The sequence below is a fragment of the Allosalinactinospora lopnorensis genome, assembly GCF_000981225.1.
In the GTDB taxonomy this organism is placed as follows: Bacteria; Actinomycetota; Actinomycetes; order Streptosporangiales; family Streptosporangiaceae; genus Allosalinactinospora; species Allosalinactinospora lopnorensis.
This window is the reverse complement of record NZ_LAJC01000025.1, coordinates 1-56927: the sequence shown is the minus strand read 5'-3', so window position 1 is coordinate 56927 and position 56927 is coordinate 1. Positions and strand designations below refer to the sequence as shown.

Genomic DNA, 56927 nt, shown 5'->3' with positions numbered 1-56927 from the left:
CTCGTGCCTCTTGTCCACCCATTCCTGGAACATGTGCGCGGTGCGTGTCAGCGCGGGATCGCGCACCACGGCCGGATCGGTGAGCCTGGCCGTGTACAGGATGCGGATCTCGCCGGCCTCCGGGTGCCACACCCCGGACAGCGGCTTGTAGACGAACGGCCGTCCGAGATCGGACGCCCACGCGTAGGCGTACTCCGGGTCGTTGGTGATGACCGTTCGAGGGATACGCAGGCCGCACTGCCGCGCGGCGGCGAGCTGGCGCGGCTTGTACTCGGCCGCCGCCGTGGCGACGGCCGGATTCAGCCACAGGCAGTCCAAAGCCTGGAGGACGCCGCCGAAGCCGAAGCGCGCCTCGCCGTAGGCGAACCGCCGCTCCGGCCCCGACATGCCCTCCTCCAAGGCGAACTGGGTCGGCCGCCGGTAGTAGACGCTGCGCACGGCGCTGAGGTCCAGATCGACCTCCCGGCCGCCACCGGTCCGCCCCCGAGAGCACGCCGCGCCAGGTGTCGGGGCCGCACTCGGCGGAGAGCCGGAGGCGGACCGGGAAATCCCCGGCGTCGGCCCGCACCACGCCGACGCGCCGACTCTGCAGCTCCTCGGCCACCCGGGTGGCCGTGCGGTCCTCCTCGTGGGTCAGGATCAGCACCGACATGGCGCGCTCCGTCATAGCCGGGCTCTCCCTAGTCGCTGGCGCGTTCCTCACCGGGGCCGGAGCCGTCGGTGTGGCCGGTGGTCTCATTGGTCCCGCCCTCGTGCTTGCCGGCTCGGATCGGGGCGGGGCGGGAGAACCACATCCCCCAAGGGCGGACGCCGCTCGGCCGCTCGGAAGGCGGGACCACGAAGTTCCCGGGCGGGCTTAGGGGGAAGACGTCGCCCGCGCGGGCGATCACACCCCGGTGCCCGCCGTCCGGGGAAGTCGAGTACTCGTCGGTGGGCGCGTGCCTGGAGACCAACATCTGGGGGTTCATACTCCAGTTTCCTCCAAGGGGTTGGGGCTCGTCGAACTCCCAGCTTGTTCCCTGTTCCCGCCTCCCCGCGCACACCGACCGCATCCGGCATCGGTCGCGGAGGCGATCACGGGCACGGCGGCACGGGCCAAGGGGAGAAGGAGGGAGGCGCCCGCACCGCCGTGCCGGTCACTGTGTCGCGGTCTCTCCGCGATTAGGGGCGGTCCTTCTCGAACCACACGGAGGTTCCCCCGGTTGGTTCACGGAGCACACCCCAGCGGTCGGACTCGCGGTCGAGAAGGAACAGTCCGAACCCGTGCTCGCTGTAGACGTCGAGCGGTCGAAGCCGAGGAATCGTCGGACTGTCCGGACGCGGGCCGTCATCGGTGACCTTGACCCGCGTACAGGTCGGGAACCGGAACACCGACACCCGCACGGTGCCGGTCTCTCGCGAACGGGAGTGCACCCAGGCGTTGTTGAACAGCTCTGAGGCCAGCTGCTCAAGGACCTCGCTGGCCGACTTGGGCAGGTCCGCCACCAGGCGCACGTTCCGCCGTACCAGCACCGCGTGTTCGGGACAGCACCACAGCACCGTGGTGAAGCCGCGGTGGGGTTCTCCGGCGCGCCCGTTCGCCGGGGCCCGGTCGACGACGTCGATGCCGCGCCGAGGCAACGGCGCCGGGGGTTTGTGGTTGTTGCTCATGCCATCGTTCCCTCCATCCGGTGCGGCTGGCGGCCCCTGCCCTCGTTCCTGTTCGTCCTGGAGTAGAAGTCTCGTCGTCACCCGAACCACCATCTCGCTCACTCGGTGTGTACAGAGCCTCCAGGATGCCTTGCTATAACTAAATCTGCAATACTTCAGAAATAGATAATTCAGATCGCTACTGAACGAGATGCGTCCTTGTAAGGTGAGGGCTCCCGACGTATGGAGGAGGCTGACCGTGGCACCACGACCGAGCCCGACCGCGCGGCATCGCCGTCTCATGGCCGAATTGGCCCGGCTGCGTCAACAGAGCGGCCTGAACAGGGCACAGGTCGCCGACAAGATCGGCACCCGGGACACCACGGTGTGGCGCTACGAGAACGGGCTAACGCGGCCCAAGCCGGGTGATGTGGCCATCCTGCTCGACGTCTACGGCGTGCATGGAGCCGAACGCGACGAGCTGATCCAGCTGGCCAAGGACGCGCGCAAACGCGGCTGGTGGCACCGCTACCGCCAAACCCTCAAGCCCGGCTTCGACTCCTACATCGGCCTGGAGGCCGCCGCCTCGGTGCTGCGCACGTACCAGCCGATCGTCGTCCCGGGACTGATGCAGACCAAGGCCTACACACGCGCCGTCATCGAACAGACCGCGATCACCTCCGCGCCCGATGACGTGGATGAGAAAGTCACCGTGCGCATGTCGCGCCAGGAACTGCTCACCCGCGACGGCGACCCGATCCAGGTGGTCGCGGTGCTCTGCGAGGCGGTGCTCCGGCGCCAGGTCGGTGGCCCGGCGACGATGCGGGAGCAGATTCAGCGCCTGGTCGATCTGGCCGAGCGGCCCAATGTGACCATTCGTGTGCTGCCGTTCTCCCAGGGAGCCCACGCCGGGATGGACGGTCAGTTCAACCTCCTGGAGTTCCCCGAGCCCGGAGAGCCTGACCTGGTCTATCTGGAGCAGGCGAGCAGTGGCCTGATGCCCGAGGATCCCGAAGAGGTGCGCCGGTATACCCTGATGTTCGGGAATCTTCTCGCCAAAGCACTCAAACCGGATGAGTCGGTCGCCTTCCTGCGGGGGCTCATCCACAACGGACAATAAGGCCCCTTGTGGAGAGAGGAGGCGCGGGATGGCCGCGCTGCACGACCGCGCTCGCGCTCAGTGGCGCAAGAGCACCCACAGCACCAATGGGGGCGATTGCGTCGAAGCCTCGGCGGTGGACGGTACCGCGGTCGCCGCCGAGAACAAGACCACCGAAGAGGTCATGTTCGCCCTGCGTGACTCCAAGAACCCCGATCAGCCCGCCCTGGTCTTCACCAGGGCCGAGTGGGACGCCTTCGTGGCGGGCGTCAAGGACGGCGAGTTCGATGCCGAGACGCTGCTCGCCGCGATGAAGGGCAGGGTGCTCGTCGGCTAGCTGGCCGACGCGGCACAGCTGTAGCCGATTCCTCCGCAACCATCGCCGATATTGACGAAATCGGTCCTTCCCAACGCCGGGAAGGACCGATTTCGTCAATATCGGCGGAAAAGGGCGCCGCCGGGCTTACACCCGTTCGATGATGGTGACGTTGGCCTGGCCGCCGCCTTCGCACATGGTCTGCAGGCCGTAGCGGCCACCGGTGCGCTTCAGTTCGTGGACCAGCTTGGTCATCAGGACCGCGCCGGTGGCGCCCAGCGGGTGCCCGAGCGCGATCGCCCCGCCGTTGGGGTTGGTCTTGGCCGGGTCGGCGCCGATCTCCTCGATCCAGGCCAGCGGCACCGGCGCGAACGCCTCGTTGATCTCGGTGACGTCGATGTCGCCGATGCCCAGGCCGGCCTTCTTCAGCGCGATCCTGGTGGCCGGGATGGGGGCGGTGAGCATGTACACCGGGTCGTCGCCGACCAGGGAGAGCTGCACGATCCGGGCCAGCGGGGTGAGGCCGTGCTCCTTGACCGCCTGCTCCGAGGCGATCAGAACGGCGCTCGCGCCCACGGAGATCTGGCTGGCCACGGCCGCGGTGAGCTCCCATCCCTCGCGCAGCGGCGCGAGTCCGGCCATCTTCTCCGGCGTGGTGTCGGGGCGGACGCCCTCGTCTTGGGCCACGCCCGCCAGCGGCGCGAGTTCGGCGTCGAAGTGCCCGGCCTGCTGGGCGGCGGCGGCCCGCTGGTGGCTCTCCAGGGCGTACCGCTCCAGCTCGGCCCGCTTGTAGCCCCACTTCTCGCACATGAGCTGGGCGCCGCGGAACTGCGAGACCTCCTGGGTACCGTACCGGTCGGTCCAGCCCGCCCCGTAGAGCTCCAGTCCGTTGTCGATGGCGAACTGCACGTTGGACCCCATGGGCACCATGCCCATGTTCTCCACGCCCGAGGCGACGACGAGGTCCTGGGTGCCGGACATGACCCCCTGCGCGGCGAAGTGCACGGCCTGCTGGGAGGAGCCGCACTGGCGGTCGATGGTGACCCCGGCCGTGGTCTCGGGCAGCCCGGCCGACAGCCAGGCGGTGCGGGCGAGGTCCAGCGCCTGCGGCCCGACCTGGCTCACGCAGCCCATGACGACGTCCTCGACGGCCGCCGGGTCGACACCGGTACGCTCCACGACCTCCTTGAGGACGTGCGCTCCCAGGTCCGCCGGGTGCACGCCCGCGAGCGCGCCCTTCTTGGTTCCTACCGGGGTGCGGACAGCCCCGACGATGAATGCTTCAGCCACGGTGTCCTCCTGGAGAAGCCTTGTACCTACCTGTTGAACCGAACCATATTCGGTTTCATTCCGGCGGCACGACACCGGGGGTACCTTCCACCGCCTCCGCCGCGCTCATTTCAGACCGAACACTATTCGGTTAGGGTGGTTTCCACAGGTCCGCCCCGCTGTCCCTGGCGCGGAGCCGGCACGAGCAAAGGAGTCAGCCCATGCAGAGGGAACTCTTCGACACCGACCACGAGCTTTTCCGCGAATCGGTGGCCGAGTTCCTTAAACGCGAGGTCGTCCCGTTCCACGCCGAGTGGGAGAGGGAGGGGATCGTCCCGCGCTCGGTATGGGCGAAGGCCGGCGAGGTGGGGCTGCTGGGCCTGGGGGTGCCGGAGGAGTTCGGCGGTTCGGGCAGCGACGACTACCGCTTCAACGTGGTCGTCACCGAGGAGATCTGCCGTACCCACGCCAGCGGGCTCGGGTTCGGCCTGCAGAACGACATCGTCGCGCCCTACCTGGTGAACCTGACCACCGAGGAGCAGAAACGGCGCTGGCTGCCCGGTTTCTGCGGCGGCGAGCTGATAACCGCGATCGCGATGACTGAGCCGGGCGCGGGCAGCGACCTGCAGGGAGTGCAGACCACCGCGGTCCGTGACGGGGACGCGTTCGTCCTGAACGGGCAGAAGACCTTCATCACCAACGGCATCAACGCCGACCTTGTGATCGTGGTCGCCCGGACCGACCCCGACGCCGGCGCGCACGGCATCTCCCTCCTCGCCGTGGAGCGCGGCATGCCGGGCTTCGAGCGCGGCCGCAACCTGGAGAAGGCCGGGCTGAAGGCGCAGGACACCGCGGAGCTCTTCTTCAGCGACGTGCGGGTGCCCGCCGCCAACCTGATCGGGCGGCAGAACCAGGGGTTCGTCCACCTGATGGACAACCTGCCCCAGGAGCGGCTGTCGATCGCGGTCTCCGCGGTGGCCGCCGCGGAGACGATGCTCGCCGAGACGGTCGAGTACTGCAAGAGCCGCACCGCGTTCGGGCGCCCCATCGGCAAGTTCCAGAACACCAGGTTCGTCCTGGCGGAGCTGGCCACCGAGGTGGACATCGCCCGTACCTACGTCGACCGCGGGGTCACGCTGCTCAACCGCGGCGACCTGACGGTCGACGACGCCGCGAAGGCCAAGTGGTGGACCACGGAGCTCAGCAACAAGGTGATGGACCGTTGCCTACAGCTCCACGGCGGGTACGGGTACATGATGGAATACCCCGTGGCGAAAGCGTGGCAGGACGCCCGGATCCAGTCGATCTACGGTGGCACCACCGAGATCATGAAGGAGATCGTGGGACGTTCGCTGGGCTTGTGAGCCACCCCCGAAGGGTCACAGCGAAAGGGTCGAAACGCTCATGAGCGGCGCATGGGACGGCTTGATCGTCCTCGGTCTGTTGGTCCTGCTTCTGGTCATCGGTGTGCGCAAGCTCCGCCCGCGCGTACACATCCCCTGGAAGACCAGTGGCATCGTCGTCTTCTTCATCTTCCTCGTGCTGCTGCTGTGGGCGTGGTCCTGGCGGTAGGACGACCCCCTCCGCGGCAGAGGGGGTCGCCAGGAGCGCGGGCGCGCTAGTTCCGTTTCCCCAGCACGAACGCGAACCGGTCGGTGAACCGCAGCGTCTCCTCGGGGTGGTTGGCGCGCATCTCCGCGACACCGGCGTCCAGTTCCTCTTCGGTGAAGGTGGAGAGCACCGACATCCACTTGTTGTCCCGCACCAGCCGGACGTAGTGCTCGCGGTCGACCGTCACCTGGTAGTCGTGGTACTGGAGCGTCGTGTCGAGGTTCCCGGCCCGCATCGCATCGGCGATGGCGTCGGGCTCGGGGTGGTTCTCGGCGAACCGGTGGAGAGCGGCCTGGAACAGCGGGTAGTCCAGCTTCGGCGGCAGGCTGATGATCAGCAGCCGCCCGCCCGGCGCGAGCAGGTCCGCCAGGCTCCGGACCGTCCCCGCCACGTCCACGACGTGGTGCACCGTCTCCTTCACCAGGAGCGCGTCCAGCCGCTCGTAGGGCAGCCGGACCCGGCCGGTCGCGACGTCCTCGGCACCCGCCTGCACCGTACGGACCCGGGGATCCTCCGGCACCTGTTCGAGCATGTGGGGTGACGGGTCGACGCAGAGAAGCGGCGTGTCGGTGGAAACGGCCGGGAGCAGGCCGCGCTGGAAGATACCGGTACCGCCGCCGATGTCGGCGACCCGTTCCCCCGGACGGACATCAAGGGTGCCGGCGATCAGCCCGTTCATCCACATCACGTACTCGGCGCTGTGTTCCCAGTTGCCGTCGTAGTCGCGGGCCAGGTTCTCGTAGTGTTCCGCAATGGACTCGTGCACGGATCCTCCTCGGAAAATCGAGAGGGCAGCGGTCACGCGGAGGGCCCAGTAGCCGACGCAATGGCGCGGTGGCCCCAACCGACCCTAGTGTGTATAGGTGACGTGCTGCTGTGGTGTCAGTCACCCGGGGGCGTCTTTCCCACGACATCACCCCGTTTTTCCCCGAGCGTGCCCGTCGGACCCGACGACGGTGGAACGATGCTGAGACGAGGTCGGCAGCACGACCCGGAGTACGGTGGCCCGCAGGTGGGAATTCCGTCGCTCGTCGCGTTCTTCCTGGTCTTCGTCGGCGTCTGGGTCGGCCTCAACCTGGCGCTGGGCCAACTGATAAGTTTCCGCCCCTACAGCGAGGTCTTCAACGACCCGCGCTCGGCGCTGCTCCAGGGCATGGTGCCTATGGCGGTCGCCAGCGCCATCACGCTGGTGATCGCGGCGCGTTACGGGCTGTTCCGGGACATCTGGCGCGAGCCGCCCTCGGTCCCGGAGGCCCCTTGGTGGATGTGGTGGGCCGGTCTGCTCCCCGTCGCGGCGATCATCGCACTGGCCGTGTACGAGTCCACGGCCATCAGCCATATCCGCGTGTTCAGCCTGCCCCAGGTCGCCGCTCTCCTGGCGACGGTGGCCGTGACCGGATTCGCCCAGGAGGTCCACTTCCGCGGGCTGCTCCTGGTCGGGGCGCGGCGCCGGTTCCGCGCCGAATGGCAGGCGTTCACGCTGTCCACCGCGCTGTTCGGTGCCCTCCCCCTGTTCAACGTCCTGCTCGGCTCCTCCGTACCGGTGGTCCTGGGGCGGGCCGTCCTCGCCGTGGGCATCGGCGCCACGCTGTACTGCGTGCGCCGGACCGCGCGCTCCCTCGTCCCGGCGATCGCGCTGCACATAATGCTGAGCCTGGTACTGGGGCTGGGCTTCAGCTGACCCCGAAAAGGGCGGGGCTACTTCGTCCGCATGGGAATCTCGAACCAGACGGCCTTGCCCTCTGGTGTCGGGCGCGACCCCCACCTGCTGGCGAGCTGGTCGACCAGGTACAGCCCCCGGCCGCCCTCGTCGTCGGCCCCGGCACTGCGGATCCGCGGAAGCTCAGGTCGTGGTCGAACACCTCGACCCAGACCGACGACGCCCCGCGCCGCAACCGGAGCAGGAACTCCCGCCCGTTCTGCTCGTCGGTGTCCTCCTCCGCCGCCTCCGCCAGCAGATCCGACCAGTCCTCGTCGAAGTCCCCCGCCAGGCCTCCGATATCGAAAGGGGAATCGGTGTCGGTGACGCCCTCGGTGTGGAACTCCCGGCGGACGGGGTGCGGGGTCGCGTGGATGACGACGTTGGTGACGATCTCCGAGACCAGCAGGCAGGCCAGCTCGGCCTGGTCGCGGTCCATACCCCAGTTCTTGAACGTGGTCGCCGCCAGGTGGCGGGCCTCTCCGACCGTGGGCGGCTCCGCGGCGAACCAGCCCTCCTCCAGGGCCAGCTCCTCCGGGTGGGAGCGCACGACGAGCAGCGCGGTGTCGTCGTCGATCTCCCCCGGGACCGCGGTGACGGCGGCCTCCGCGATCTGCTCGACGTCCTTGTCCGCGACCTCGCGCACGCGCTCGTACAACTGCGCCAGGGACCGCTGGATGTCGACCGTCCCGCCCAGTGGCCGCCGGTCGACCAGGCCATCGGTGTACAGGACCAGCGTGGCCCCTGCTGGGAGGGTGGTGTCGGCCTGGTGGTAGATGGCGTCATCGTAGGGAACACCCTTGAGCTTCACGCCCAGTAGGGTGTCGGACACCTCCAGCGCGAGATCGTCGACCCCTCCACCACTGATGAGCAGCGGCGCCATGTGGCCGGCGTTGGCATAGGAGAGTTCGCGCGACCACGCGTCGTAGACCATGTACAGGCAGCTGACGCTGGGCACCCAGATCTCGCCGTCGCCGTCGGGCAGGCCGAGCTGGCGGACCCATTCGTCGAGCTCGCGGAGGATGTCGGCCGGTTCCCGGTCCGCCTGGGCGAACGCGCGCAACGCGGCACGCAGTTGGCCCATGACCGCGGCGGCGTGCGGTCCCCTGCCCTCGACATCACCGACGACGATCCCGACCCGCCCCGCCGATAGCGGGATCACGTCGTAGAAGTCGCCCCCGACCTGGGTCTGGATACCCCGTCCCTGCGATTCCAGTGGCTTGGCCGGAACGTACCGGTGCGCGATCGATAAACCGTCGCACTGCGGAAACGAACTCGGGAGCAGGCTGTTCTGGAACGCCAGCGCCGTACTGCGCTCCTCCTCGAACAGCCGGGCGTTGTCGATGGCCAGCGCGACACGCGAGGCGATCGCGCCGACCAGGTCGCGGTCGAAGCCGTCGTAGCTCCGCTTGTCCCGGTAGGTGAGATGGGAGAGGGCGAGCGTGATCACGCCCAGGAGTTCACCGCGGGCACGCAGCGGTGCCGCTATGGCCGATGTCACCCCCACCTGCTCAGCGACCTGGGCCGAGCGTTCGCTGGGGGCGTACATGGAGGGTTCCAGGTCGCTGATGACCATGGTCTCCATGCGCCGCACCGCGGTGGATATGAAGTGGCGGTCCGGATATAGGACCTCTTCACCGACGTCGAACCAGGTCCCGTTCGGCGGCGTCCAGCCCTGGGCGTGCACGGAGACCCGCCGCACCAGCCCGTCGTGTTCGAAGAGGTCGATGAAGCAGTGGTCGGCGAACTGCGGTACCAGGATCTCGGCGACCGACTTCATGGTGGAGTCGAACTCCAGCGAGCTCGCCAGCCGGCTCCCGACCCGTTCCAGGAGACCGTACTGCTCCTCCACCCGACCGTTGCGGAGGGCCTCGTGCGCGAAGAGCACGACGCCGTCGATCGTGTCGGCTTCCTGCCGCATCGGGACCGCCTGGGCGCGCACGTGGACCCAGGTGCCGTCACCGCGTACGACGGCGAACGTGCCCTCCCACGTCTCGCCCTTGAGCACCTTCCGGGCGAGCTGGGAGGCGCGTTCGTGGTCGGCCTCGTGGATGCCGATGTCGAGGAGCGACATCCCCCGGTAGTCACGGCCGCCGACGAAACCGAACAGCTCGCGGGCGAACGCGTTCCAGTAACGGAGGTGGCTGAAGCGATCGATCACGACAACGGCGACCTGGGCCTGCTCCATAACAGCAGACCCGGTGAGCGCATCATCGCCGGAGAAGGCATCCCCCCACAGCGTCATAAAGCCGCCACCTCGTCGTCACGGACTGTACTCATAGTGCTCCACGAGCCCCACGCCGGCCTTGTGCGCCGAGCCTGTGCCACACCACGCCCACCAGCTCCGCCATGGGCTGAGCGTAGCAACAGTCCGGACATATCCGCAGAGCAACGCGACATTTCAGCTCCCCCGGGGGGACTATGGAGGCCCCGGGGCGCGCCTAGGGCTTGGCCACGAAGATATGACCGGCGATCTGCCGTGACAGTTCGCTCGGGCCGTCATTCTCGCCGCTACCACCCATCACTCGCACACCGCCGTCGCTCGCGACGAGCGTCACTTCCTGCCCGGGGCGTACCCCGGCACGTTTGAGATCCAGCATTACATCCGTGTCACTCTGCAGTTGCTCGCTGATGCGGCGAACGGTGACCGTGCTCTGGGTGGCGTTGGCGACGTCGAGCATCGGAACGATCGAGTCGTCCGAGAACGGCTCGGGCTCGTAGTCGGCCAGACCCAGCTCATCGAGGCCGGGGATGGGGTTGCCGTGCGGGCAGACAGAGGGGCCGTTCAACAGGCGGACCAGTCGTTCCTCGACGGCCTCGGAGATCACGTGCTCCCAACGGCACGCCTCGACGTGCACGTCCTCCCAGGGCAGCCCGATCACGTCCACCAGCAGACGCTCAGCGAGCCGGTGCTTGCGCATGACCAGGGTGGCGAGCCTGCTTCCCTCACCGGTCATCACGAGGTGCCGGTCGTTCTCGACGCGGAGCAGACCGTCGCGCTCCATCCTGGCGACCGTCTGGCTGACCGTCGGACCGCTCTGCTGGAGGCGCTCGGCGATGCGCGCGCGCAGCGGAACGATGCCCTCCTCTTCGAGCTCGAAGATGGTGCGGAGGTACATCTCCGTAGTGTCGATGAGCCCGTGTGCGGTCAAGGCTCCCCCTCCCCTCGTGGGCCCGTTGAGAGTCAAGCAACGGCAGATCTCTCAACACAGGCCAGAGACAGCAGATTCCGAAGCGGCCCCGGCCCGATCTCTCGGATGTCCGGCGGCATTCCCCGGTACCGTTCGCCCCTGGCCGCGGGAGCGGCCACCGATGGCTTTAATCATAGCGTGGTGGCGCGAACCCCACCTCCCACCGGTGCGGGCGAATCCGCCCCCGGGGCCGCGGTTCACGGCGACAACCGCTCGATGTCCCACGTACTGTCGGCCCCTTCCCCGGTCCTGAGCAGGTAACGGAACCGGTCGTGCATCCGATCGGCCCGCCCCTGCCAGAACTCCACCTCGAACGGCTGATCCGGAAACCGCCCCAGTAGTCCGGGCGCGGGATCTCCTCGTCGGCCCCCCAGGCGTCGTCGAACCGCCGGTAGAGCCTCTCAAGCTCGGCCCGGTTCGGCACCCGCGACGACTGGCGCTCGCTCGCCCACGCGCTGACCTGCGATCCCCGCGGCCGCGTGCGGAAGTACGCGTCGTTCTCCTCGTCGCCGAGCCTTTCCGCCCGCCCCACGAGCGTGACCTGGCGTTGGACGGGATGCCATGGGAAAACGGCGCTCACGTAGGGGTTCTCCAGCAGCGCTTCCCCCTTGCGCGAGCGGTAGTTGGTAAAGAACCGCAGACCGGACCGGTTATATCCTTTGAGGAGAACCGTTCGCGTCCGGGGAATGCCTCGCGGCCCGACTGTCGCCAGTGCCATGGCGTTCGGTTCGGCCAGACCCGAAGTACGGGCCTGCGTGAACCAGATGTGGAACTGCTCCATGGGGTGGGCGGACAGGTCGTCCCGGCACAAAGGCGTACCGTCGTAGGGTTCCCGCAGATCAGCGAGGTCACGATGGTTCACAGTGGAGCATCCTCACACGATCTGTGGGGTACGCGCCACTTTGGGACGCGTTACCAACAGCGAGACCTCACGTGTTACCGAAACATCCGCAAAAGGTCCGAGGACCCACCCCGCGTCCATGGGCCGAGGAGACGGAGGAAGCCGGCATGTCGGACTTCAAACCCGGGCTTGAGGGAGTAGTGGCGTTCGAGACGGAGATCGCCGAACCGGACAAGGAGGGCGGCGCCCTCCGCTACCGCGGTGTCGACATCGAGAGCCTCGTCGGCCGTGTGAGCTTCGGACGCGTGTGGGGGCTGTTGGTCGACGACAGCTTCGACCCCGGACTTCCCTACGCCGAACCGATCACCCTGTCGGTGACCACGGGTGACGTCCGCGTCGACGTGCAGAGCACGCTGGCGACCCTGGCACCCCTCTGGGGCCTCAAACCGCTGCTCGACATCGACGAGGACGAGGCCCGGGACAACGTCGCCCACGCCACCTCCGCCGCTCTCTCGGTCATCGCCCAGTCCGCGCGCGGCGACCAGCCGCAGGTACCGCAAAGCCGGGTCAGCGAAGGCGCCTCCGTCGTCGAGCAGTTCATGATCCAGCTCCGCGGCGACCCCGATCCGCGGCACGTCAAGGCTGTGGACGCTACTGGACCTCCGCCGCCGAGCACGGCATGAACGCCTCCACGTTCACCGCGCGCGTCATCGCCTCCACCGGTGCCGACGTCGCCGCCGCGCTCTCAGGCGGCGTGGGCGCCATGTCCGGCCCGCTGCACGGCGGCGCCCCGGCCCGGGTGCTGCACATGCTCGACGAGACCGAGCGCATCGGCGACGCGCGCACCTACGTCAGCAGGGCCCTCGACCAGGGCGAGCGGCTCATGGGCTTCGGCCACCGTGTATACCGGGCCGAGGACCCCAGAGCCCGCGTGCTGCGCCGCACCGCCGAGGAGCTCGACGCCTCGCGGTACGAGGTCGCCATCGCGCTGGAGAACGCCGCGCTGGAGGAGCTGCACGCCCGCAAACCCGACCGTGTCATCGCCACCAACGTCGAGTACTGGGCCGCGGTGGTCCTGGACTTCGCGGAGATCCCGTCGTCGATGTTCACGTCGATGTTCACCTGCGCCCGCACCGCCGGGTGGTCGGCGCACATCCTGGAGGAGAAGCGCAGCGGCCGCCTGGTGCGTCCGAGCGCCCACTACATCGGCCCGGCCGAGCGCGACGTCAAGGAGGTCCCTGGCGCCGACGATGCCCTGGCCCGGGGGGTCTGAGTCCTCTCCCCGACCGGGTACACACCCCCGGCGCCGTGGCGGCCGCCTAGCGCGCCACCCGGAAGAACCCCTCGGCGATCAGGGAGCGCAGGACGTCTGGGACGCGTTCGCGCACACTCGCCGGGTCCTGTTCGGTGAGCTCGGCGATGGCGTCGAGCAGCGGCCCCACCGGCATCGTCCCGTCGCAGACGCTCGCCAGGCCCGCCTCGACCGTGCCCACCTGCGCCACCCGCTGCAGGCCGTTGCGCTGCCGGAGCAGGATGCGCTCGGGGTCGGGCGTCCCCGGAACGCCGATCCGCTCTTCGGTCACGCCCGGAGCCAGCGCCACGTGCGCCGAGAGCAGCGCCGCGTCGGTCAGGCGGTGCGAGGTCATGGCCCCGTCGACGACGTCGGGCAGGTAGCGGCCGACCGGCTGCTCGATCTCGTGGCGCAGTTCCTCCACACGCACGGTCGCGTCCTGGGCGACATCGTTGCGCAGGCAGATCCAGCCGAAGCCGATCCCCCTGACACCCTCGCGCTCGAAGTAGTCCAGCCAGGCGTCGTAACGACGGGTGTACTCGGGGGTCCCGTGCTCGCAGGAGTCGCGCAGCCAGAGCTCCACGTACTCCGCCGGGTCCTGGACGTCGCGCTGGACCACCCACCCGGAGCACCCCGTTCCGGCCGTCCAGTCGCCGACCCGGTCGCGCCAGTCCTCGCCGTCGACGTGCAGCCAGTTGGCCAGCATCTGGCACCAGCCGCCGTCGGTGAGGTAGCGGGGCGCCTGCCGGACCAGATCGGCGCACAGCCCGTCACCGGGGAGGTCGGACTCCCGGTAGGTGTAGCGCGCCGGCTCGGGCGTGATCACGAACGGGGGGTTGGACGTGATCAGGTCGAACCGCTCGCCTTGGACCGGGTCGAACAGCGAACCCGACCGCATGTGCACGTTGTGGACGCCCGAGAGCGCACAGCTGATCTCGGCCAGCCGCAACGCGCGCGGATTGACGTCGGTCGCGCACACCTCGGCTGCCCGCCCGGCCAGGTACAGCGCCTGCACGCCGCATCCCGTGCCGAGGTCCAGGGCGCGCTCAACGGGCCCCTCCACGATCAGTTTCGACAGGGTCGCCGAGGCGCCGCCGGCCCCCACGACATGGTCGGAGCGGGGCTGGCCGTCACCGGGGCGGACGATGGGATCGGAGACCACGTACCCCGGCCGTTCGTCCGCCAGCTCCCGGGGTTCCAGGTGCACCGCGGCCCGGACCTCGCCGCCGTCCGCCGTGAGCAGGCCGACGTCCGCGAGTTCCTGGAGCGGCAGAATGGCGCGCACCGACGCTTCTGGCACCGGGGCGTGCAACCACCACAGGCGCAGCAGCAGCCCCAGATGCTCCTCCCCGCCGGTGGCGCGCAGCGCCGGGATGAGCTGTTCTCGAGCGAGGGCCCGCGCCGCCATGTCGCCGAGCCGGTCACGTACACCGTGGACGGTGTAGTCCGCGTCGATCAGAACGTGCCGGAGTTGGTCGGCGAGCCGGGGCGGAATTGGGCGGAGCGAATCAGGCACGGGCCCATTATCGGACAGATGCGGCACTGATTTGGGCGCTCCTGCGGGAGAACGGCGTCAATCCCCGTCGCCCCGGAAGGACTGCCCGGCCTCTTCGCCCTGGCCGGGCCGTTCCGGCCCCGGCTCCGCCGCGCCGTTCCGCTCCCCCTGCATCTTGGCGAGGTGCTTGCGCTCGGCCTCGTCGTGCTTGCGGAGCAGCCGGGGGATGTAGAGGAACCCGAAGAGCCCCAGCGCTATCCCCATCAGGCAGACCCAGAGCCACCACCTGTCGGACTCGTCCAGGCGGTCGCCCATTGCGATGAACACGACCAGGGCCACGGTCCACGCCGCTGTACCGAGCGCCGTGGGAACGCGGTAATCGCTCTCCAGGACCTCAGGGTCGGGCTGGCGGGGTTTAGGCCGGGGTTTAGGCACAGTTTCAGGCTAGACGATCGGCCGGCCGCGCTCATCGAAGCGCGACCTCCGCATCCCGCCGGCCGGCGGGTGATGCGGCCCCGCCCGGAGGAGCAGGCCGGTGCCCCTGGTGACAGGGGAATTTGACACGCCCCTATATCGTTAGCAAGAGTAATGAGCCATGCTAACGAATCAGCCACGCCTTTCCCGCCGGACCCGGACCGACGCCGGTCTGGCGGCAGTGCTGCGCGTGGCGGTGGGCAGGTTGGCCCGGAGACTCCGCGCACAGCGTCCCGACGCCTCCCTCTCTCTGGGTCAGAGCGCCGTTCTGTACACACTCGCCCGGCACGGCCAGATGACGCCCGGCGCGCTCGCCGAACACGAGAAGGTGCAGCCGCCGTCGATGACACGCATCGTCACGGGACTACAAGAACGCGGGCTGATACGCAGGATCAAGCACCCGGAGGACCGCCGCCAGCAACTGGTGTCCCTGACGGACGAGGGGCGGGAGCTGGTGCGTGTGGACCAGCGCCGGCGCGAGGCATGGCTGGCCCAGCGGCTCCGGGAGCTGGCTCCGGAGGAGAAGGAGACGCTGCGCAGGGCGGCGGAGATCCTGGAGCGTCTGAGCCAGTCTTAGCCGGCACCGGGCCCGACCCGGAGCCCGGTCCGCAGGAGGATCCCGACCGCGCGCGGCCCCGGCCGCCGCGCGGGTCGGCCATGTTCCGCTCACTGGCCGTCCGCAACTACCGGCTGTTCGCGATGGGCCAGGTCGTCTCCAACACCGGAACCTGGATGCAGCGGATCGCCCAGGACTGGCTGGTGCTCCAGCTCAGCGGCGGGAGCGGGATGGCACTGGGCCTCACCACCGGCCTGCAGTTCCTGCCCATGCTGCTGTTCGGGCTGTGGGGCGGGGCGCTCGTCGACCGGATGAACAAGCGCCGGCTGCTCATCGTCACCCAGGCCGCCATGGGCGTGCTCGCGCTCGGCCTCGGCGTGCTCGCCACGACCGGCGCCGCCGAGGTATGGCACGTCTACGTCTTCGCCTTCGTCCTCGGCCTCGTCACCGTCGTGGACAACCCCGCGCGGCAGACCTTCGCCGTGGAGATGGTGGGACACCGCGACCTGCCCAACGCGATCGCGCTGAACAGCGCGAGCTTCCAGCTGGGCCGGGTGACCGGCCCAGCCGTCGCCGGACTGCTCATCGCCGCGATCGGCAGCGGCCCGGTCTTCCTGATCAACGCCCTCTCCTTCCTCGCGGTCCTCACCGGCCTCTGGCTGATGCGTCCGCGCGAGCTGCAGGTCACCGAGCCGGCTCCGCGCGGCAAGGGGCAGATCCGCGAGGGCGTGCGCTACGTCCTGGGCCGCACCGACCTGCTTCTCCTCCTGGGGCTGACCGCGTTTCTGCAGATGTTCGGCACCAGCGGGCAGACGCAGATCGCACTGATGACGAACAACGTCTTCCAGGCCGGCGCCGCCGCGTTCGGTGTCGCGGCGGCCTCGCTCGCCGTTGGCGCCCTGATCGGGGCGCTGCTGGCCGCCCGCAGGGAGCGGCCGCGGCTGCGCATGGTGCTGCTCGGGGCGCTCGGGTTCGCGGTGGCGCAGATCGCCGCGGGCCTGGCACCGGGGTACCTGCCCTTCATCGCGGTGCTGGTGCCCATGGGGATCGCCTTCATGACGTTCACGACCTCCCTGAACACGCACTTCCAACTCAGTGTCGATCCGCAGATGCGCGGCCGGGTGATGAGCATGTACATGCTGGTGCTCCTCGGGATGACCCCCATTGGGGCGCCCATTGTGGGGTTCCTTGCCGACACGTTCAGCCCCCGCGTCAGTCTCGCCACCGGCGGCAGCGTGACGGTCCTGGTGACACTCGCGGTGACCGTGCTGCTCTGCCGCGCGCTCGGGGTGCGGCTGCGGAAGGGTTCCCCTGGTATGGGGAGGACGTGAGGTTCTTCGTCGCCGTCGACCCGCCGGCGGGGGTGCTGGAGGAGATGGAGGAGGCGGTGGCCTTCCTCCGCCCCTGGGCGCCGGCGCTGCGGTGGACCGAGCGCGAGGACCGGCACCTGACACTGCTCTTCCTCGGTGAGGTGCCCGACGAGCGCCTATCCGAGATCAGGCGGCGTTTCGGGGCGGAGGTCGCGCTGCACCACCCGTTGTCGCTCGTCGTGCGCGGGACCGGAACATTCCCCGGTGACACAACGCGGGCCCGGGTGCTGTGGGCCGGGATCGACGGCGATGTCCGGGGGCTGAACCTGCTCTCCTACGGGCTGCGCAGGGCCGCCCGCAAAGCGGGGATCAACGTGCAGAAGCGGCCCTACGTCCCGCACCTCACCCTGGCGCGCAGCCGCGCCCCGGCCGACCTGAACGAGCTGCGCACGCGACTGGACCCGCTTGAGTCCACCCCTTTCACCGCCACCAATGTGCACCTCGTGCACAGCCGTCCCGGCTCGCGTCCCCGCTACCGCACCGTCTCTTCCTGGCCCTTATTCTGAAGGCGTGCCGCACAGTGCGGCACGCCTCGAAGAGCGGACGGCCCATGAGCATGCTCACCAACAACCGCAAGCAGCGGTGGCTGCTGCCCACGGTGCTGGCGGCCATCGTGCTCCTCGTCATCATCGGCGCGTTCCTCTAACCGCACCGGCCGAGGCTCGCCGGGCCGTTTCAGGCCGCCGCGGCGGCCCGTTCCACCGCCACGGCGACCAGCGCCGCGTTGTTCTCGGTCTCGTTGCCGTCCGGGCCGCGCAGCGTGTCCTCCAGGCCGATACGGATGTCACGGCCCGTGGCGATCGCGGCGTCGAGCAGCGGCCAAGTGGTGTCGTCGGTTCCGTGCAGCATGCGGGGGAGTTCGATGCCGGCGTTGTCGAGGACGGCTTCGATGGCCGACGCGTTCCTCAGCGCCTCGCTGACAGTGGCCTGGGTCGGCTCGACCAGGACCGTGAAGAAGTCGTCCGCGAGCCCTGTGGCGGCCAGGATGCGGGCCGATTCGGCCGTCCAGACACCGGCCTCCACCCTCACCCGCCGGTCGATCAGCAGCCGCGCGATCTCCACGGAGCCGGGTTCGTGCAGGTTCACCGTCGCCGAGTCGGGGAGCCCGCCCCAGCGCTGCACCAGGTCGTATCGGCGCCACGGATCGGGCTCCGCGGAGAGGGCGGTCGTCACACTGATCGGCACACCGGGGATTTCGGCCCGAAGCCTCTTCAGCAGGGGGGTGATGACCTGAGGCTCCAGCGCCTCGGCCCCCGTCGCATCGCGCGGATGGACGTGGATCTCGTCGGCTCCGGCGTCGACGACTGATCGGGCGTCTGCCGCCAACTGCTCTGCCGAGACCGGCAGGGCCGGGTGCGCCCCGGGACGGCGATCACCGTTGAGACAGGCGACGATCCTCATGGCCATCCTCTCGCCTTGAGCGCCACTGTTGAGCGGAGCATGCCCACAAGGTGCCGGTCGCAAGCAATGAGAAGTTTCCGGGGATGCGAAGATAACGTGCATGAGGAAACGCGCCGCGTTCGCGGTATCGATCGCGTCCGCGGTGAGCGCGACGCTCGGCGCCGCCCCCTCCCCGGAGGAGTCGCCCGAGAACGAGGTTCCCGAGGGTTCGGAGGTGGCGTTCCACCTGGAGGATCCGCGGATCACCGAATCCAGTGGAATGGCGGCCTCGGAGCTGCACGACGACGTCTACTGGACGCACAACGACAGCGGCGACTTCCTCCCGGAGATCTACGCGGTGAACGGCGACGGCGAGACGAAGGCGACGGTCTCCCTCTCCGGCCCGGGGATGGAGGCACGCGACTGGGAGGCCGTCTCGCCCGGCGTCGACGACAACGGCGACCCGGCCGTCTACGTCGGCGACATCGGCGACAACTTTCAGGGCGCCTGGCCGGACATCCGCGTGTACCGGCTGACCGAACCGGCGGAGCCGGTCGACCAGACCATCGAGGTGGAGACGTTCACGTTCCGCTACGAGGACGGCGGCCGCGACGCGGAAGGCATGATGATCGACCCGCGCGACCAGCGCCTCTACATCGTCAGCAAGGAAGTCGCCGGCGGTGTCTACGCGGCCCCGGAGACCCTGGACCCAAAGGGTCCCAACGAGCTCACCCGAATCGACTCGGCGCCGTTGTACGCCACCGACGCGGCGTTCGCCTCCGACGGCTCCTACTACGCGATCCGCACCTACTGGGCGGTCACGTTCTACGACGCCTCCGACGGGGTGCCCGGCAGCAGCGTGGCGCACATCAAGCTGCCCGAGACGGAACAGGGCGAATCGCTCACCTTCGGCCCGGACGGCACGTCACTGCTCGTGGGCTCGGAGGGGGAGCGCAGCCCCGTCTGGGAGATCCCGGTGCCGGAGGAGCTTACGGTGGACGAGCCGGCCGGCGAGGATGACGATCCGGCCGCCGCCCCCTCCGAGAAGAGCGAGACCGGCGGCGCCTCCGGTCTCATCTGGGTCGGGGCGGCCGTGGCCGCCCTCCTCATCGGCGGGATCGTGCTGCTGGTCCGCAAGAGCTGAGACCGTCCCGGAAGCCGGGCGTGTGCGGGCCTCCGCTGAACTGCTCCGCCTATGTTCCGATACGTGCGCCACGCCGCGACAGCCGCGCTCGTCCTGGGAAGCGCGGCCGTGCTGGCCGCCCTGGTGATGTGGGAGGAAGACAGGGACGGAGCGTTTCCGTTCCTGCTCGGCCTCGCCCTGCTGGGGGCCGCTGCCACCCTGGTACCGGCGCTGGTCCGGGGAATCCGCACCCTGGTCGCGTCCACGCGTGGCAGGAAGCCCGCCCCGCCCGAGCAGCACCGGTGGGGCTTCCCGCTGGTCATCACGTTCGTGGTCGCCGGCTACTGCGGCTGGCTGTCCTGGGAGGTGTTCGGAACCGGCCTTCTCGGCGAGGCATTGCCGCTGCTGGCCGCCGGGGTACTGGTGGTACTGCTGGCTCTGGGCGCACACGCCTGCGCCGCCCGCAGACCTGCCGCCACCGAAAACGACCCGAGGCCGGTTCCGGCCAGCCCCGTCCGGGTCGGGGCGGCCACCGCCTCCGGCGCGGCCGTGGCGACGCTGCTGCTTCCCGCGTACTTCGCCGTTCCGGTGCTCGCCGTCGACACCAGCACCGCAGAGCCCCCACAAAGCGAACCGGCCGATGTTCCCGACACCGTCAGCGAGGAGGGCTGGCGTTGGCAGGCCCCTGACGGGACCCGGGTGCGTGACGCCGTGCGCACCGGCCCCGGCATGGTGGTGCTACTCGACGACAGCGTGGTCGCCCTGGACGGCCAAACCGGGAAACAACGCTGGCACCACCGGCGATTCGGGACGCAGACGCAGGACCTGATCACCGACGCGGGCGGGACGGCCGTTGCGGTGACGTTCCTGGCCGGTGCGGACACAGCCGACGGAGAGATCAAGCGCACGGTCGCGGTTTTCGACGCGGCGACCGGTGAACCCGGGTACAGCGAGACCGACCGGGTCTCCCGGCCCGGAACCAGGGTGGGCGAGTCCCTGGGGCTCACCCGGAACGGGATCGTGCTGCGTGGCGAGGACGGCGTCATCGTACTGGACCGGGAGGACGGCCGGGAACGGTGGCGGTGGACCGCACCCGATGGATGCTCCCTCGCGCTCTCTCCGGCCTCGATCGTCTTCGGCGACTTCGCGCTGCTCCCCGAGGCCGCGGCGCTGGCCATGTACTGCGGGGCCCCGGAGGAGTTCGACGACGCGCAGGCCGCGGGGAAAGGGGGGCGGCAGACCTTCACCCTGCTGGCGCTCGACGACCGGGACGGGGACGAACTGTGGCGTTTCGAGGACGAGCGGGTCGTCGGCTCCGTCGGCACGGACCTGAGCGTCTCCGCGGACGGCGCGGCGCTGGCCGTCGAACGCTCGATGGACGACAGCGACGACCGTTCGACGCAGTTCTTCGACACCGGCAGCGGGGAACCCGTTTCCGAGGAACCCTCGGAGTTCTCCGTCGCCAATGCCTGGACCACCCACGGAGGGCCGTCGAAGGACAGGGCGAGCTGGACCCGGTTCGACTCCGGCCACCACTTCACCGAGACGGGAGTCGGACGGGCGCCCGAGGGCGGTCCGCTGGAGTACGCCTGGCACCCCAACGACGGCGGCGACCCTCGCACCGCCGTGCTGCACGACTACTGTACGAACGACCGGGACGACGAATCCGAGTACTCACCGGTCCCCTACGGGCGGGCACTGGACGACGCCGTGCTGTCGGTGTGCGTGACGGGCGCGAACGATCCCGAAACGCTCGACTCGGTCGAGGTCTCGGTGGCGGCCGCCCCGTGGGGGTCCGCCGGGAAGCCCGACCCGCTGACCCTGGACCTCGACGTGGAGAACGGGAACGCCGGGGTCTACGACTGGCCAACCGAGTCCCCTCCGCTGTTCCTGGCCCCCGGCGCGGCGGTGGTGACCCTGCCGAGCGCCACCGAGGTGGTCGGGCTGCAGTGACACCGGGCGCCGCGAACCCGCCAGGCGCTCACTCCTGCTGCGTGAAGAGTTCCCGGGCCAGGAAAGCGTGCCGGGAGTGGTCGGTGAAGACGCCGTCGACCCCGGTCTCGAAGAATGCCTCGTACTCGGCGGCGAAACCGCCGTAGGCGTTCGGATCGTCGCCGGAGCGGAAGTTCGCGGGCAGGAAGTGGTTCTCGCTGCGGAAGGTGTAGGGGTGCACCAGCAGGCCGGCCTCGTGGGCGTCGTCGACCAGGGAGGTGGGCTCGTCCAGGTTGCCGTCGGTGTCGCGGCTGACGACCAGGTTCTTGGCCGGGCCGATGGCGTGGGCGAAGGAGGCCGCCTCGGCCAGACCGTCGGGGGTGAGGTAGCGCTGCCAGTGGTCCCCGGCGCCCATGAGGAACACCAGCGGCAGCCCGGTCTCCGAGAGCCTGCGCAGACTCTCGGCCTCGAAGGACTGCAGGAACACCGGAACCTCGGGGTCCGGACCGGCCAGGCCGTTCTCGCGCAGCGTTGCGATCAGCGGCGGTTCCAGGTCACGGCCGATCGAGCGGTGGTAGGCGGGGTGCTTGGTCTCGGGGTAGACGCCGATCGGGCGGGCGAGCTCGGTGGTGAGCTTCTTGGCGAGATCGATGATCTCCTGCAGGGTCGGGATCTCGTACTCGCCGTCGTGTGCCGTGTTGTCGGGGCGGATGCGCGGGATCCACTCGGTGGCGCGCAGCGTCTTGATCTCGGCGAGGGTGAAGTCCTCGGCGAACCAGCCGGTCGCCTCGGTGCCGTCGATGAGCCTGGTGGTCCTGCGGTCGGCGAACTCCGGGTGGTCCGCCACGTCGGTGGTGCCGGAGATCTCCGGCTCGTGCCGCGCGATCAGCCGACCGTCCGCTGTCGCCACCAGGTCGATCTCGATGAAGTCGCCCCCGTAGCGCGCCCCCAGCTCGTAGGAGCCGAGGGTGTGCTCGGGACGGTGCCCCGACGCGCCCCGGTGCGAGATGATCGCGATGCCCTCGGGTTCCCGCTTGTTCCTGCGCACAGCCGAATCCGTTCGTCTTTTCCCGCTCGTCCGACAAGCGTAGTGGCCGGCCCGGGTGTCCCGGCCCGGCCACCGCGGTCATCCGTCGACGCGGGTCAGGCCAGCTTGCCCACGACGTAGTGACGCACTCGGTGAGCGCCCGCACGTCGTCCGGTTCGATGGCCGGGAACATGCCGATACGCAGCTGGTTGCGGCCCAGCTTGCGGTAGGGCTCGGTGTCGACGATGCCGTTGGCCCGCAGGGTCGCGGCGACCGCCGCGGCGTCCACGTCGTCGGTGAAGTCGATCGTGCCGACCACCTGGGAGCGCTGCGCGGGGTCGACCACGAACGGGGTGGCGAACGCGGCCTTCTCCGCCCAGGTGTAGAGGGTGGAGGACGACTCGGCCGTGCGGCGGACCGCCCAGTCGAGCCCGCCCTGCCCGTTCATCCACTCGACCTGCTCGGCGAGCAGCATCAGGGTGGCCACGGCCGGGGTGTTGTACGTCTGGTCCTTGCGGGAGTTGTCCACCGCGGTCGTCAGCGAGAAGAACTCCGGGATGTAGCGCCCGCTCCCGGCGATCTCGGTGACGCGCTCCAGCGCCCTGGGAGACATGATCGCCACCCACAGCCCGCCGTCGGAGGCGAAGCACTTCTGCGGCGCGAAGTAGTAGACGTCGGTCTCGGCGATGTCCACCGGCAGGCCGCCGGCGCCGCTGGTGGCGTCGACCAGCACGAGGGCGTCGTCGGCGGCTCCGGGCACCCGGCGGATCGGGGCGGCCACACCGGTCGAGGTCTCGTTGTGCGTGAGGGCGTAGGCGTCCACGTCGTCCTCGGCACGAGGCTCGCCGTGTGTCCCGGGCTCGGCCTCGACCACGGTCGGCTCGGCCAGCCAGGGGGCGCCCTTGGTGACCTTCGCGAACTTCGAGGAGAACTCACCGAACGCCAGGTGCTGCGACCTGTTCCGGAGCAGGCCGTGCGCGGCGATGTCCCAGAACGCCGTGGTTCCGCCGTTGCCGACGACCACCTCGTAGCCCTCGGGCAGCGAGAAGAGCTCCGCTACTCCGGAACGCACGCGCCCCACGAGGGACTTCACGGGCTTCTGACGGTGCGAGGTGCCGAAGTACGTGGCTCCGGAGGAGGCCAGTCTGTTCAGTTGCTCGGGACGGACCTTGGACGGGCCGCAGCCGAAGCGGCCGTCGCTGGGCAGGATGTCTGAGGGAATCTGAATCTCGGTCACCTGGCCAAGCCTAGTGGCAGCGGTACGGGACAGGGGGGTGCGGGGTCCCGCGCGCCTCGATCCCGGACCGCGGCAGCGGATCCGCGCTCAGTCGAAACCGGTCTCCGCGAGGAGGACGGGCAGCGCCTGCGGGTCCCTGAGCACGGCGGCCACCAGGTGCCGGCGGGACCACCGGTCCGCCGCCCAGCAGAGGGCGCGGGCGAGGCCGTCGGTGGTCGAGGCGTGCAGGGCCGTGCCGTCGCAGCGCCACTCGGCCGGGACGCCGTCGACGGTGAGCTCCTCGTGGTGGACGTAGGTGAGTGCCGCGGTGTCGAGGAGGACGTTGACCTCCTCGGGGACCGGACGGACATCACCCGACGACGTGACCCGCCCCTCCACTTCCTCGCTCGCCAGCGCGAGGTCGAGAACGTCGGCCACGGGCACGGTGTGCTCGCCCGGGACGAGCACCACAGGGTGGTCCGCCAGCAGCGGTAGCAGGTCGGGGGCGTCGACGACGACGGTGTCGTCGGCGTCGGCCACCACGATCGCCCCGCCGCGCACCGCGCGCACGCGCTCCGGCGGCGTCACCCTGTCGGCGTCAACGCGGGCGAGCGACGTCCAGATCTCGCGCAGCGCCGTACGCTCCACGTGCCGTCCGGGGTCGGCCAGCCGCTCCAGGAGGTCGTCGGGACCGTCCGGTTCGGCGAGCAGCTCATCCAGAGAGGTGCGTACTCCGAGCGCCCGCGCGAGCTCCCCGTCGATGCCGGCGGGAGCCTGGTCGTACAGGCCGACGAGCGCCGGGGCGGCGTCGGCGGTGCGCAGTTCCGTCGGGCGCCGGCCGTCCAGCCTGGCGCCCGTACGGAGCCACCAGGCGGTGTAGGAGGGGACGTCGGCCACCTGGCCGTCGTCCCCCAGCACGCGGGTGGGTTCGGCGACCGCGGCGCGCAGCCGGGGCCCTGACAGCAGCTCCAGGGCCTGCGGCCAGCGGTCCTCCCGGACGAACTCCAGGTCGGCGACCGCGACCAGCTCGGGGACCACGGGCGGCAGCTCGTGGGCGCCGAGCCGCTCCATGACCTCCCCCGACCACGTTTCGAGGCCGTCGAGCTCGTCCATGCTCTCGGTGAGCGCCGAGCCGAGAGTGACGTCGTCGGCCCGGACCAGCGAGAAGGACCAGAGCACGCCGACCGCCTCAAGCGTCTCGGCGCCGTAGCGCTCCACGAGGTCGGCGGCGACGACGCCGAACGGAGCGGCGTCGGAGAGGATCTCCATGAGCGGGCTCGCGGGGAGCAGCAGTTCGCCGGCGACCGAGTACCCGCCTTCGTCGTCGCGCAGCGCCAGCTCGGCCAGCCACGGCGCGTCGACGACCGTCGTCCCCGAAGCCGATACCAGCTCCAGGACGGGGACCGCGATCTCGTCGGGGTCGTCGGCTTCGAGCGAGTTCTCCACGGCGGCACGGGTCAGCGGGTCGGTGAGAACCGCGGCCTCGTTCGCCTCGATCGCTCCGAGCCGCACCAGGAGCGGATCCACAGCCTGCGGGTGCACGATCCGCAGGTCCAGCGAGGCCAGAGTGTGCAGTTCGAGGGCACCGGCACCGAACCCGGCGCCGACCGGGACCAGCAGGGAACGCGGCCCCCGGACCAGCCGCCCGTCGACCAGCGGCACCGGGAGCGCCCCGAGCTCGTCGAGATCGGCCCCCTGCCGCCCGGCCGCGCCGAACGCCGCGTACAGCCGCGCCCACCACCGCGGCTCCCGGTCGAGGTCGGCCAGCAGGTCGGCCAGTTCCGCGAAGCCGAGGCGGCGCAGCCGCAACTGCGCCAGCCCGGGATGCCGCGGGTCCCACTCACCGGGAAGCGCCGTGGGGATCACCTCGGCCAGGACCGCGGCGGCATCGGGGCCGCCTTCCAGCACGACGGCATCGCGCGGGCGGACCGGTTCGCCCCGGGCGGTCGCCAGGAACGGTGTGTCGAGCAGCGGCTTGGTGATGGCGGCCCGGAACCTGTTGTCGAACTCCCCGCGGCCGACCAGGGTCACGGGGACGAGATCCAGGGCGGCGCGCGCGTCGAGCAGGCACAGCAGCTCGCAGTAGGAGTCGGCGGCCTCGGCGACGAGGGTCTCGGACGCCGGGCCCGGCGCGATGCCCCGGCGGTCCGGGCTCAGCGGGAAGGTGCCGATGAGCAGCGCGGGGAGGTCGAGCCCGGTGTCGCTCGGGGTCGGCGCGTGCACGACCGGGGTGACGCCCTCCGGCAGCCCGGCCGCCGCCCCGTCCGCGGTCACCGGCACCGCCCAGGTGAGCGTCCAGTCCAGGCGCGCACGCTCCTCAGTCGGACGGTCGGCGAGCAGCGAGGGGTCGAACCGTCCGGATCGGGCGACGGTGCGCCAGCGGGTGATCCGTTCGCCCGCCGCGTCGCGGACCCGGGTCAGCTCATCCCCGGTACCGCCCCCGGACTCGCGGGTGAGGACGCGTTCGCCGCTGTCCGTGGTGATCCGCACTTCGGCGAGGTCGGGCAGGGCGAGGAGCAGTGCCTCGCTGGTCTCGTCGAGCAACCGGCCCAGCCGGGTGCGCGCCTCCTCGTCCCGGAGCACCAGGGTGACCACGGTGGTGTAGTCGTCCAGTGGACCCGCATCGGCGCTGAAGGGCAGCCGGAGCAGCGGTACATGGCCGCCGCGCCGCCGGATCTCCTCGACGAGATCGGGGCGGGCGCGGCCGGATTCCAGCAGCTCCTCGCTGACCACGGAACGCGCGCGGTCGAGGTCGAAGCGCACGGCGCCGTCGCGTGAGGCCACGGTGACGTCGTCGCTCAGCGCCACAACGGCTGAGAACCCGACGCCGAAGCGCCCGGTGGAGCCCGGGGCGCCTTCGTCCCGCTTCGCCGAGGCGCGCAACGTAGCAAGGGACTCCACTCCCGCTGCCGTGAGCGGCGCACCGGTGTTGCTCGCGGTGAACACGGCGCCGTCCAGCGTCAGGTGCAGCCGTCCCGGTGTCCCCGCGCGGCGCGCGGCGTCGGCCGCGTTCTGCGCGAGCTCCACAACGACCCGGTCGCGGTAGCCGCCGAGCGCGTAGTCCTCCTCGGCGTTGGCGTCCTCCCGGAACCGCGCAGGGGCGTCGGCCCATCCGTCTAGCACACGTCGCCGCAGTTCAGCTGTGTTGAACGGATCGGCCAGTGTCGGGTCCATGCGGACTCCTCCCGGGTCGGTGCGCACCTACGGTACGCGACCGGTAGATCGTTAACGGAGCGATTTTCCACCGCGTCGGGGTGCCGTGGCTTTTCCAACCCGGCGCTGTCCGCTTTCCGCGACCAGCCGGTGGTCGCGGCATGCGCTTTTTCGTTCCGTTCCCGGTAAAGGCCGGGATGAGACCGTGCCGCTGGTCGCGATCGGCCGCACAATGTTCGAGTCGCCGCAGATGTCGGCTTCGCGGCCCCGCCCCTGCCCGTCTCAGCCGTCGGAGGAGACGAGTTCCAACTCCGTGGTGTCGTCGAAGACGATGTGGTCGTAACCCAGCTCATCGATGACCGGTGCGATCGGCTCGGTGTGCGCGACCGGCTGAGCGGCCTCGGAGTGCGCGCCGCAGCCGTGGTCCAGGGACACGACCCGGCCGTCGTCGGGCGCGTACTCGTTGGCGCAGACCCCGAACATCTGGCGGAACTCCCCCGCCAGAGGGGTAAGGAAACCGCAGGTCGTACAGGTGGCCGGCGCCGCCTTCGCGATGGCGCTGCCCGGTCCGGACTCGTCGTTGTACCAGCGCTCCGCGGCCGCCTTGCGGCCCGCCTCCGAAAGCACGCGGGTCCGGCCCAGGCCGAGCTCCCAGATCATCTGGTGATCGGCTCCCTCCTCCTCAAGCTCGCTTTCGGGCACCTGCGCGTAACCGGGCTTGAGGCGTTCGTCGTCCTCAGGGGTGGGCAGCAGGTCCCCGACACCGAGGTCGCCGGGGCGGAGGCGTTCCTTCCAGGGCACCCACTCCGGTGCGAGCAGCGATTCGGGGCCTGGGACCAGCGCGACTTCGTTGACCGTGACCACCTTGGCGCGCGCGGCGCGGACGACCGTGACGGCGTAGTGCCAGCCGGAGTAGGCGGGGTGCAGACACGCGAAGAGGTGGGTGACGAGGCGGTCGCACTCGACCTTCGCGGAGAGGTGTTCGCCAACCCACTCCGGAGACGCGATTTCGACGGCCGAGGCGCGGGCGATGTCGACCGCCTCGGTACATGCCTTGTCTGGTGCGGGGGAACGACGGCTACGGCTCACGTCTCCATTTTCGCTGATTACACCTACCGACATGACCATGGCCCTGATTGATAGGCGACCGTTACGCCAAGTCGGGGGCGTCACAACACCCCCTGCCCTGCAAATGTGACGGGTATCACACTCGCTGGCCGGGAGTGTCACCGTTGCCGCAACAGGGGAGCGGACATGAGCGCTACGCCTCCAGATCGTCGGCGACCACCCGCAGAAGCTGGGCGATCTTGGCCGCCTCCCGCCGGTCGGGGTGCTTCCCCCTGCGGTAGGTACCGGAGATGCCGTCGAGGAGCTTCATCAGATCCTCGACGATGACCACCATTTCGTCCGGCTTCTTGCGCATCGCCTTGGCCACCGAACGCTGGGCGTCGAGCACCTTCACCTGAAGCGCCTGGGCGCCTTTCCTGCCCTCGACGACGCCGAACTCCACCCGTTGCCCCGCGCGCAGGGATGTCGTTCCCGTGGGCAGCGCCGAGGAATGGACGAAGACCTCACCGCCGTCGTCCCGGGTCAGAAAGCCGAATCCCTTATCGCTGTCGTACCACTTGACCTTGCCGGTGGGCACGTGTGACCTCACGCTTTCGCCGTCGTACTGATAAGGAAGGAAGCCGGGCGAATCGGCCAGGTTCAACGCCGGGTGTCCACTTAGCCTCCTAGCGCCCCATCATCCCACAGAGGCGCTTTCAGGTTAGTGCTCAGCGATCTCAGCAGGCGAGCATCGAACGATGGTGAATCACCGTAAACAGCCACAAAAAATCGGCCATAACCGGCCGGCCCCTGGGAAGCGGCGGCGTCGGTCCCGGGACCGGGACTAATGGTGCCAGTCCCGGGACCGGACGAGAGGCTCGGATGCGGATCTCCGAGCCTCTCTATTGACGGCGATCCCAGCCACCGCAGGTTGCGGAGTTTGGGACGGGACCCGGCGGGACTGGAGTGCCGTCAATCCTGGCGCCGCCTTGTGGTCGCCCCGGCAAAAGGCACCCACCGCGCTCCCCTCGCCAATACGGAACGGAACGCGTCATCATCATCACCTGGGGAAGCCGCTCGCGACGCACAGGAAATCGCAGGCCAACCAGGATATTTCTCAGGGTTTGCCAGAAGATGACCGGCACGGCCCGTCTGGGAAGGCTCGGCCGCGGCCGTCAGATATCGGCGGAGCGCGTAATGCGCGTGATACGCACGGTCAGGTATACCGCGCACCCCACCGCTGCCAGCCGCAACCCGATCACCCCGGTGTCCATGAGTGAGTTCAGGATGATCTGGTCGATGTAGGGCGCCTCCCCCCGCCACAGCGTCATCCCGATGAGCGTGGCGACCAGCGGGATCCCCACCGCGACACGCTTGTCGAAGCGGGACCACACCTCGCTGAGCACCAGCAGCACCGCCCCCACGACCCACACGAAGACGATCTGGCCGATGATGCCGCTGACCAGGTAGACGGCGACGGTGAAAACCTCCGCGGGACGCGTCCGCGCCGCGGCCAGCACCCCCGTCACCGCCTCGATGGACGTCCCGCCCGCCGGCCTGCGCACCGCGGTACCGTCCGAGCCCCGGAACACTCCCCTGTCCGGGCCGCCCCGCCACGGCGGCGGTTGGCGGTAGGCGTGCCGCGGTACCGCCCCGCCACCGTCCGCCTTCTCATCCTCCTGGTCCCCCCCGTGGCCGGCGTCCTCGTCGGGATCCGCCGCGCACTCCCGTGCCACCAGGTCCGCGGGATCTCCGAGCTGGGCCAGCACCCGGCGGATCTGCTCAGGGTCTCTCGTACCGGCACAGGCGTCGTCGATGCGCGAACGCAGCTCGGCGAGATAGGCGGCGCGGCGCCGCGCCGACAGATACCCGTACGTGGCCTGGCCGACCCGCGACAGGTAATCCAGCACCGCTTGCTCAGCCCGCTCGGTCATAGGCCCATAGTGCCGCAAGATCGTCCGGGTTCTTCCGCGAGTACGGGGGTTTGACGTGCACCTGGCCGGGCCCTCGGCACCAGCGGGGCGCTCTGCTCCCGCCGCCTCCGACCGGCATGGCATAGCGTGGTGAGCGATGACCGACGACGCTGAGCCCGCGGCGCGCACAGGACGGCCCCCCACGTTCACCTCCTGGCTGCGGAAGCTGTCCGACTCCGAGCTCGCATCGCTGTTCGCCGCGCGCCCGGACCTGATCACCCCGGTCCCCGCCGACCTCGGAGCCCTCGCGGCACGCTGTACCTCACGCCCCGCGGCGCTGCGGTCCTGGACCGGCTCGATCGGTTCAGCCTTCAGGTCCTCGAAGGGGTGGTCGCGCACGAGCGCCTGACACCGCCCGACCACCCCGCTCAGCAGGGATGCTCTGCCTCAGCCGACCCGACCGGTGTCGACTACGACCGTCTCGCCTCCGGTCTCGGGGAGCCCGGTGAGGCGCTCGACACCGCCCTGACCGGTCTCAGGGGGATGGCCCTGGTATGGGACGACGGCGAGCGCCTGCGGCCGGTGACAGTGCTGCGGGACATCCTGCTCCGGCCGGCCGGTCTCGGCCCTCCGCTGCGGACACTGCTCGGCGACCTCGGCGCGGAGCGCCGCGATCAGCTCGCGAGCAATCTCGGGCTGAACACCGGTTACGCCGATGGCGACCCGGCCGACCGGATCGCCGAGACTCTCGCCCGACCCGAGCGGCTCAGTGCCCTGCTGGCCGAGGCCGGCCCGGACACCCGCCCCGTTCTCGACCGGCTCGTGTGGGGTCCGCCGGACGGCACCGTCTCAGGAGCCAGGCGAACCATCGACGTCACCGCGGCGGGCTCCCCGGTCGAACGCCTCCTCGCCCGCGGGCTGCTGCTCCCCACCGACGAGAGCACGGTCACCCTTCCCCGGGAAATCGCGCTGTTCCTGCGCGACGGGCTGCTGTTCCGAAACGTCGAGCCGGTCCCGCCTGCGCTCTCCGGGACGGAGCGCTCCCCCGCGGCGGTCACCCGCAGTGCCGCGGGACAGGCGTTCACTGTCATCCGCTCGGTGGCCGAGCTTCTCGAACAGTGGTCCAGCGCCCCTCCGAGTGTGCTGCGCCGCGGTGGCCTGGGCATACGCGACCTGCGGCGCGCGGCCCAGGCACTTGAGACCGACGAGCCGACCGCCGCGGTGCTGATCGAGACGGCGCACGCCGCCGGCCTGATCGCCGCGGACGGCGATGTCGAGGGGGAGTGGCTGCCCACCTCCGACTACGACCTGTGGCGGGAGTCCGCTCCGGAGCGGCGCTGGCTGCAACTGGCCGAGGCCTGGCTGCGCTCGACCCGGGTGGCCTCCATCGCCGGAACCAAGGACGATCGCGGCCGGTCCCGGAACATCCTGGGCGAAGGGCTGGACCGCCGCTCGGCTCCCGAGGTCCGGCTCGATGTGCTGCACGCGCTCGCGAACGCTCCCGCAGGGTGGCGCCGGCATCCGAGTCCGTCTCGGAGTACCTCGCCTGGCAGCGGCCGCGGCGCCAAGGGGCCGGCTACTCCACCCTGGTGGAGGCGGCCCTGCACGAGGCCCGCACGCTCGGTTTCACGGGGGACGGTGCTCTTGCGCCGCCCGCACGCGCATTCCTGGAGGAGATCGCGGACAGCGACTCCCCGATCGCCGAACGCGAGTGCTCCCGTGCCGCGTCGATCCTGGCCGCCGAGCTCCCCGAGCCCTTGGAGCACGTCCTGATCCAGGGCGACCTGACCGCCGTCGCTCCGGGTCCCCTCGTCCCCGAACTCGCCCGCGAACTCGCGCTCGCCGCCGAGGTGGAGTCCACCGGGGGTGCCACCGTCTACCGCTTCAGCGCCGATTCCGTCCGCCGTGCCCTGGACGCCGGCCGCGGCGCTGCGGACCTCACCGAACTGCTGGAGCGCCACTCCAGCACCCCGCTGCCGCAGCCGCTTCGCTACCTCATCTCCGATGTGGGGCGCACGCACGGGCGGCTGCGCGTCGGGACGGCGTCGAGCTACCTGCGCTGCGACGAGTCCGCGGTCCTGGACGAACTGCTCAACGACCGCCGCGCCACCGGCCTCGCTCTGACGCGCCTCGCGCCTACTGTGCTCGCCAGCCGGAGTACGCGCCCGGCCCTGCTGGAACGCCTGAGCGGCCTCGGGTACCATCCGGTCCCTGAGGCCACCGACGGGGCGGTTCAGCTCAGCCGCCCCGAAACCCGCCGGGCGAGCGCCATCCCGACCTCGCGCGACCTCGCCGAGCCCGTGCCTCCCGGACCCGAACTGCTGATGGCCGCGGTCCGGGCGGTCCGGGCCGGCGACGAGGCCGCCACGGCCGCCCGCCTTCCCGTCCTCGCGCCGGAGGGCGACCCACCGCGTTCACCGACCGCCGCGACGCTCTCGGCCCTCACCTCAGCGGTGGAGCAGGGGCGCCGCCTATGGATCGGCTATCTCGACGCCGACGGCCGCGCGAGCAGCAGGATCGTGGAGCCCGCCAAGGTCGACGGCGGTTATCTCACGGCCTACGACGCGACGCGGGCGGCGGTGCACCGGTTCGCCGTACACCGGATTAGCGGAGTAGCAGAGATAGCCTGAACAGGCCATAGACACCTACCCCTCTTCTGCGGCGCACATCGGGCGCACATCGTCAAGTTCAGCAAGTCCGGCGTCTACCGCCTCGCGCGTCCGATCCTCACTGTCCGGCCACAACCCGGCATAGGTATCGAGCGTGGTTGCCGCTGAACTGTGCCCCATGCGCTCCTGAACGGTCTTCACCGACTCGCCGTAACGGATCAGCAAAGAGGCATAAAACCGCCGTATCGCATGCAGCCCGGATCGTTTGGGCAAACCGGCCGCCTTCATTGCCGGTGCGAGGATGCGTGACCACTCCATTCGGCGCACCGGCCGGTGCGCCTGCGTGGTGAACACGAACGCCGCGGTGCGGGTATGGACGTTGTCCGGATCCGTCGCGTCCTCGACTTCGAGTTCAACGGCCGGGTACTGCGCAAGGTGAGCGGCCAGAACGTCCGTGGTGCGCTCCGTAAGCGGGATCTCCCGGTAGGAGGCGTCCGTCTTCGGCGGGACCACCCGCGCCCGTTCCCCCGGCCGCTCCGATAGCTGCTGCTCCACCGTGAGCACACGCCGCAAGAAATCGACGTGGCGAACCTCAAGGCCGAACATCTCACCCTGCCGTAACCCAGAGCCGGCGGCCAAGTCGATCACCGCACGAAACTGTTCCGGGAGAGCGGCGCGGATCGCTGCAACCTGCTCCACTGGCATCACTGGCTTCTTCTTTCCGCTCACCTCGGGGAGTTTGATCCCGCGGCACGGGGTACGCGCGATGACGTCATCCCGGACCGCGGTCGTGAAGATCGCGGCTACGTCCCCGTAGTAGGCGCGGATCGTCGACGGGGCGAGCCTGCCCTGAAGCCCGCTCACCCAGGCTTGAATGTGGGACGGCCGGATCATCGACATTCGCTGGTTGCCGAGCTTGGGGTAAATGTGGTTCCGCAAAGCGCGCTCTACCCGCTCCGCAGTGGACGGTCGATGTAGCGCGTTGCGCCGCCACTGCTCCGCGTAGTCCCGGAAGGTGACCTTCCCGGCCGCGGGGTTGACGTACTGACCGCGGACCAGGTCACCCTCGACGTTCTTCAGGTGGTTCTCGGCTTCCGCCTTGGTCTTGAACGTGGGTGACTTCTGGTCGCCGTTGTTATCGCGGCACCGGGCCGCCCAGCGCTTCCCGCGCCCGTACTTGGCGGACCGGACCTTCTTCTTCGAGCCGTCCGGCTGCTTCTCCATCTGGTGCCAGAGATCAACGACCGGCAATTTCGTCATCCTCCTCTGCTGGGCGTATGGTCCACTCGCCCGTCTTTCCTTCGGACACAATGACCTCGGAGTCCGGCACCTCCGTCAGGAACGCGCGCCAGTCCATCCCTGGAAGGTGATGGAAACCGCGGATGAATCGGCGCGCGCCCAGCGCGGAAATCTCGCGGTTGGGCGTGAGCCGGAACGGGGCATCGTCGTCGAGCGGCACGAGGATGTGCAGAGGACTGACCGACAGGACGTAGGCGAGGGCTAGCCACTCGGTAACCGTGATGCTGGCCCGGTGCCCGTTCTCCAACTTGGCGACGGTGGCGCGCTCCCAGGGCACCCCCTGTTTCCGAAGCTCTCGCGCGACGTCTTCGGCAGTCATGTCCTGGCGCAGTCGTACCTGCTTGACGCGCTTCCCGATGTTCTCAACGGGACTCATTGGTTCTTGTTCCATAGGAGAACATTAGCTAGTGCTTGCGGAACGCGCAAGAGTGGGGCACTCTGAGACGAAGTGAGCCACTTGCATCTCACGGTGTTCTTTTAAGGAACACGTCATGATGATGGGGGAACGATGAAACCGCAAGCATCACTGGCGGACCCTGCCGAGGTCGCGGAGTACCTCAAGATCCCGATGAAGACGTTGGCCATGTGGCGGTATCGCCAGATCGGCCCGAAGTGGCGCCGTGTCGGCCGCCACATCCGCTACCGCTGGTCAGACATCGAAAAATGGCTCGACCAGCAGTCCGGCGACGCTGCCTGACCGTCCCGATTCCGGTGACCCGAACGACTGAGAGGAGTTCGGGATGGTCCCGAGAAACGAACGGCCCGCCGCGGGCAACGACGGGCCGGAAGAGATCACACACCGGGCGACGGCTGGATCTGACGCCAGGGTATGCGAGGACAACGACCGCTTCCAGCGTCGCCGTGAGGCTGCACTACGCCTTCCCCCCATCCCGTGTCCGAGGTGCCCGGACTGGCACCGTGACCCGGCATTGGAGTGTCCGCCGCCCGTCCGGCTCACCCCGGACAAATACCGCTGGGCTTCATTCGAGCGGCGGGAGGTAGCGGCGTGACGTGCCCGACCAGTACCCACGTGGTAATGCCCACCGACCCGCCGCACATCGCGGACGAGGTTCGCGCCGAATGCTCCGCGCGGTGCTCTACCCCTCTCCCTGTCACAAGTGTCCCGAGTGTCACTACCACGGAAAGTGATGAGGCAGATACATCTGAAAGTGACACTACCCCGAACTCAGATACCCCTGTGACCAGGGAAAGTGACACTCGGGACGGTAGTGACACCCGTTCGGGAGACGGCGGGAACAACCTCCTCGCGGACCTCCGCACCGGCGCGTGGCTGGACTCCCAAGAGTTCCCGCCGCTGGTCTACGCCGTGGACGGGCTCGTCCCGGAAGGGTTCGCGCTCCTAGTGGGGCCGCCCAAAGCTGGTAAGTCCTGGCTTGCCCTTGATCTGTTGCTCGCGGTCGCCGCGGGGGGCCGAGCCCTGGGCGCGATCCCCGTAGGTGCTCCGCGCCGTGTCCTCTACTGCGCATTGGAGGACGGGGACAGGAGGATGCAGGACCGTTGCCGCCAACTGCTGTCAGACGCCTCGATCCCCGAGAGGTTCTGCTACATCACCCGCGTACAGCCCGGGACCATCCTCGCGACGATCACGGCGTTCGTTGAGCGCTACCCCGACACGGCGTTGGTCGTGGTGGACACGTTGGGGCGGGTGATGCCGACCGCCCTACAGGGGGAGTCCGCCTACCAGCGTGACTACAGGGTGGGGGCCGCGCTGAAGGGCATCGCAGACGAGCATCCCGGCCTTGCTGTGACTGTGCTGCACCACGACCGCAAGGCCACCTCGGATGACTTCGTAGACAGCGTCAGCGGCACTCACGGTCTCGCAGGGGCCGCCGACACCATCGTTGTCCTGGCCCGCAAGCGGCAGGCTCAAGACGCCCTGCTCAAGGTGACCGGCCGCGATGTGGTCGAAGCCGAGTACGCCCTGCGGTTGCGCGGCGGAACATGGACGCTGGACGGTGCCACCCTCGCCGAGTCCGCCGAGACGGCGCGGCGCCGCGAGGAACAGGGGGATCTCGGCGAGACCAGCGCGGCAATCCTCGAATTCGTCGGCGAACGCACCGAAGGCGTACGCACCGCGGACGTTGTCGAGAAGTTCGGAGAGAACGCCCGCAAGTACCTTACGCGCCTAGAAGAGTCCGGCCGCCTGATCAAACCATGCCGCGGCTGGTACTGCGTGAACCGATTCGGAACCCAGGGGGAGCGATGACCGATCTCGCCGAACTGGCGTGTGAGGACTGCCCGGCCGACCTCGCGGTGTCGCGTGGCCAGAGTCCCCTCACCGGGGCAGCGGTGCTTGTGGTGGTCGTGAAGCACGCGGCTACCTGTCCGTGGGCGGCCCGGTGCATCCCGACCGATGGCAGCGTGATCAGCGCACCGAACGGTGTGGTTATCCACCGGGTATCCTGAGAGGTGAGGCTCTGCCTCCTTCGATGGATAGGCCGCTCCGCTACGCCGCCCGCCACAGGGCACCTAGCGGAGGTGGCCGCCAGCGCGCCGCCCGCCACAGGGCACCCGCTGAAGCTAGCGGACGCGCCGCCCGAGCAAGGGCACCCGTCCCGAATCGCGACACAGGACGGGTGAACCATGGCTTTCTCACCGATCAACGACATGCGCCGTATCCAGCGCGAACTCGAAGCTCTGGAGAACAAGGCGAAGCTCACCGCGGCCGATGAGGCCCGGCTTGATGAGCTGACCCGGGCGTTTGATCGCTCCTCGACGCTGCACCGGCTCAGCCAGCACGCCGCCGGCCACGGCAGCGGGGATCTGCGCACCGAGCACGGCACCCACCACTACGACCCCGATGGGGCCGCTCCCACGCGCACCACCAACGGGCCACTCGCCGCGCTGCGCGACCAGGCCATGCGGAACGTGGACACCGCCGCGCGCTCCGGCGAACTCCCCGACCACGGCGCGCAGCGTGTCGAGAAGCTTTTGCGGGACGGCCCGGCCTACGCCCAAACCGTGGCCGCGCGCTGGGCCATCGCCACCGGGGACCCGGCCTATGCGCGGGCATTCGCGACACTGGTCGCCGACCCGACGCGCGGGCATCTGCTGTGGGAACCGCAGGAGCAGGAAGCCTATCGCCGGGTCGCCCATTTCCAGTCCGAAATGCGGCAAATGGAGATCGGAACCGGCGCAGGCGGCGGGCACATGGTGCCCATGCACTTGGATCCGGCGATTATCCTCACCTCGGACGGTTCCAACAACCCGCTCCGGGAGATCTCCCGGGTCGTTCAGGTCGCATCAAGCGAGTGGAACGGCGTTTCCTCCGCTGGCGTGACCGCGGAATGGAAATCCGAACACGCCGAAGTCGCCGACGCGAGTCCGACCCTGGAACAGCCCAACATTCCGGTGCACTTCGGGGATGCGTTCGTTCCCTTCAGTTTCGAGGTGGGAATGGACGCCGTGAACTTCATGCAGGAACTACAGCGGCTTCTCGTGGACGGGCTGGCGCAGCTCCACGCAACCGCGTTCACAACGGGCAGCGGAACCGGCCAACCCACCGGGATCGTGACCGCGTTGACCGGAACCTCCTCCGAGGTCGACACCGCAACCGCGGCCACCCTCGCGGCAGAGGACGTTTTCGCGACGCAGAGCGCGCTACCGGCCCGGTTCTCCATGAATGCCCAATGGGCCGCCAACATCGCGGTAATCAACCATCTGAGCCAAGAGGAAACCGCCAACGGAAGCAAGGTCTTCCCAGGAATCGCAGATGACCGGCTGTTGCGGAAACCGCTCAACGAACTGTCGAACATGTCCGGCGACCACGAAACCGCGGGAGAGAAAGTCCTCCTCTACGGCGACTTCTCCAACTTCGTGATCGTCGACCGGATCGGCGCGCAACTCGAATTGATCCCGAACTTGGTGGGAGCCAACCAGCGGCCGACCGGGCAGCGGGGCGCCTTGCTCTGGGCGCGCACCGGGGCCGACTCCGTCAACGACTCGGCATTCGTTCTGCTGAACGTGTCAGCCTAAAGACGTGCCGCTGGCCGCGGGGCGCCTCCCCTGGGCACGGCCAGCGGCACCCGACCCCCCGGGGGGTCGTCACTCCCCCCGGGGCCCTACTGGTGGCGGGCACCACCAAACGGGCCGGGGTGCTTTCGCGGGCACCCGGAGCGTAGGCACCCCACCATCCCCGCCACCCCAGCACCCCACCCCAGACCAGGCCACGCTCACCCCTCACGCTCACTCGCCTGCAACGATCAGCACGAACTCGACAGCGAACACAGAAACGCGCTCAGAACGCCGACAACGCGCCGCACACGAGCAAGCGACGCGCCAACACCAACCGATGCACGCGCACGCCGCACGCACACTCTCAGCGCTGCGCTCCCGTCCGTCCGCCGGATGATGCCGACCAACACCAGCTCACCCTCGACGACCGCCGCGCCTCGACGACAACCAGCGCCAACGAGCGAACGAACCACCTCGACGCCGCGCGCCAAACCAACCTCGACAACGACGACGAACAACGTCGAGCTCGACGACGAACAACTCTCGACGACACGAAGCGAAGCACACGATCAAGGCGAGCGACCAGGACAGCAGCCGATACCTCACGCACATCCCCGAGATGTCCGACGCCGGACACCTGGACCAGCCCGCAGCGCAGCACGCCCGCAAGGGCACGCGCCCAGAGCAGCACCCCTCACACCGCGCACCACCACGGCGCACACCCGGAGGCACGGGGTCACCCACCCCCAGGCGGCACCCCCACCACCCCCGGGGGCCCGGTGACCTGCGAAAACGCGACAGCCCACCGACCCCGCCGCACCCCTGGTGATTTTTCTCCCTGACCTGCGCGTTTGCAGAGGGCCGCGGGAAACGGCGCCGAAAACCGTTTCTCCCCGCGCACGGGGCCGGACCGCGACGACGAGCGGGGGCGGAGTGGCCAAAGCTTTCCGGGTAAGACGCTGGCCACTGGCCACCGCGCACGGGGCGGACCTGCGGCTGCAGATCTGCAGTAGTGGTTTGCTCTGAGTGTCCGGTCCCGCGCGGGGCGTACGCAGGGTGCAAGTACTTGCACCCTGCCGGAGTACGCGTGAACTTTCCCGCGCGGGGCGTACCGCGACTCAGGCAGGTTACAACTAGTTGTAACCCGCGTGTCCGGTCCCGCGCGGGGCGTACCCTTCCCCACCTGCATCTTAGACATGAGAAGACCCCCGCCGAAGGACGGTTCGGCGGGGGCCGGTGCCGCCCGGTCTCCGAGGGAGTGAGGGGGCCGGGCGGCGGTTGGGCCGCGCGCCTCCCCCGGGATCTGGACGGGGTAGGAGGCGCGCGGGGTTCTAGGTGTCTGGCTCCTGGTCGTCGTCGAGCCAGGCGTTGAGCCGGTCGCGTAGCTCAATGGAGGTCTCGCGTACCTGGTTCAGCCAGTAGGTGTTGTTGTTGGTGGCCTCGATCAGTTGCTCGGTGAGGTCTTTCAGCTCGCGGCGTTCGTGAGGGGTCAGGTCCATCATTGCTGCGCCTCCTGTCGGGAGTCGCGCAGCGCGTAGACGTCTCCGGCCCTGAACAGGCGCCATCCGGTTTTGGGGTTGCGCAGGTAGCGGATGCGTCCGGCGCGTGCCCATTGGCGCATCGTGGAAGGCGCGATGTTCAGGATCTCAGCGGCTTCTTGGGTCTGGACGTACAGGTCCGGGTCGATGTCGTTCACCGGTCCACCTCCGCCCGGTTCGCCGCAGACCCGATGATCTCGTCAAGGCGGCCGAGGAGCCGGTCGGTGTCGATCTGCAGGGCGACCAGTGCCGCGCCGTCGTCGGTGAGCGGGTGATCGCCGGTGTCGGGGTCGCGCCGCTCGGAGTCGCGGAGGTGGTCGGCGACGTCGGCGATACGCGCCTTCGCCTCGGCGATACGGCGCCGCGCCGTGCGGAGCTTCGCCAGATCACCGCTGGTGGGCGCGTCGCGGAAGTAGTCCCGCAGAGCCGTTTCGATGATGTTGGTGCTCACCGTGCCACCTCCGCCGTGTGCGCGATGTCCATAAGGACGGCCAGACCGAGCCGGTCACGGTCGACGCGCGCCTGCGCGCGCTGGCGCTCAGCGGCCACCAGGTACGGCCGCACCATGGCGGCCCGGTGCGCCACGTCATGGGCCGGGGGCGGTTCGGTGCACGGGGGACCGGCGCGTAAGGGCGGACACGGGCCGCACAGGGCACCTCAGAGGCCGCGGGGAGGGGAGCCGGTTCCGGGCGATGGCCGCGCGCGTGGCGACCGGGGCGACGGGCCGGCGCGAGCAACGCAGCGAGCGGGATCAGGAGCAGATAGAGGAGATGCATACGAACCCCTGGGGGTCGGCGGCTGGTTAGGCCGCGTGGTTCTGGTAGGTCCCATAGTGGCCACAATCCGCCGAACTTTCAATACAAAGTTTTGGATCGATGGGATGCTGCCCTCAAAAACCTTGTGAGGGGAGTGATCTACCATCGCCGCAAGAGGGAAACGCCGAAATCGAAAGCAGGGAGCGCGGACCGTGGCGGACAGATACAGCCCGACCGTCCGGCGACGTCGGCTGTCTGCCGAATTGAAACGCTTGCGGGAGGCGTCGGGGCTCACGGCCGAACAAGTCGGCGAACGGCTGGGATGGTCGCGTGGTCGGCTCACGAACATGGAGCTGAACAAGTGGAAGCGGCCCGACAGCGTGATCGTCCGCGCGCTCGCCAAGCTGTACGGCGCCTCTGACGAGGTGACCGAGGCTCTTGTAACGCTGGCACGCCAAAGCCGTGAGAAGGGATGGTGGTCGCGCTATGACGACGTGATCACCGATTCTTACGTCGGATTCGAGGCTGAGGCGTCGGTGATCTCGACCTATCAGACGATGGTCGTGCCTGGCCTACTCCAAACGCCGGAGTATGCCGCTGCCTCCGATCGGGCCGTACACCAACACGATTCTCACGCCACAGAGCGCGCGGTCGCCGCCCGGATGGAACGGCAAGAGGTCCTTGACCGGGAGGATGCGCCGAAGCTGTGGGCCGTCGTCGACGAAGCGGTACTACTGCGTCCCGCAGGTGATAAGGACGTCATGCGGGCCCAGCTTGAGAAGCTTGTCCACCTCTCAGAGGAACCCAACACCATCCGAATCCAGGTGCTCCCGCTCGGGCGGGGCCTGCATCCCGGCATCACCGGCCCGTTCACGATCCTGGATTTCCCGGACCCGATCGACCCGTCGATCGTGTATTTCGAGACCCGGACCGATGGTCTGTATCACGAGGAGGAACCATTGGTGGAGATCTACCGGGAGGCATGGGACGACATCCGTGTCAGAGCGGATCATCCGGAAGCCTCAACGGCCCGTATGGCCGACCTGATCAAGAGGTATGAGTAGGGAAGAACCGTGATGTACCAGAACCACCAGAACCCGAAGTTCGGTTTCCGTAAGAGCAGCTACAGCGCTACGCGGAACGAGTGCGTAGAGGTCGCTGACGCGCCCGGAGTTTCGGCCGTTCGGGACTCCACTCGTCCCGACGCCGGTCACCTCGCCTTCCCCTCCGTTGAGTGGGCGGCATTGGTGGAGGCTGTCAGGACTGGCGAACTGTAGACCGCTCCCATAGCGAAGGCCCCGGCATGGTAGCCGGGGCCTTCGTTGTACCAGAACCGTCGTAAGCGTACCCCGCCCGGGGGACAACGGCTAGCAGGCACTAACCGGTGCGCCGTGCGGCGCACATCGGGCGCACATGCGAGCGAAAAACAGCGAGAATCAGTGAGAACCGCTGAACGGCGAAAATGCAGGTCAGACGGCGAATGCTGGGTTCCGTTCCAGGTGACGCACGCCCCTCGTGCGGTTCGCCGTACACCGCATCACCGGCGTGGCACGCCTCGATTGCGCCGAGGAATCCGTGTAGCAGCCGCCGCTTCGCGGTAGACATGAGTCGGCGACGTACCCCCTCAGGCCGAGCCCGCCGACGCGGGGGTACCCGGTCACGGATCCGCGGAGAGGAACGGCGAGAAGGCCATGAGCAACCAGTCGCTGCCGCCCGGAGCGTCCTCGCCCCGGGACGGCCGCCCGGACCGGCCGCAGCCCCGGGAGCAGCGGGAGCGCGAAGGCCGGGCCCAAGGGGGCGAGCGCGTCCCCAGCGGTGCCAGCAGTTCCACGATGGCGCTGATCCTGCACGCCCTGACTTTTCTGTGCTGCGCCAACTGGCTGTTCGGGGTCATCGGCGCGGTCTTCGCCGTGCGCGCCGCGCACAAACGCGACCGCGGCCTTTACACCGAGGCCGAGACACTCACCCGGTACTCGTGGTACTGCCTGGGCACCGCCGCAGTCATGTTCGTGGTGATGTTCGTCCTCTCCCTCTGGCTCCTCACGCAGGCGGGCTCCCTGGTCGAGGACATGGCCCCGGTCCCCTATTAGCCTTCGGAGGCCGCAAGAACGGAGCCGGTACCGTAACGCCTGGGTCACAATAGAGGGTAGGCCGGTCAGGTCGACCGTTCTGGTTCCCCCTCGACTCCGACACGGCCAGTCGGCCGCAGGAACGCTACGGAAGGGCGGACCCCATGAGGAAGCAGTGGCCCGAACCCCAGGGGTACTGGTACGGCCAGCCGCCTCCGGAACACGGGGCTCCCGGCCTCGGGGCGCCGGAGGGCCGGCCGCCGGGAGGGAACGGTCAGCGGCCCCGCTTCCAGCCCCCTGGGTACGAGCCCTTCTACGGGGCCGGGTCCGGTCAGCATCCGGCGTACTCCGGAACTTCGAGACCTGACATCTACGGTACGCCGTCAAGTCCCCCGTCCGGCCCGCCCGCCCGCGTGGGCAGCGCCGTCGCGGCGCTGATCGGTGCGGTGCTGACTCTTGCCTTTCCCCTGCTCTTCTGGTTCCTGGGGATCCCGCTGCTGGCGCTGCTGGTGAACATCCCGGGGATCGTCTTCGGCAGTATGGCGCTGACCAAGACCAACGACCCCCCGGAGGTCGAGCGCTTCATCGGCTACACCTGGGCCTGCACCATCGTCTACATCGGCCTGTTCGTCCTCATCATCGGGGCCATCGCGGCCATCCTCTCCGTGATCTGAGCGGCCGCATGAGGACCGGGAGGGAGCTTATAGCCTGGAATGCCGCGTGCCCGGGCCGTCTCCGGACACGAGCACAGCCCCACCTCCGCAGCCGATCCCACCTCCCCTGAACCGGCTGGTGGAAGGAGAACCGTGGCCGACGGACCGCTCATCGTTCAATCCGACAAGACCCTCCTCCTCGAAGTCGACCACGAACTGGCCGACGAGTGCCGCCGGGCGATCGCCCCCTTCGCCGAGCTGGAGCGGGCACCCGAACACGTGCACACCTACCGGGTGACCCCGCTGGCACTGTGGAATGCCCGCGCCGCCGGGCACGACGCCGAGCAGGTCGTCGACGCGTTCATCGGCTACTCCCGTTTTCCGGTCCCCCACCCGCTGCTGGTGGACATCACCGAGACGATGGACCGCTACGGTCGGCTGCGGCTGCTCGCGCACCCGGTCCACGGCCTGGTGCTGCAGGCCCTGGATCGGCCCGTGCTGGAAGAGGTCGTCCGGTCCAAGAAGGTCGCGCCTATGCTGGGCGAACGGGTCGAGGACGACACGGTCGCGGTGCATCCCAGCGAACGCGGCAATCTCAAGCAGGCGCTGCTCAAACTCGGCTGGCCGGCCGAGGACCTGGCCGGCCACGTCGACGGGGAGGCGCACCGGATCGACCTGGACGAGGGCGGCTGGGTGCTGCGGGGCTACCAGCGCGAAGCGGCCGACAGCTTCCATGCGGGCGGTTCGGGCGTCGTGGTGCTGCCGTGCGGGGCGGGCAAGACGCTCGTCGGCGCGGCCGCGATGGCACTGACCCGGGCGACCACGCTGATCCTGGTCAGCAACACCGTCTCGGTGCACCAGTGGCGCGATGAGCTGCTGCGCCGTACCACACTCACCGAGGAGGAGATCGGCGAGTACTCCGGTACGCGCAAGGAGATCCGGCCGGTCACCATCGCGACCTACCAGGTGATGTCGTCGCGCCGGAAGGGTGTGCACAGCCACCTGGAGCTGTTCGAGGCGCGTGACTGGGGCCTGATCATCTACGACGAGGTGCACCTGCTGCCCGCCCCCGTCTTCCGGACGACGGCCGGGCTGCAGGCACGCCGCCGCCTGGGCCTGACGGCGACGCTGGTGCGCGAGGACGGCCGCGAGGGCGACGTGTTCTCGCTGATCGGGCCGAAGCGCTACGACACCCCGTGGAAGGAGATGGAGCACCAGGGGTGGATCGCACCGGCCGACTGCGTGGAGATCCGGGTGGACCTCACCGAGTCCGAGCGCCTGGCCTACGCCACGGCGGAACCGGAGGAGCGCTACCGCTTCTGCGCTTCGGTCAGCGCCAAGACGGCGGTGGTCCGGGAGCTCGTGCAGCGCCACGGAGAGGAGCAGGTCCTGGTCATCGGCTCCTACATCGACCAGCTGGACGAGCTCGGCGCCGAGCTGGACGCCCCGGTCCTCAAGGGCGAGACCCGGGTCAGAGAGCGCGAGCGGCTGTTCGGCGCGTTCCGAAGCGGCGAGCTGCGCACACTGGTCGTCTCCAAGGTCGCGAATTTCTCCGTCGACCTGCCCGAGGCCGGGGTCGCGATCCAGGTGTCGGGGTCGTTCGGCTCCCGGCAGGAGGAGGCGCAGCGGCTGGGCCGGCTGCTGCGCCCAAAGTCCGACTCGCGGACCGCCCGCTTCTACGCGGTGGTCGCCCGCGACACCCTCGACCAGGAGTACGCCGCGCACCGCCAGCGCTTTCTGGCGGAGCAGGGGTACGCCTACCGCATCGCCGACGCCGGCGATGTGCTCGCGGGAGAGGAGATCTAGGGTTCCGGGGGACTCCAGGAGCGGTGCGGGACGACGCGCAGAGCCGCCGGCAGCATGAGGTCGAGCTTTTCCACCGTGTAGCCGATCGTCGAAAGCCCGTCGCTGTACTTGTCCAGGTAGCCGGGGTAACGCGACGGGGGCACCGGGTCGGCGACCCGCTCGGCGCGTCCGATCAGCACCACGACGTCGCTGCCGTCGCGGTCGGCGTTGAAGTGGACCGTCACCCGGGGGTTGGCGTCGATGTGCCGCAGCTTCGCCGTTTCGCGCGAGGTGTAGACGACGAGCGCCTCGCCGTCCCACAGGAACCACACGGGCCGGGGCATCGGCTGCCCCATGGGCGACACCGTGGTCAGCCAGACGATGCGCTCACTGTCGAGCTTCTCCCGCAGGTCGGGCGTGAGTTCGAATGACACACTCACAATGCTGCCGTCTGAGGGCGCACGCGTCCACGACTGTCCGCGCCGGAGAGCCGCGCGTCCAGTGCGGGCGCACCGGTCCTCTAGAGCGACGGCAGGCCGCCGAGGATGTAGGTGAATCCGGCGATCCCCCACGCGACGAGGGCGTAGCCCAGGGTTTGGGCACGCAGCTCCGTGTTCCGCCGGATCACCGGGGTGGCGAACGCGGCGGCCATAAGGATCAGGGCGAGCATCGCGGGGATGAGCGACGCGATCGCGAAGAGCCCCATCTGGGCGGCGCAGTCCGAGTAACCGGGACTGGTCGCATCGCCACAGAACACGTTTCCTCCCGGGACTCCGAGCAGATCGACCATGAGGGACAGGTAGCCGACCCCCGCCAGAGCGGCGCCGGCCAGCGCGATCGCCGGTCCGGCGGGCACCGGGAGCCGGGCCCGGTCTCGACCTCGCGGGGACGCCACTCCACGAAGGTACCGCCTCGCGACCCCCGGGGAACGCCCGTTCCGGCTCCCGCGTCCGACGCCAACAATCATCCCCCCATCTCCTTTACAGCCGAGTAACATACGGCGAATCATTGGGGGAAACCGGATAGCACGGAGGTACCCGATGGCCGAGCACCCTCTGCACGCCCCCGGCGACACCGCCCCCCAACAGCATCGCCAGGGTTTCCACTCGCTACGCCCAGGCGGCCTGAACTGGGATTCCTTCCCTCTGCGGCTCTTCAGCAAAGGCAATGCCAAGTTCTGGGATCCCAGCGACATCGACATGAGCCAGGACGCCCAGGACTGGAAGGAGCTCCCCGATGAGGCCCGGGAACGCGTCCTGCGGTTGTGCGCCCAGTTCGTGGCGGGAGAGGAGGCCGTCACCGAGGACATCCAGCCGTTCGTCCGCGCCATGGCCGCCGAGGGGCGCATCGGCGATGAGATGTACCTCACCCAGTTCGCGTTCGAGGAGGCCAAGCACGTCCAGGTCTTCCGGATGTGGCTGGACGCCCTGGGCATCACCGAGGACCTGCACCCCTATGTGGACAACAACCCGGGGTACCGCGCTCTGTTCTACGAGGAGCTGCCCGCTTCGCTGAAGGCGCTCGACGCCGACCCCAGCCCGCGCAACCAGGTCCGCGCGTCGGTGACCTACAACCACATCATCGAAGGCTCCCTCGCGCTCACCGGGTACTACGCCTGGAACCACATCTGTACGGCGCGCGGGATCTTCCCCGGGATGCGAGAGGTCGTCAAACGCATCGGCGACGACGAGCGGCGCCACATGGCATGGGGCACCTTCACCTGCCGCCGGCACGTGGCCGCCGACGACGACAACTGGCGGGTGATCTCCGAACGCCTGGAGGAGCTGCTGCCGCACGTGCAGGCCACGGTCCGGTTCGGCGAGGAGATGAACTCCCAGGTGGAGGAGCGGTACCTGCTTCCGCCCGGCGAGCTCCTGGAGTACGCGAACGACCGAGCGCTGCGCCGCCTGGGCGCCATCGAGACGGCGCGCGGCGCTCCGCTCTCCCAGGTCGACGTGGACGCCGCACCGGAGGAACTGGAGGAGCGGTTCGGTGCCGAGGACAGCGCCAAGATGGCCTCGCTGGGCTGATCCGCGCTCCGGACACCGCGGGGCCGAGGAGACCCCTCCGAGGTCCCGCCGCTAACGCTCCGGGACGATCCGCTCGACCACGGTGTCGATCAGCGACTCCAGCGGCCCTTCCTCCTCAAGCACACCGGGAAGGGTCAGGTGCTCGACCAGCAGGCCGGTCAGGGCCAGGTAGAGCATCAGCACCGCGGAACGGCCCCCGGGCATCCCCGTGTCCTCGTGGAACCGCATGTTGGCCTCAAGGTCAGCACGGACCCGCCGGGTGAGCGTCTCCTGCAGCGCGGGCCGGCGGGTGGCCTCCAGCCGCAGCTCCATCAGCGCGAGGTAGACGTTCCGGCGCTCGGAGAGGCGCCGCACCATCCACCGCATCAGTTCGGCGACCCGCTCCCGGCTGCGCTCGCCTTCCACCGCCTCGGCGACCTCCGCGGACTCGGGCGCGAAGCGCACGTAGAGGTGCCCGCCCACCCGGGTCAGCAGGTCGTCGCGGCTGGAGAAGTAGTTGGAGGCGGTGCCGACGGGCACACCCGCGCGGACGTCGACCACGCGGAAGGTGAGCCCGCGCGCCCCCTCCTCCGCGAGCGCCCCGATCGCCGCCTCGAGGAGGGCGGTCCGCCGCTCCGGATTCCTTGCCATGGCCCCTCCGGAAACCTCTGGACAATCACTACAGTCGAAGTACTATAACTGAAGTACTTCAATTGTAGTTGTCATCTGCCCGCGATTCCCTTCTGGGGAGGCCCCGTGCGAAAACTGACCTACTTCGTCGCCCAGACCGCTGACGGGTTCATCTGCGGGCCGGACGGGTCGTTCGACTTCTTCCCGCTCGCCCCGGACGTCACCAAGTACGCCGCAAGGGAGTATCCGGAGACCGTGCCCACCCACGTTCGCGGGACGTTCGGCATCACCGCGGCGAACCGGCACTTCGACACCCTGCTGCAAGGGCGCATCTCCTACCAGATCGCCTTGGACGAGGGGATCACCAGCCCTTACGCCCACATGCGGCAGTACGTGCCCTCGCGGACCATCGAGCACAGCCCCGACCCCGCGGTGCGGATCGTCCGCGACGATCCGCGGGAGCTGGTCCGCTCGCTCAAACGGGAGGAGGGCGACCTGGGAATCTGCCTGATCGGCGGCGCACACCTGGCCGGGGCCCTGCTGCCGGAGATCGACGAGATGCTCGTGAAGCGCTACCCGGTCGTCGCGGGCGCGGGGCTCCCCGTATTCGCCGGGGAGTTCGCCCCCGCACCGCTCAAACGGGTGCACACCCGCGGCTTCAACAGCGGGGCCGATTTCACCCTCTACCGGAGGGCCTGATCCGTGAGGCCGCCGCCTCGGCGCGGAAACCGGAGAGCAAGGGCCCGGAGACGAGCAAGGGCGGCCCCCGCAGGGAACCGCCCTTGTCGTCGCAGGTTTCGGGACGCGTATCCAGGACCGCGAAGACCCAGCGAAGGACCTCTAGAAGTCCATTCCGCCCATGCCGCCGCTCGGGTCAGCGGCGCCCTGGGAGGACTTCTCCGGCTTCTCTGCGATGACGGCCTCGGTGGTCAGGAACAGACCGGCGATGGAGGCCGCGTTCTGCAGGGCGGAACGGGTGACCTTGGTCGGGTCGATGACGCCGTCCTTGAACAGGTCGGTGTACTCGCCCGTGGCGGCGTTCAGCCCGACGCCGGCGTCGAGGTTGCGCACCTTCTCCGCGACAACACCGCCCTCAAGACCGGAGTTGATCGCGATCTGCTTCAGCGGCTCCTCGACGGCGCGGCGCACGATTTCGGCACCGATGGTCTCGTCGCCCTCGGTCTCCAGCTTCGCGAAGGCCGGGACGGCGGCCTGGAGCAGCGCCACACCACCACCGGGCAGGATGCCCTCCTCGACGGCAGCCTTGGCGTTGCGGACGGCGTCCTCGATACGGTGCTTGCGCTCCTTGAGCTCCACCTCGGTGGCGGCACCGGCCTTGATGACCGCGACGCCGCCGGCCAGGCGGGCCAGGCGCTCCTGCAGCTTCTCGCGGTCGTAGTCGGAGTCGGTGCGCTCGATCTCGTTGCGGATCTCGTTGACCCGGCCGGAGATCGCGGTGGCGTCACCGCCGCCGTCGACGATCGTGGTCTCGTCCTTGGTGACGACGACCTTGCGGGCACGGCCCAGCATGTCGAGCTCGGTGTTCTCCAGCTTGAGGCCGACCTCTTCGGTGACGACCTGGCCGCCGGTGAGCACGGCGATGTCGGCGAGCTGAGCCTTGCGGCGGTCGCCGAAGCCCGGGGCCTTGACGGCGACGGACTTGAAGGTGCCGCGGATCTTGTTGACGACGAGCGTCTGCAGCGCGCCGCCCTCGACGTCCTCGGCGATGACCATCAGCGGCTTGCCCGCCTGCAGGACCTTCTCGACGACGGGCAGGAACTCGTTGTTGTTGGAGATCTTGGAGTTGACGATGAGGATGTAGGGGTCCTCGAGGACCGTCTCCATGCGCTCCAGGTCGGTGGCGAAGTAGGGCGAGATGTAGCCCTTGTCGAAGCGCATGCCCTCGGCCAGTTCGAGCTCCAGACCGAAGGTCTGGCCCTCCTCGACCGTGATGACGCCTTCCTTGCCGACCTTGTCCATCGCCTCGGCGATGGTGTCGCCGATCTGGGTGTCGCCGGCGGAGATGGAGGCGGTGGAGGCGATCTGCTCCTTCGTCTCCACGTCCTTGGAGAGGTTCGCCAGCTCCTCGCTGATGCGGGCGACGGCGGCCTCGATACCGCGCTTCAGGCCAACGGGGTTGGCGCCGGCGGCGACGTTGCGCAGGCCCTCGCGTACCATCGCCTGGGCCAGCACCGTGGCCGTAGTGGTACCGTCACCGGCGACGTCGTCGGTCTTCTTCGCGACCTCCTTGACGAGCTCGGCACCGATCTTCTCCCACGGGTCCTCGAGCTCGATCTCCTTGGCGATGGAGACACCATCGTTGGTGATGGTCGGAGCGCCCCACTTCTTCTCAAGGACAACGTTGCGCCCCTTGGGGCCCAGAGTAACCTTGACGGCGTCAGCAAGCGTGTTCATGCCGCGTTCGAGGCCGCGCCGGGCTTCCTCGTCGAACGCGATCAGTTTGGCTGCCATAGACTTCTTGTCCTCCCGTGACCGGGCTGATACGCGAAGGAACGAGGCGACGCCCGCGACGGACGACCGCGGCCCTGGTCGGCAACCCGTCTGCCGGCGGCCGCGGCCTCATCGTCTCGATCCCGGAATTAGCACTCATCAACTCAGAGTGCTAACGCTCCTTTTTTAGCACTCTCCCCAAGGGAGTGCAAACACCTTGACCGCGTTTTCACCCGTGCTCACGAACCCGGTCACCCGCAGGTCACCGTGGCCGAACACACGGAACCCGCGCGCACCGGAGCAGCCGGCGAGCGCGGGTTCCGCGATGCTGCCAGGACGGCAACGGTGGGACCGCGTTCACCCACCGGCGACAGCAGGATGATCGAGATCTGGCTGCCATCAGCGACAGCCGTGTCCAACCCCTCGGTGAACCGCACGTCCTCGTCGCCCACATACACGTTGACGAAACGGCGGACCTTGCCGGAGTCGTCGAGGATCCGGGCCTGGATGCCCGGGTAGTTGGCCTCCAGATCGGCCAGGACCGCCTTGAGGGTGTCGCCCTCGGCGGTGACCTCGGCCGCGTCCTTGGTGTAGGTGCGCAGGATCGTCGGAACGCGGACGCTGACGCTCATGGCGGTGGGTACTCCTTGCTCGGTCGGAATCGGCGAAGTGGGCGAAGATCCCCCTGCGGCAGCTGCTCAGAGCAGCCCGGCGTCCTTGAACGCGTCGAGGGACGGCTTGATGGTCGCGGTGACACCGGCGTCCACCGCGTTGAGCGTCTTGAGGCCGTCGCCCGTGTTCAGGACAACGGTCTCGGCCTGGGGATCGAGCGTCCCCTCGGCGACCAGCTTGCGCAGCACGCCGGTCGTGACGCCTCCCGCGGTCTCGGCGAAGATCCCCTCGGTCCGTGCCAGGAGCTTGATGGAGTCGACGATCTCGGCGTCGCTGACGTGCGCCACGGAGCCGCCGGTGCGGTTGCAGACGTCCAACACGTACGGGCCGTCGGCGGGGTTGCCGATCGCCAGGGACTTGGCGATGGTGTCGGGCTTGACCGGCTGTACGACCTCGTGGCCGTTCTCCCAGGCCTGCGCGACCGGGGAGCACCCCGTGGCCTGCGCGCCGAAGATCTTGTAGGGCCGGTCCTCGACCAGGCCCACCTTGATGAGGTCGCGGAACCCCTTGTCGACCTTGGTGAGCTGCGACCCCGACGCGATCGGGACGATGATCTGCTCGGGCAGCCGCCAGCCGAGCTGCTCGGCGATCTCGTAGGCCAGGGTCTTGGATCCCTCCGCGTAGTAGGGGCGGAGGTTGACGTTGACGAAGCCCCAGTCCTCACCGGCGGGGTCGCCGATGAGTTCGGAGCAGAAGCGGTTGACGTCGTCGTAGTTGCCGTCGATCGCCACGAGGCGCCCGCCGTAGACCGCGGCCATCACGACCTTGCCCTCTTCCAGCCCGGCCGGAATGAACACGCAGGAGCGGAAGCCCGCACGGGCCGCGGCGGCGCCCACGGCCCCGGCGAGGTTGCCGGTCGAGGAGCAGGACAGGGTGGTGAACCCGAACGTGCGCGCGGCCTCGACCGCCATGGCGACCACGCGGTCCTTGAACGAGTGGGTGGGGTTGGCGGAGTCGTCCTTGATGTGCAGGGACCGCAGGCCCACTTCGGCGGCGAGCCGGTCGGCCCGGACCAGCGGGGTCAGGCCGGGGTTCATGTTCGGCAGTTCCGCGACGCTGTCCGGAACCGGCAGCAGCCCGGCGTAGCGCCAGATGTTGTTCGGGCCGCGGCCGATGGACTCGCGGCTGACCTCGCCGAACTCATAGGCGATCTCAAGCGGGCCGAAACAGAAGTCACACGCGAAGCGCGGGCCCAGATCGTAGCGCTCTCCGCACTCCCGGCAGGACAGGGCTACAGCGGGTCCGAAAGAACGGCTGGCACTCGTCCCGGATTCGGTGGCGGTCATCACCATGCGAGGCGTCTCCCCTCATCTTCCCTCAGAGCCGATCTGACTCCAGGCCGGAGTTGGCACCTGCCTCGGCCGCCTCGCAGGTGCCGCGAGAAACGCATGCCGAGATGGTTGCCGGGGCTTCGCAGGGCCGGTCCCTCCACCCCTCTGGATGAGCAATATGCGGTTGTGTTCGACTCCAGTGAAGATCCGTTGGTCACTTTAACCGACAGCGTGTCCGGTTTTCCATCGGGGGTAGGCCTACCTGCAAGGGAGCTTCTCAGCCCGTGAGACAGGCGCCGCTCGCCGCAGGGTCGCCGGGCCCGGCCCGCGGCACCGGAGCAGGGCTGGGGACGCATATGGCGGAAAAGCCGGCCGGGGGCAAAGGGCCGGCGCGAAAGGGCGGGTTTGTGGTGGGCCGAGAAGGGCGAGACCTAATACACCTCCGTCGCCGAATCCGTTGCGGAGGTGGAGGCGTAGGTTGGCAGTAGCCCGGGGTTGACGAGCGGTTCATCCCGAATCCGTGCGAGAGGTGGACGATCAGGTGGACAAGGCGCAGATCCTCGTCGCTTCCAACAGGGGACCGGTGTCCTTTTCGATCAGTGACGGCGGCTCGCTCACACATCGGCGCGGAGGCGGCGGGCTGGTGTCCGGGCTGAGCTCGGTCGCGGCGGAGACGGACACCCTGTGGGTGTGCGCGGCGCTCTCCGAAGCCGATCGCAAGGCCGCGGCCTCGGCCCCTGAGGGTCGGCTCGATCTGGCCGGATTCGACCTGGACAGCATGCGGGTGCGCATGCTCGACATACCGCCCGACACGTTCAGCAACGCCTACACCCGGGTGGCCAACTCCACACTGTGGTTCGTCCACCACCTCCTCTACGACACCCCGAACAAGCCCGGGTTCGACGCCGCCTTCCGCGCCGAGTGGGAGGACTACCGCAACTACAACGCGGCCTTCTGCGAAGCCCTGATCACAGGGGCCGATGACAACGCGCGTGTCGCCGTACAGGACTACCACCTCGCCCTCGTCCCCCGCATGGTGCGCGGCCGCCGCCCCGACCTGCGGATCGCGCACTTCCAGCACACACCGTGGGCACCGCCGGAGTACTTCCGGATGCTCCCGAACGACATCAGGCGCGAGCTGCTCGAAGGCATGCTGGGCGCCGATCACCTCGGGTTCCTCAGCCGGCGGTGGGCCGACGCCTTCGTCGGGTGCTGCGAGACGTTCCTGCGCGCGAAGATCGACCGGGATAAGCGCACCATCGAGTACGGAGGCCGCATCGTCAAGGTCGGCGTGCACGGTCTGGGCGCCGACGGCGAGGCGCTGCGCGAGCGCGCGGCGGCCGAGGACGTCGCCGAGCGCCGGGCGAAGCTGCGTGAGCGTGTCGGCGACACGAGGCTCATCGTGCGCGTGGACCGCACCGAGCTGTCCAAGAACATCGTGCGGGGGCTGGACGCCTACCGCGAGATGCTGGCCACGCGGCCGGAATGGCGGGGCCGCGTCACCCACCTGGCGTTCGCTACCCGAGCCGGGGCGATGTGCCGGAGTACCGCGAATACACCGACTCCGTGCGGCGCACCGCCGAGGAGATCAACGAGGAATTCGGCACGCCCGACTGGACCCCTCTGGTCCTCGAGGTGAACGACGACTACCCGCGCTCCCTGGCCGCCTACCAGCTGGCCGATGTGCTGCTGGTGAACCCGATCCGCGACGGTATGAACCTGGTCGCGAAGGAAGGACCGGTGCTGTCGCACAACGGCTGCGCGCTGGTGCTGTCGACCGAAGCGGGGGCCGCCGACGATCTGGGGCGCGACGCGCTGCTGGTGAATCCCTACGACATCACCGAGACCGCGGAGGCGCTGCATACGGGCCTGTCCATGTCCGCGGAGAAGCGGCGTGCCCGCTGCGATCGCCTCGTCGAGTCCGCGTCCGCGATGTCGCCGCAGCGCTGGTTCAACGAGCAGTTGCGCGCGCTGCAGTAAGTCTCTCCCGTCCGTTTCGTCGAGGAGGCCTCACCCCGTCCGGGCGATGATCTCCTCGACGATTCCGGACTTGGCGTCCGTGTAATCCTGCACCCGCTCCCACTTCTTCTCAACAAGCGCGCGCTTGGCCTGTGCGTAGAGCCCGCGGTCGTCGCTGTCCGCACGTAACCGGTCGCGGAAGCGCAGCATCCGGTCCACCTCGACGGAACCGTCACTGAAAACGTGCAGGTTCATGTTGACATCCGGCCCCTTGAACACCCGGTGCTCATGCCAGCCGGGCTCCCGGATGTGCAGCGTGTAGCCCGCCTGCTCCAGGCTGGGCAGGTAGGCGTCCTCGTTCGCGGCGTCGGCCACGACGAGCAACACGTCCACACAGGGTTTGGCCACCAGCCCCGGAACCGCCGTGGATCCGACGTGCTCGACGCGCAGCGCCTTCCCGCCCAGGAACTCGCGGATGCGCTCGGCTTCGCGTTGGAACAGGTAGGGCCATTTCGGGTCGTAGTCGACCAGGTGTACCCAGCCGCCGGAGTGCTCATCACCGGCCGGCTCGGAGCGCCCGCCGGCACGGGACGGCAATGGGGAGGGACCGTTGTTGGGGGACATGCCTCCACAGCCTGTTCCCGAACAGGCCCGACGTCAACCCCTGGAATCCCATTGGACCATACCGGTCACTCTCGGAGTCACCGGTACCGCCAGGGTATAAGGCGTTCAACGGTTACCCGGGAAGCCGCGCGGACCAGACCAGTTGCCCGCAGCGCGTAGCTGTACCTGGTCAGCGCGCCCGGCGCCGGCCGCGGCGGCGTCCGCGCCCGCCGGTCCGCCCCGCATCGGCCTCCGCCGGTTCCGCGGGCTGCGCAGCGTCGTCTCGCCGCGGCAGGTCGTAGGGGTTGCTCAGCGAGCGGTTCATCCGGACGGCCCCTACAGCGATCAGGACGATCAGCAGGACGGCACCGCCGACTCCCCAGGCCCACATCGGTACCAGCGGGTCTTCGTCCTCATCCGCCACGAGATCCTCGTTGTAGAGGGGCACGTCCTCCGCCGTTTCCCCGGCGGCGGCCATCGCGCCCGGGACGTGCAGCACACCGATGCCGTCCTCGCCCGCGGCGGGCTGGGCACCCTCGACCAGCGCCTCGGTGATCTGACCCGGGAGCAGCTGCGGATGTTCGGCGCGGAGCATCGCGGCCGCCCCGGCCACGAACGCGGCCGCCGCCGCGTCCCCGTTCACTTCGGTGTAGCCGCCACCGGCAGCGGGCGCCGGCACCTCTGTCCCGGGAGCGCTCAACGCGGCACCACCGTTCCCGGCCGCGGCCTCCTGGGAGGCCAGGCCGTTGTCGACCGCGCCGACGGCGAGCACCCGGTCGTGGTCCGCGAGGCCGGATCCGACCGGCGCGACGACCACCACGCCGTTCCGGGCAGCGTGGCCGACCGCCTTCTGCTCCTCCTCGCCCGCGTCACTGTCCGGCAGCATGATGACCTGCGCTCCTTCGGAGACGGCGTATCGGATCCCGCGCTCCAGGGCCTCCTCGGAGACCTCGGGGTCCTCGCCTCCGTCCGCGGCGACCCGCACCGACAGGATCTCGGCCTCCGGTGCCACGCCCAGGACACCGCCCGAGTGCTCCTGGCCGTGCCCGCTGGCGGCGATGATCCCGGCCAGTGCGGTGCCGTGCTCCCCGTAGCCGCCGTCCCCCGTTCCGAGCTCCTGACCGGTGAAATCGTCGCCGATGGCCACCCCGCCTTCGAGGTCGGGATGGGAGTCGTCCACCCCGGTATCGAGCACCGCGACCGCGATCCCACTGCCCCTGTTCCGCTCCCACGCCTCGGCGGCGCCGACGGTCTGCAGCCCCTGCTGGTCGTAGCGGAGATCCTGCTGGCCGCCGGCCGCGGCCGGTGCCGCGGCCGCGAGATGCACCGCCACGAGCGCTCCACACATTCCAGGCGCGAGGACACCGGCGGTACTCGTGGGCATGGCGGTGGTTCCTCCATAAGCGGTCGGGAGAGCTGGATGCGGCCCTGACCAGGCGTGCGGGCGCTGATCATTCTGCCACGGACGCGCCTGCGGCCGGCGCCGAGGGACGAGCACCGGTCTAACCGACCGTATCGGAGCGACTCTCCCTGGTCACAGGTTCAAGGTCCACGGCCGCGCCGACGGAGAGACCGAAGCGACGGGCGGCGTCCCCGCTATTCTCGGCGACCGCGATGTAGCCCGCGGAGTCCACCAGGACCACCGGCTCGCCGGGGCCGACCGAACCGAAGGTGGTGCCGAACGGGACCGTCCACCGCCCGCCGGGGGTACGCACCCGGAAGGAACCGGCGGGTTCAGCACTCCCGCCGCCCGCGCGTACCAGGTCCTCCCGCAGCACGGTCAGTTGGCAGTTGCCGAAGCGGTCGATCGCGCGCACCTCGCCCCGGGCAGTCCCGCCGGTGACCTCCCGGCGGGGCTCCGGCAGCCGGACCAGGGCAGACGCCGGGAACTCGGTTCCCGCCCGCGACGGCTCCAGTCCCGCGGCGATCCGGGCGCCGACCGGCGCGTAGATGTCCCGGCCGTGGAAGGTCGCCGACACCGGGTGTCGCCACAGGCTGGTGTTGTCGATCTCGTAGCAGGCATCGATCCCGCCAAGGGCCCCGGCCGCCCATACCAGGAGCCCATTGTCCGGGCCGACGAGGGCATGCCCGCCCGCCAACACCACGACGCTGCGCCGCTCGGTCCCCACGCCGGGGTCGACGACCGCCACATGGACCCCCGGCGGCAGCTCGGGGACGGTCTCGGCGAGGACCGTCGCCCCACGCCGGACGTCCCCCGGCGGCACCTCGTGCGTTATGTCCACGACGCGCGCGGCGGGAGCGTGCACAAGCATCTGACCGTGGCAAACGGCCACGAAGCCGTCTTCGCGCCCGTAGTCGGTGAGGAAGGACAGGCAACTGTAACCCGCAGGGGAACTCAACAGGATTCATCTCCTCAGCGAAGGTCATGAGTCGCTACCATAAGTCGCGCCAATCCGGACGAGGAGGCGCCCAATGTCAGATGCCGGCCCATATGACCGAGAACCGTCCGATTCCTCAGGGCGTGCTGCGGCATCCACCGAGGAGCCCGACCTAGCAGACCGCGACCAGCGCATTCTCGCCTTCGAACGCCAGTGGTGGAAGCTGGAGGGCTCCAAGGAGCAGGCCATACGCGAGGAGTTCGGTTTCTCGCCCACGCGCTACTACCAACTTCTCAACGGTCTCGTCGACCGCCCCGAAGCCCTCGCCTACGACCCGATGACCGTGAAACGACTCCGCAGGCTGCGCGCCAACCGCCGGCGCAGGCGCACTGCGCGTATGCTTGGTATCCAACTGTAACGGCGCCGTAGGGAGGAATCCGTCCCACGGCAGCCCGATGCCGTCCGGCATCATGGTCTTTCTCCGACACTTCCTACCTTCTCCGGCGCGACCCATGACTCTGCCCCGCCCTCGGACCACTGCCGGCTCAGCCGCACTGGACCTCCTGCTCAGTGCCCCTTCCGGAGCGGTGCTGGCCTTCGACTTCGACGGCACGCTGGCGCCGATCGTCCCCGATCCCCGAGACGCCCGGGCGCACCCCCGCGTCGTTCCGGAGCTGA

General features: G+C 69.3%; 52 protein-coding genes, 7 pseudogenes and 1 riboswitch (1 of these 60 running past the window's edge). Of the genes and pseudogenes, 28 read left to right on the top strand and 31 right to left on the bottom strand.

Annotated features, from left to right (window positions below):
* From VS93_RS11435 to VS93_RS29750, 3 genes are all read right to left on the bottom strand, one after another.
* On the bottom strand, positions 1-438 hold the 5' portion of the coding sequence (locus VS93_RS11435) for an ATP-grasp ribosomal peptide maturase (protein ID WP_236700485.1). The gene continues 324 nt to the left of window position 1, outside the view; 438 of the gene's 762 nt are visible here — the first part of the coding sequence; it begins with the start codon at positions 436-438; the stop codon falls past the left edge of the window.
* Between the two features lie 242 nt (positions 439-680).
* On the bottom strand, positions 681-968 hold the full coding sequence (locus tag VS93_RS11430) for a hypothetical protein (protein WP_046469934.1): 288 nt from the start codon (positions 966-968) through the stop codon (positions 681-683).
* A 193-nt stretch (positions 969-1161) separates the two neighbouring features.
* Entirely contained in the window at positions 1162-1650 is a 489-nt protein-coding gene (locus tag VS93_RS29750) for an ATP-binding protein (protein ID WP_046469933.1), read from the bottom strand.
* Between the two features lie 238 nt (positions 1651-1888).
* On the opposite strand from VS93_RS29750, the gene VS93_RS11420 reads away from it, so the two are divergent.
* Together VS93_RS11420 and VS93_RS11415 are read left to right on the top strand one after the other, a co-directional pair.
* Positions 1889-2749: a helix-turn-helix domain-containing protein gene (locus VS93_RS11420; RefSeq protein ID WP_046469932.1), complete on the top strand. Its 861-nt coding sequence runs from the start codon at positions 1889-1891 to the stop codon at positions 2747-2749.
* Positions 2750-2777: 28 nt separating this feature from the next.
* A complete protein-coding gene (locus VS93_RS11415; protein ID WP_046469931.1) occupies positions 2778-3065 on the top strand; it encodes a DUF397 domain-containing protein in 288 nt (95 codons plus the stop codon).
* Positions 3066-3191: 126 nt separating this feature from the next.
* Here the strand turns inward: VS93_RS11415 and VS93_RS11410 are convergent, their stop codons facing one another.
* Entirely contained in the window at positions 3192-4334 is a 1143-nt protein-coding gene (locus VS93_RS11410; protein WP_046469930.1) for an acetyl-CoA C-acetyltransferase, read from the bottom strand.
* Between the two features lie 200 nt (positions 4335-4534).
* Here VS93_RS11410 and VS93_RS11405 point away from each other — a divergent pair, with 200 nt between their 5' ends.
* Together VS93_RS11405 and VS93_RS30060 are read left to right on the top strand one after the other, a co-directional pair.
* Positions 4535-5677 (top strand): acyl-CoA dehydrogenase family protein, encoded by a 1143-nt coding sequence (locus VS93_RS11405; RefSeq protein ID WP_046469929.1) that lies wholly within the window; start codon positions 4535-4537, stop codon positions 5675-5677.
* A 40-nt stretch (positions 5678-5717) separates the two neighbouring features.
* A complete protein-coding gene (locus VS93_RS30060) occupies positions 5718-5885 on the top strand; it encodes a hypothetical protein (protein WP_046469928.1) in 168 nt (55 codons plus the stop codon).
* 46 nt (positions 5886-5931) lie between these two features.
* Here VS93_RS30060 and VS93_RS11395 read toward each other — a convergent pair whose 3' ends face one another.
* Positions 5932-6690: a class I SAM-dependent methyltransferase gene (locus tag VS93_RS11395; RefSeq protein WP_046469927.1), complete on the bottom strand. Its 759-nt coding sequence runs from the start codon at positions 6688-6690 to the stop codon at positions 5932-5934.
* A 198-nt stretch (positions 6691-6888) separates the two neighbouring features.
* Here VS93_RS11395 and VS93_RS11390 point away from each other — a divergent pair, with 198 nt between their 5' ends.
* The gene (locus VS93_RS11390) at positions 6889-7605 is read left to right on the top strand and encodes a CPBP family glutamic-type intramembrane protease (protein WP_046469926.1); all 717 of its coding nucleotides are present in this window, start codon (positions 6889-6891) and stop codon (positions 7603-7605) included.
* A gap of 17 nt (positions 7606-7622) precedes the next feature.
* On the opposite strand, the pseudogene VS93_RS11385 reads toward VS93_RS11390, so the two are convergent.
* The 3 genes and pseudogenes from VS93_RS11385 to pdxH all read right to left on the bottom strand — a co-directional run bounded on the left by VS93_RS11385 (position 7623) and on the right by pdxH (position 11676).
* Positions 7623-9868 (bottom strand): annotated as a pseudogene (locus VS93_RS11385) (SpoIIE family protein phosphatase).
* A 196-nt stretch (positions 9869-10064) separates the two neighbouring features.
* On the bottom strand, positions 10065-10775 hold the full coding sequence (locus VS93_RS11380; protein WP_046469925.1) for a metal-dependent transcriptional regulator: 711 nt from the start codon (positions 10773-10775) through the stop codon (positions 10065-10067).
* A gap of 236 nt (positions 10776-11011) precedes the next feature.
* A pseudogene (gene pdxH / locus VS93_RS11375) lies at positions 11012-11676 on the bottom strand (pyridoxamine 5'-phosphate oxidase).
* A 146-nt stretch (positions 11677-11822) separates the two neighbouring features.
* Between pdxH and VS93_RS11370 the strand changes: the two are divergent.
* A pseudogene (locus VS93_RS11370) lies at positions 11823-12928 on the top strand (citrate synthase 2).
* Between the two features lie 46 nt (positions 12929-12974).
* On the opposite strand, the gene VS93_RS11365 reads toward VS93_RS11370, so the two are convergent.
* The gene (locus tag VS93_RS11365) at positions 12975-14462 is read right to left on the bottom strand and encodes a DUF7059 domain-containing protein (RefSeq protein WP_046469924.1); all 1488 of its coding nucleotides are present in this window, start codon (positions 14460-14462) and stop codon (positions 12975-12977) included.
* A 57-nt stretch (positions 14463-14519) separates the two neighbouring features.
* Positions 14520-14876 (bottom strand): DUF2530 domain-containing protein, encoded by a 357-nt coding sequence (locus tag VS93_RS11360; RefSeq protein WP_394298815.1) that lies wholly within the window; start codon positions 14874-14876, stop codon positions 14520-14522.
* Positions 14877-15036: 160 nt separating this feature from the next.
* Between VS93_RS11360 and VS93_RS11355 the strand changes: the two genes are divergently transcribed.
* The 3 genes from VS93_RS11355 (at position 15037) to thpR (ending at position 17347) form a co-directional block, all read left to right on the top strand.
* Positions 15037-15492: a MarR family transcriptional regulator gene (locus tag VS93_RS11355; RefSeq protein ID WP_046469923.1), complete on the top strand. Its 456-nt coding sequence runs from the start codon at positions 15037-15039 to the stop codon at positions 15490-15492.
* Positions 15493-15572: 80 nt separating this feature from the next.
* The gene (locus VS93_RS11350) at positions 15573-16802 is read left to right on the top strand and encodes an MFS transporter (RefSeq protein ID WP_046469922.1); all 1230 of its coding nucleotides are present in this window, start codon (positions 15573-15575) and stop codon (positions 16800-16802) included.
* Entirely contained in the window at positions 16799-17347 is a 549-nt protein-coding gene (gene thpR, locus VS93_RS11345; protein ID WP_046469921.1) for an RNA 2',3'-cyclic phosphodiesterase, read from the top strand. The genes VS93_RS11350 and thpR overlap by 4 nt, the downstream gene beginning before the upstream one ends.
* A gap of 169 nt (positions 17348-17516) precedes the next feature.
* On the opposite strand, the gene VS93_RS11340 is transcribed toward thpR, so the two are convergent.
* On the bottom strand, positions 17517-18242 hold the full coding sequence (locus VS93_RS11340; RefSeq protein WP_046469920.1) for a 3-keto-5-aminohexanoate cleavage protein: 726 nt from the start codon (positions 18240-18242) through the stop codon (positions 17517-17519).
* A 100-nt stretch (positions 18243-18342) separates the two neighbouring features.
* Between VS93_RS11340 and VS93_RS11335 the strand changes: the two genes are divergently transcribed.
* Both VS93_RS11335 and VS93_RS11330 read left to right on the top strand, forming a co-directional pair.
* On the top strand, positions 18343-19365 hold the full coding sequence (locus VS93_RS11335; RefSeq protein WP_046469919.1) for a hypothetical protein: 1023 nt from the start codon (positions 18343-18345) through the stop codon (positions 19363-19365).
* 51 nt (positions 19366-19416) lie between these two features.
* Positions 19417-21297, top strand: a complete 1881-nt coding sequence (locus VS93_RS11330; protein WP_046469918.1) for an outer membrane protein assembly factor BamB family protein — start codon at positions 19417-19419, stop codon at positions 21295-21297.
* Between the two features lie 28 nt (positions 21298-21325).
* On the opposite strand, the gene VS93_RS11325 is transcribed toward VS93_RS11330, so the two are convergent.
* The 6 genes and pseudogenes from VS93_RS11325 to VS93_RS11305 form a co-directional block, all read right to left on the bottom strand.
* Entirely contained in the window at positions 21326-22324 is a 999-nt protein-coding gene (locus VS93_RS11325) for a glycerophosphodiester phosphodiesterase family protein (RefSeq protein WP_046469917.1), read from the bottom strand.
* Between the two features lie 95 nt (positions 22325-22419).
* Positions 22420-23540: pseudogene (serC, locus tag VS93_RS28040) on the bottom strand (phosphoserine transaminase).
* Between the two features lie 87 nt (positions 23541-23627).
* Entirely contained in the window at positions 23628-26693 is a 3066-nt protein-coding gene (locus tag VS93_RS11320; RefSeq protein ID WP_046469916.1) for a sacsin N-terminal ATP-binding-like domain-containing protein, read from the bottom strand.
* A 261-nt stretch (positions 26694-26954) separates the two neighbouring features.
* Positions 26955-27761 carry a DUF3027 domain-containing protein gene (locus VS93_RS11315; protein ID WP_046469915.1) on the bottom strand — a complete coding sequence of 269 codons (807 nt, stop codon included), beginning with the start codon at positions 27759-27761 and terminating at the stop codon, positions 26955-26957.
* A 172-nt stretch (positions 27762-27933) separates the two neighbouring features.
* A complete protein-coding gene (locus VS93_RS32750) occupies positions 27934-28317 on the bottom strand; it encodes a cold-shock protein (protein WP_046469951.1) in 384 nt (127 codons plus the stop codon).
* Between the two features lie 577 nt (positions 28318-28894).
* Positions 28895-29653 carry an HAAS signaling domain-containing protein gene (locus VS93_RS11305; RefSeq protein ID WP_046469914.1) on the bottom strand — a complete coding sequence of 253 codons (759 nt, stop codon included), beginning with the start codon at positions 29651-29653 and terminating at the stop codon, positions 28895-28897.
* Positions 29654-29789: 136 nt separating this feature from the next.
* Here VS93_RS11305 and VS93_RS32955 point away from each other — a divergent pair, with 136 nt between their 5' ends.
* From VS93_RS32955 to VS93_RS32945, 3 genes are read left to right on the top strand one after another with little or no spacing between them, the layout of a single operon-like run.
* Positions 29790-30041 (top strand): hypothetical protein, encoded by a 252-nt coding sequence (locus VS93_RS32955; RefSeq protein ID WP_338022726.1) that lies wholly within the window; start codon positions 29790-29792, stop codon positions 30039-30041.
* Positions 30020-31405: a hypothetical protein gene (locus VS93_RS32950; protein ID WP_338022725.1), complete on the top strand. Its 1386-nt coding sequence runs from the start codon at positions 30020-30022 to the stop codon at positions 31403-31405. Before VS93_RS32955 ends, VS93_RS32950 begins: the two co-directional genes overlap by 22 nt.
* Positions 31390-32262, top strand: coding sequence for a helicase C-terminal domain-containing protein (locus VS93_RS32945; protein ID WP_338022724.1), 873 nt, complete (start codon positions 31390-31392; stop codon positions 32260-32262). Before VS93_RS32950 ends, VS93_RS32945 begins: the two co-directional genes overlap by 16 nt.
* A 15-nt stretch (positions 32263-32277) precedes the next feature.
* Here the strand turns inward: VS93_RS32945 and VS93_RS11295 are convergent, their stop codons facing one another.
* Together VS93_RS11295 and VS93_RS11290 are read right to left on the bottom strand one after the other, a co-directional pair.
* The gene (locus VS93_RS11295) at positions 32278-33492 is read right to left on the bottom strand and encodes a tyrosine-type recombinase/integrase (RefSeq protein ID WP_046469913.1); all 1215 of its coding nucleotides are present in this window, start codon (positions 33490-33492) and stop codon (positions 32278-32280) included.
* Positions 33479-33916, bottom strand: a complete 438-nt coding sequence (locus VS93_RS11290; RefSeq protein ID WP_046469912.1) for a helix-turn-helix domain-containing protein — start codon at positions 33914-33916, stop codon at positions 33479-33481. The genes VS93_RS11295 and VS93_RS11290 overlap by 14 nt, the downstream gene beginning before the upstream one ends.
* 132 nt (positions 33917-34048) lie before the next feature.
* On the opposite strand from VS93_RS11290, the gene VS93_RS11285 reads away from it, so the two are divergent.
* The 4 genes from VS93_RS11285 (at position 34049) to VS93_RS11270 (ending at position 37536) form a co-directional block, all read left to right on the top strand.
* Positions 34049-34237, top strand: coding sequence for a helix-turn-helix domain-containing protein (locus VS93_RS11285; RefSeq protein ID WP_046469911.1), 189 nt, complete (start codon positions 34049-34051; stop codon positions 34235-34237).
* A gap of 501 nt (positions 34238-34738) precedes the next feature.
* On the top strand, positions 34739-35767 hold the full coding sequence (locus VS93_RS28035) for an AAA family ATPase (RefSeq protein ID WP_046469910.1): 1029 nt from the start codon (positions 34739-34741) through the stop codon (positions 35765-35767).
* A complete protein-coding gene (locus VS93_RS11275; protein WP_046469909.1) occupies positions 35764-35967 on the top strand; it encodes a hypothetical protein in 204 nt (67 codons plus the stop codon). The genes VS93_RS28035 and VS93_RS11275 overlap by 4 nt, the downstream gene beginning before the upstream one ends.
* 177 nt (positions 35968-36144) lie before the next feature.
* Positions 36145-37536: a phage major capsid protein gene (locus VS93_RS11270; protein ID WP_052745691.1), complete on the top strand. Its 1392-nt coding sequence runs from the start codon at positions 36145-36147 to the stop codon at positions 37534-37536.
* A 1310-nt stretch (positions 37537-38846) separates the two neighbouring features.
* On the opposite strand, the gene VS93_RS29085 is transcribed toward VS93_RS11270, so the two are convergent.
* From VS93_RS29085 to VS93_RS11260, 3 genes are read right to left on the bottom strand one after another with little or no spacing between them, the layout of a single operon-like run.
* A complete protein-coding gene (locus VS93_RS29085) occupies positions 38847-39017 on the bottom strand; it encodes a hypothetical protein (protein ID WP_156184783.1) in 171 nt (56 codons plus the stop codon).
* Entirely contained in the window at positions 39014-39211 is a 198-nt protein-coding gene (locus VS93_RS28030) for a helix-turn-helix domain-containing protein (protein ID WP_052745690.1), read from the bottom strand. The genes VS93_RS29085 and VS93_RS28030 overlap by 4 nt, the downstream gene beginning before the upstream one ends.
* A complete protein-coding gene (locus tag VS93_RS11260; RefSeq protein WP_046469908.1) occupies positions 39208-39504 on the bottom strand; it encodes a hypothetical protein in 297 nt (98 codons plus the stop codon). The genes VS93_RS28030 and VS93_RS11260 overlap by 4 nt, the downstream gene beginning before the upstream one ends.
* Before the next feature lie 516 nt (positions 39505-40020).
* Here VS93_RS11260 and VS93_RS11250 point away from each other — a divergent pair.
* The 5 genes from VS93_RS11250 (at position 40021) to VS93_RS11230 (ending at position 44336) form a co-directional block, all read left to right on the top strand.
* Complete coding sequence (locus VS93_RS11250; protein ID WP_046469906.1) at positions 40021-40872, top strand: helix-turn-helix domain-containing protein; 852 nt, start codon at positions 40021-40023, stop codon at positions 40870-40872.
* 12 nt (positions 40873-40884) lie between these two features.
* Complete coding sequence (locus VS93_RS11245) at positions 40885-41085, top strand: DUF397 domain-containing protein (RefSeq protein WP_046469948.1); 201 nt, start codon at positions 40885-40887, stop codon at positions 41083-41085.
* A 414-nt stretch (positions 41086-41499) separates the two neighbouring features.
* Positions 41500-41898, top strand: coding sequence for a hypothetical protein (locus VS93_RS11240; protein WP_046469905.1), 399 nt, complete (start codon positions 41500-41502; stop codon positions 41896-41898).
* A gap of 143 nt (positions 41899-42041) precedes the next feature.
* The gene (locus VS93_RS31505) at positions 42042-42551 is read left to right on the top strand and encodes a hypothetical protein (RefSeq protein WP_236700484.1); all 510 of its coding nucleotides are present in this window, start codon (positions 42042-42044) and stop codon (positions 42549-42551) included.
* A gap of 132 nt (positions 42552-42683) precedes the next feature.
* Complete coding sequence (locus tag VS93_RS11230; RefSeq protein ID WP_046469904.1) at positions 42684-44336, top strand: DNA repair helicase XPB; 1653 nt, start codon at positions 42684-42686, stop codon at positions 44334-44336.
* Here VS93_RS11230 and VS93_RS11225 read toward each other — a convergent pair.
* On the bottom strand, positions 44333-44749 hold the full coding sequence (locus VS93_RS11225) for a TIGR03667 family PPOX class F420-dependent oxidoreductase (protein WP_046469903.1): 417 nt from the start codon (positions 44747-44749) through the stop codon (positions 44333-44335). The genes VS93_RS11230 and VS93_RS11225 overlap by 4 nt on opposite strands.
* Before the next feature lie 86 nt (positions 44750-44835).
* On the bottom strand, positions 44836-45072 hold the full coding sequence (locus VS93_RS11220) for a hypothetical protein (protein ID WP_046469946.1): 237 nt from the start codon (positions 45070-45072) through the stop codon (positions 44836-44838).
* Between the two features lie 283 nt (positions 45073-45355).
* Between VS93_RS11220 and VS93_RS11215 the strand changes: the two genes are divergently transcribed.
* Complete coding sequence (locus tag VS93_RS11215; protein ID WP_046469902.1) at positions 45356-46345, top strand: R2-like ligand-binding oxidase; 990 nt, start codon at positions 45356-45358, stop codon at positions 46343-46345.
* A gap of 51 nt (positions 46346-46396) precedes the next feature.
* Here the strand turns inward: VS93_RS11215 and VS93_RS11210 are convergent, their stop codons facing one another.
* Positions 46397-46975 (bottom strand): TetR/AcrR family transcriptional regulator, encoded by a 579-nt coding sequence (locus VS93_RS11210; RefSeq protein ID WP_046469901.1) that lies wholly within the window; start codon positions 46973-46975, stop codon positions 46397-46399.
* 105 nt (positions 46976-47080) lie between these two features.
* Here VS93_RS11210 and VS93_RS11205 point away from each other — a divergent pair, with 105 nt between their 5' ends.
* The gene (locus VS93_RS11205) at positions 47081-47653 is read left to right on the top strand and encodes a dihydrofolate reductase family protein (protein ID WP_046469900.1); all 573 of its coding nucleotides are present in this window, start codon (positions 47081-47083) and stop codon (positions 47651-47653) included.
* A 141-nt stretch (positions 47654-47794) separates the two neighbouring features.
* On the opposite strand, the gene groL is transcribed toward VS93_RS11205, so the two are convergent.
* From groL to thrC, 3 genes and pseudogenes are all read right to left on the bottom strand, one after another.
* The gene (gene groL / locus VS93_RS11200) at positions 47795-49426 is read right to left on the bottom strand and encodes a chaperonin GroEL (protein ID WP_046469899.1); all 1632 of its coding nucleotides are present in this window, start codon (positions 49424-49426) and stop codon (positions 47795-47797) included.
* A 336-nt stretch (positions 49427-49762) separates the two neighbouring features.
* Positions 49763-50037: pseudogene (locus VS93_RS11195) on the bottom strand (ubiquitin-like small modifier protein 1).
* A gap of 66 nt (positions 50038-50103) precedes the next feature.
* Positions 50104-51369 (bottom strand): threonine synthase, encoded by a 1266-nt coding sequence (gene thrC, locus VS93_RS11190; RefSeq protein ID WP_046469898.1) that lies wholly within the window; start codon positions 51367-51369, stop codon positions 50104-50106.
* A 12-nt stretch (positions 51370-51381) separates the two neighbouring features.
* Positions 51382-51524, bottom strand: a riboswitch (SAM riboswitch).
* A gap of 365 nt (positions 51525-51889) precedes the next feature.
* Here thrC and VS93_RS11185 point away from each other — a divergent pair.
* A pseudogene (locus tag VS93_RS11185) lies at positions 51890-53328 on the top strand (alpha,alpha-trehalose-phosphate synthase (UDP-forming)).
* 30 nt (positions 53329-53358) lie between these two features.
* On the opposite strand, the gene VS93_RS11180 reads toward VS93_RS11185, so the two are convergent.
* From VS93_RS11180 to VS93_RS11170, 3 genes are all read right to left on the bottom strand, one after another.
* On the bottom strand, positions 53359-53931 hold the full coding sequence (locus tag VS93_RS11180) for a GrpB family protein (protein WP_052745688.1): 573 nt from the start codon (positions 53929-53931) through the stop codon (positions 53359-53361).
* 169 nt (positions 53932-54100) lie between these two features.
* Positions 54101-55243 (bottom strand): S8 family serine peptidase, encoded by a 1143-nt coding sequence (locus VS93_RS11175; protein ID WP_052745687.1) that lies wholly within the window; start codon positions 55241-55243, stop codon positions 54101-54103.
* A 169-nt stretch (positions 55244-55412) separates the two neighbouring features.
* Positions 55413-56270, bottom strand: a complete 858-nt coding sequence (locus tag VS93_RS11170; protein WP_046469895.1) for an SAM hydrolase/SAM-dependent halogenase family protein — start codon at positions 56268-56270, stop codon at positions 55413-55415.
* Between the two features lie 73 nt (positions 56271-56343).
* On the opposite strand from VS93_RS11170, the gene VS93_RS11165 reads away from it, so the two are divergent.
* Together VS93_RS11165 and VS93_RS28025 are read left to right on the top strand one after the other, a co-directional pair.
* Positions 56344-56667: a DUF3263 domain-containing protein gene (locus VS93_RS11165; protein WP_082126811.1), complete on the top strand. Its 324-nt coding sequence runs from the start codon at positions 56344-56346 to the stop codon at positions 56665-56667.
* Positions 56668-56761: 94 nt separating this feature from the next.
* A pseudogene (locus tag VS93_RS28025) lies at positions 56762-56927 on the top strand (trehalose-phosphatase); the annotation flags it as partial.

Coding starts and splice junctions, on each gene's coding strand:
- VS93_RS11430 (WP_046469934.1), bottom strand. CDS start 968: ATGAACCCCCAGATGTTGGTCTCCAGGCACGCGCCCACCGACGAGTAC.
- VS93_RS29750 (WP_046469933.1), bottom strand. CDS start 1,650: ATGAGCAACAACCACAAACCCCCGGCGCCGTTGCCTCGGCGCGGCATC.
- VS93_RS11415 (WP_046469931.1), top strand. CDS start 2,778: ATGGCCGCGCTGCACGACCGCGCTCGCGCTCAGTGGCGCAAGAGCACC.
- VS93_RS11405 (WP_046469929.1), top strand. CDS start 4,535: ATGCAGAGGGAACTCTTCGACACCGACCACGAGCTTTTCCGCGAATCG.
- VS93_RS30060 (WP_046469928.1), top strand. CDS start 5,718: ATGAGCGGCGCATGGGACGGCTTGATCGTCCTCGGTCTGTTGGTCCTG.
- VS93_RS11390 (WP_046469926.1), top strand. CDS start 6,889: ATGCTGAGACGAGGTCGGCAGCACGACCCGGAGTACGGTGGCCCGCAG.
- VS93_RS11355 (WP_046469923.1), top strand. CDS start 15,037: ATGCTAACGAATCAGCCACGCCTTTCCCGCCGGACCCGGACCGACGCC.
- VS93_RS11350 (WP_046469922.1), top strand. CDS start 15,573: ATGTTCCGCTCACTGGCCGTCCGCAACTACCGGCTGTTCGCGATGGGC.
- VS93_RS11340 (WP_046469920.1), bottom strand. CDS start 18,242: ATGAGGATCGTCGCCTGTCTCAACGGTGATCGCCGTCCCGGGGCGCAC.
- VS93_RS11335 (WP_046469919.1), top strand. CDS start 18,343: ATGAGGAAACGCGCCGCGTTCGCGGTATCGATCGCGTCCGCGGTGAGC.
- VS93_RS11330 (WP_046469918.1), top strand. CDS start 19,417: ATGTTCCGATACGTGCGCCACGCCGCGACAGCCGCGCTCGTCCTGGGA.
- VS93_RS11320 (WP_046469916.1), bottom strand. CDS start 26,693: ATGGACCCGACACTGGCCGATCCGTTCAACACAGCTGAACTGCGGCGA.
- VS93_RS11305 (WP_046469914.1), bottom strand. CDS start 29,653: ATGACCGAGCGGGCTGAGCAAGCGGTGCTGGATTACCTGTCGCGGGTC.
- VS93_RS32955 (WP_338022726.1), top strand. CDS start 29,790: ATGACCGACGACGCTGAGCCCGCGGCGCGCACAGGACGGCCCCCCACG.
- VS93_RS11290 (WP_046469912.1), bottom strand. CDS start 33,916: ATGAGTCCCGTTGAGAACATCGGGAAGCGCGTCAAGCAGGTACGACTG.
- VS93_RS11285 (WP_046469911.1), top strand. CDS start 34,049: ATGAAACCGCAAGCATCACTGGCGGACCCTGCCGAGGTCGCGGAGTAC.
- VS93_RS11275 (WP_046469909.1), top strand. CDS start 35,764: ATGACCGATCTCGCCGAACTGGCGTGTGAGGACTGCCCGGCCGACCTC.
- VS93_RS11270 (WP_052745691.1), top strand. CDS start 36,145: ATGGCTTTCTCACCGATCAACGACATGCGCCGTATCCAGCGCGAACTC.
- VS93_RS29085 (WP_156184783.1), bottom strand. CDS start 39,017: ATGATGGACCTGACCCCTCACGAACGCCGCGAGCTGAAAGACCTCACC.
- VS93_RS11245 (WP_046469948.1), top strand. CDS start 40,885: ATGTACCAGAACCACCAGAACCCGAAGTTCGGTTTCCGTAAGAGCAGC.
- VS93_RS11240 (WP_046469905.1), top strand. CDS start 41,500: ATGAGCAACCAGTCGCTGCCGCCCGGAGCGTCCTCGCCCCGGGACGGC.
- VS93_RS31505 (WP_236700484.1), top strand. CDS start 42,042: ATGAGGAAGCAGTGGCCCGAACCCCAGGGGTACTGGTACGGCCAGCCG.
- VS93_RS11215 (WP_046469902.1), top strand. CDS start 45,356: ATGGCCGAGCACCCTCTGCACGCCCCCGGCGACACCGCCCCCCAACAG.
- VS93_RS11210 (WP_046469901.1), bottom strand. CDS start 46,975: ATGGCAAGGAATCCGGAGCGGCGGACCGCCCTCCTCGAGGCGGCGATC.
- groL (WP_046469899.1), bottom strand. CDS start 49,426: ATGGCAGCCAAACTGATCGCGTTCGACGAGGAAGCCCGGCGCGGCCTC.
- thrC (WP_046469898.1), bottom strand. CDS start 51,369: ATGGTGATGACCGCCACCGAATCCGGGACGAGTGCCAGCCGTTCTTTC.
- VS93_RS11180 (WP_052745688.1), bottom strand. CDS start 53,931: ATGTCCCCCAACAACGGTCCCTCCCCATTGCCGTCCCGTGCCGGCGGG.
- VS93_RS11165 (WP_082126811.1), top strand. CDS start 56,344: ATGTCAGATGCCGGCCCATATGACCGAGAACCGTCCGATTCCTCAGGG.